This window comes from Roseateles sp. P5_E8 (assembly GCF_054177665.1).
The window spans coordinates 1-45,181 of record NZ_JBGCUM010000046.1; the positions used below are offsets into that span (position 1 = coordinate 1).

The 45,181-nt window shown below is 67.8% G+C and carries 43 protein-coding genes; 15 read left to right on the forward strand and 28 right to left on the reverse strand.

Features of this window, described 5'->3' with window-relative positions:
• Nucleotides 1-415: 415 nt before the first annotated feature.
• The 11 genes from ACXRVZ_RS21220 to ACXRVZ_RS21270 all read right to left on the reverse strand — a co-directional run bounded on the left by ACXRVZ_RS21220 (nt 416) and on the right by ACXRVZ_RS21270 (nt 16,980).
• The gene (locus ACXRVZ_RS21220) at nt 416-1,369 is read right to left on the reverse strand and encodes an ABC transporter substrate-binding protein (RefSeq protein WP_457424831.1); all 954 of its coding nucleotides are present in this window, start codon (nt 1,367-1,369) and stop codon (nt 416-418) included.
• A 33-nt stretch (nt 1,370-1,402) separates the two neighbouring features.
• Complete coding sequence (locus ACXRVZ_RS21225) at nt 1,403-3,760, reverse strand: beta-L-arabinofuranosidase domain-containing protein (protein ID WP_457424747.1); 2,358 nt, start codon at nt 3,758-3,760, stop codon at nt 1,403-1,405.
• 2 nt (nt 3,761-3,762) lie between these two features.
• Complete coding sequence (locus tag ACXRVZ_RS21230) at nt 3,763-5,277, reverse strand: glycoside hydrolase family 43 protein (protein ID WP_457424749.1); 1,515 nt, start codon at nt 5,275-5,277, stop codon at nt 3,763-3,765.
• Nucleotides 5,278-5,481: 204 nt separating this feature from the next.
• A complete protein-coding gene (locus tag ACXRVZ_RS21235) occupies nt 5,482-7,023 on the reverse strand; it encodes an alpha-N-arabinofuranosidase (RefSeq protein WP_457424751.1) in 1,542 nt (513 codons plus the stop codon).
• Between the two features lie 40 nt (nt 7,024-7,063).
• On the reverse strand, nt 7,064-8,650 hold the full coding sequence (locus ACXRVZ_RS21240) for an aldehyde dehydrogenase (NADP(+)) (protein ID WP_457424753.1): 1,587 nt from the start codon (nt 8,648-8,650) through the stop codon (nt 7,064-7,066).
• A 12-nt stretch (nt 8,651-8,662) separates the two neighbouring features.
• Complete coding sequence (locus ACXRVZ_RS21245) at nt 8,663-10,417, reverse strand: IlvD/Edd family dehydratase (protein ID WP_457424755.1); 1,755 nt, start codon at nt 10,415-10,417, stop codon at nt 8,663-8,665.
• 158 nt (nt 10,418-10,575) lie between these two features.
• Nucleotides 10,576-11,529, reverse strand: coding sequence for a glycoside hydrolase family 43 protein (locus ACXRVZ_RS21250; protein WP_457424757.1), 954 nt, complete (start codon nt 11,527-11,529; stop codon nt 10,576-10,578).
• Nucleotides 11,530-11,878: 349 nt separating this feature from the next.
• Entirely contained in the window at nt 11,879-14,749 is a 2,871-nt protein-coding gene (locus ACXRVZ_RS21255; protein ID WP_457424759.1) for a TonB-dependent receptor, read from the reverse strand.
• Nucleotides 14,750-15,083: 334 nt separating this feature from the next.
• On the reverse strand, nt 15,084-16,334 hold the full coding sequence (locus ACXRVZ_RS21260) for an AGE family epimerase/isomerase (RefSeq protein WP_457424761.1): 1,251 nt from the start codon (nt 16,332-16,334) through the stop codon (nt 15,084-15,086).
• The gene (locus tag ACXRVZ_RS21265) at nt 16,324-16,557 is read right to left on the reverse strand and encodes a DUF2805 domain-containing protein (protein WP_457424763.1); all 234 of its coding nucleotides are present in this window, start codon (nt 16,555-16,557) and stop codon (nt 16,324-16,326) included. The genes ACXRVZ_RS21260 and ACXRVZ_RS21265 overlap by 11 nt, the downstream gene beginning before the upstream one ends.
• Before the next feature lie 27 nt (nt 16,558-16,584).
• Nucleotides 16,585-16,980 (reverse strand): DUF2177 family protein, encoded by a 396-nt coding sequence (locus ACXRVZ_RS21270; RefSeq protein ID WP_457424765.1) that lies wholly within the window; start codon nt 16,978-16,980, stop codon nt 16,585-16,587.
• Nucleotides 16,981-17,110: 130 nt separating this feature from the next.
• Here ACXRVZ_RS21270 and ACXRVZ_RS21275 point away from each other — a divergent pair, with 130 nt between their 5' ends.
• On the forward strand, nt 17,111-17,911 hold the full coding sequence (locus ACXRVZ_RS21275) for an esterase/lipase family protein (protein ID WP_457424767.1): 801 nt from the start codon (nt 17,111-17,113) through the stop codon (nt 17,909-17,911).
• A complete protein-coding gene (locus ACXRVZ_RS21280; protein ID WP_457424769.1) occupies nt 17,908-19,689 on the forward strand; it encodes a RecQ family ATP-dependent DNA helicase in 1,782 nt (593 codons plus the stop codon). Before ACXRVZ_RS21275 ends, ACXRVZ_RS21280 begins: the two co-directional genes overlap by 4 nt.
• On the opposite strand, the gene ACXRVZ_RS21285 is transcribed toward ACXRVZ_RS21280, so the two are convergent.
• Nucleotides 19,686-20,948: an acyl-CoA dehydrogenase family protein gene (locus ACXRVZ_RS21285; protein ID WP_457424771.1), complete on the reverse strand. Its 1,263-nt coding sequence runs from the start codon at nt 20,946-20,948 to the stop codon at nt 19,686-19,688. The genes ACXRVZ_RS21280 and ACXRVZ_RS21285 overlap by 4 nt on opposite strands.
• Nucleotides 20,949-21,104: 156 nt before the next feature.
• Between ACXRVZ_RS21285 and ACXRVZ_RS21290 the strand changes: the two genes are divergently transcribed.
• Nucleotides 21,105-22,631 carry a sensor domain-containing diguanylate cyclase gene (locus ACXRVZ_RS21290; RefSeq protein WP_457424773.1) on the forward strand — a complete coding sequence of 509 codons (1,527 nt, stop codon included), beginning with the start codon at nt 21,105-21,107 and terminating at the stop codon, nt 22,629-22,631.
• Here the strand turns inward: ACXRVZ_RS21290 and ACXRVZ_RS21295 are convergent.
• Nucleotides 22,620-24,641: a cation:proton antiporter domain-containing protein gene (locus ACXRVZ_RS21295; protein ID WP_458232801.1), complete on the reverse strand. Its 2,022-nt coding sequence runs from the start codon at nt 24,639-24,641 to the stop codon at nt 22,620-22,622. The genes ACXRVZ_RS21290 and ACXRVZ_RS21295 overlap by 12 nt on opposite strands.
• A gap of 193 nt (nt 24,642-24,834) precedes the next feature.
• Between ACXRVZ_RS21295 and ACXRVZ_RS21300 the strand changes: the two genes are divergently transcribed.
• Together ACXRVZ_RS21300 and ACXRVZ_RS21305 are read left to right on the forward strand one after the other, a co-directional pair.
• The gene (locus tag ACXRVZ_RS21300) at nt 24,835-26,028 is read left to right on the forward strand and encodes a putative Ig domain-containing protein (protein WP_457424777.1); all 1,194 of its coding nucleotides are present in this window, start codon (nt 24,835-24,837) and stop codon (nt 26,026-26,028) included.
• A gap of 119 nt (nt 26,029-26,147) precedes the next feature.
• Complete coding sequence (locus tag ACXRVZ_RS21305; protein ID WP_458232802.1) at nt 26,148-27,419, forward strand: Glu/Leu/Phe/Val family dehydrogenase; 1,272 nt, start codon at nt 26,148-26,150, stop codon at nt 27,417-27,419.
• A 59-nt stretch (nt 27,420-27,478) separates the two neighbouring features.
• Here the strand turns inward: ACXRVZ_RS21305 and ACXRVZ_RS21310 are convergent, their stop codons facing one another.
• Together ACXRVZ_RS21310 and ACXRVZ_RS21315 are read right to left on the reverse strand one after the other, a co-directional pair.
• Entirely contained in the window at nt 27,479-27,607 is a 129-nt protein-coding gene (locus tag ACXRVZ_RS21310) for a hypothetical protein (RefSeq protein ID WP_457424781.1), read from the reverse strand.
• Between the two features lie 45 nt (nt 27,608-27,652).
• Nucleotides 27,653-27,934 carry a hypothetical protein gene (locus ACXRVZ_RS21315; protein ID WP_457424783.1) on the reverse strand — a complete coding sequence of 94 codons (282 nt, stop codon included), beginning with the start codon at nt 27,932-27,934 and terminating at the stop codon, nt 27,653-27,655.
• 160 nt (nt 27,935-28,094) lie between these two features.
• On the opposite strand from ACXRVZ_RS21315, the gene ACXRVZ_RS21320 reads away from it, so the two are divergent.
• Genes ACXRVZ_RS21320 through ACXRVZ_RS21340 form a run of 5 tightly spaced genes read left to right on the forward strand, consistent with a single transcriptional unit; the run spans nt 28,095 to nt 31,683 of the window.
• Nucleotides 28,095-29,129 (forward strand): ABC transporter substrate-binding protein, encoded by a 1,035-nt coding sequence (locus ACXRVZ_RS21320; protein ID WP_457424785.1) that lies wholly within the window; start codon nt 28,095-28,097, stop codon nt 29,127-29,129.
• Entirely contained in the window at nt 29,126-29,698 is a 573-nt protein-coding gene (locus ACXRVZ_RS21325; protein WP_457424787.1) for an SCO family protein, read from the forward strand. The genes ACXRVZ_RS21320 and ACXRVZ_RS21325 overlap by 4 nt, the downstream gene beginning before the upstream one ends.
• Nucleotides 29,695-30,138 (forward strand): hypothetical protein, encoded by a 444-nt coding sequence (locus ACXRVZ_RS21330; RefSeq protein WP_457424789.1) that lies wholly within the window; start codon nt 29,695-29,697, stop codon nt 30,136-30,138. The genes ACXRVZ_RS21325 and ACXRVZ_RS21330 overlap by 4 nt, the downstream gene beginning before the upstream one ends.
• Nucleotides 30,135-30,905: an ABC transporter permease gene (locus ACXRVZ_RS21335; RefSeq protein ID WP_457424791.1), complete on the forward strand. Its 771-nt coding sequence runs from the start codon at nt 30,135-30,137 to the stop codon at nt 30,903-30,905. The genes ACXRVZ_RS21330 and ACXRVZ_RS21335 overlap by 4 nt, the downstream gene beginning before the upstream one ends.
• Before the next feature lie 7 nt (nt 30,906-30,912).
• Nucleotides 30,913-31,683, forward strand: coding sequence for an ABC transporter ATP-binding protein (locus ACXRVZ_RS21340; protein ID WP_457424793.1), 771 nt, complete (start codon nt 30,913-30,915; stop codon nt 31,681-31,683).
• Nucleotides 31,684-31,742: 59 nt separating this feature from the next.
• Here ACXRVZ_RS21340 and ACXRVZ_RS21345 read toward each other — a convergent pair whose 3' ends face one another.
• The 4 genes from ACXRVZ_RS21345 to ACXRVZ_RS21360 form a co-directional block, all read right to left on the reverse strand.
• Nucleotides 31,743-32,678, reverse strand: coding sequence for a hypothetical protein (locus ACXRVZ_RS21345; RefSeq protein ID WP_457424795.1), 936 nt, complete (start codon nt 32,676-32,678; stop codon nt 31,743-31,745).
• A gap of 124 nt (nt 32,679-32,802) precedes the next feature.
• Nucleotides 32,803-33,258: an OsmC family protein gene (locus ACXRVZ_RS21350; RefSeq protein WP_457424797.1), complete on the reverse strand. Its 456-nt coding sequence runs from the start codon at nt 33,256-33,258 to the stop codon at nt 32,803-32,805.
• A gap of 10 nt (nt 33,259-33,268) precedes the next feature.
• Nucleotides 33,269-34,276 carry an RDD family protein gene (locus ACXRVZ_RS21355; RefSeq protein WP_457424799.1) on the reverse strand — a complete coding sequence of 336 codons (1,008 nt, stop codon included), beginning with the start codon at nt 34,274-34,276 and terminating at the stop codon, nt 33,269-33,271.
• Between the two features lie 25 nt (nt 34,277-34,301).
• Entirely contained in the window at nt 34,302-34,961 is a 660-nt protein-coding gene (locus ACXRVZ_RS21360; RefSeq protein WP_457424801.1) for a hypothetical protein, read from the reverse strand.
• A gap of 145 nt (nt 34,962-35,106) precedes the next feature.
• Between ACXRVZ_RS21360 and ACXRVZ_RS21365 the strand changes: the two genes are divergently transcribed.
• Entirely contained in the window at nt 35,107-35,664 is a 558-nt protein-coding gene (locus ACXRVZ_RS21365; protein ID WP_457424803.1) for a DUF2242 domain-containing protein, read from the forward strand.
• Between the two features lie 161 nt (nt 35,665-35,825).
• Nucleotides 35,826-36,155: a hypothetical protein gene (locus ACXRVZ_RS21370; RefSeq protein WP_457424805.1), complete on the forward strand. Its 330-nt coding sequence runs from the start codon at nt 35,826-35,828 to the stop codon at nt 36,153-36,155.
• 1 nt (nt 36,156) lies between these two features.
• Here the strand turns inward: ACXRVZ_RS21370 and ACXRVZ_RS21375 are convergent, their stop codons facing one another.
• Nucleotides 36,157-36,891 carry a tetratricopeptide repeat protein gene (locus ACXRVZ_RS21375; RefSeq protein WP_457424807.1) on the reverse strand — a complete coding sequence of 245 codons (735 nt, stop codon included), beginning with the start codon at nt 36,889-36,891 and terminating at the stop codon, nt 36,157-36,159.
• Nucleotides 36,892-37,005: 114 nt separating this feature from the next.
• Here ACXRVZ_RS21375 and ACXRVZ_RS21380 point away from each other — a divergent pair, with 114 nt between their 5' ends.
• Both ACXRVZ_RS21380 and ACXRVZ_RS21385 read left to right on the forward strand, forming a co-directional pair.
• Nucleotides 37,006-37,665 (forward strand): hypothetical protein, encoded by a 660-nt coding sequence (locus tag ACXRVZ_RS21380; protein WP_457424809.1) that lies wholly within the window; start codon nt 37,006-37,008, stop codon nt 37,663-37,665.
• Between the two features lie 26 nt (nt 37,666-37,691).
• Nucleotides 37,692-38,378, forward strand: coding sequence for a phosphatase PAP2 family protein (locus tag ACXRVZ_RS21385; RefSeq protein WP_457424811.1), 687 nt, complete (start codon nt 37,692-37,694; stop codon nt 38,376-38,378).
• Nucleotides 38,379-38,385: 7 nt separating this feature from the next.
• Here ACXRVZ_RS21385 and ACXRVZ_RS21390 read toward each other — a convergent pair whose 3' ends face one another.
• From ACXRVZ_RS21390 to ACXRVZ_RS21425, 8 genes are all read right to left on the reverse strand, one after another.
• Complete coding sequence (locus tag ACXRVZ_RS21390; RefSeq protein WP_457424813.1) at nt 38,386-39,645, reverse strand: RNA polymerase sigma factor; 1,260 nt, start codon at nt 39,643-39,645, stop codon at nt 38,386-38,388.
• A 4-nt stretch (nt 39,646-39,649) separates the two neighbouring features.
• Entirely contained in the window at nt 39,650-40,141 is a 492-nt protein-coding gene (locus ACXRVZ_RS21395) for a VOC family protein (protein ID WP_457424815.1), read from the reverse strand.
• Nucleotides 40,142-40,154: 13 nt separating this feature from the next.
• Nucleotides 40,155-40,559 carry a VOC family protein gene (locus tag ACXRVZ_RS21400; protein WP_457424817.1) on the reverse strand — a complete coding sequence of 135 codons (405 nt, stop codon included), beginning with the start codon at nt 40,557-40,559 and terminating at the stop codon, nt 40,155-40,157.
• A gap of 7 nt (nt 40,560-40,566) precedes the next feature.
• Nucleotides 40,567-40,956, reverse strand: a complete 390-nt coding sequence (locus ACXRVZ_RS21405; RefSeq protein WP_457424819.1) for a VOC family protein — start codon at nt 40,954-40,956, stop codon at nt 40,567-40,569.
• Nucleotides 40,957-40,967: 11 nt separating this feature from the next.
• Nucleotides 40,968-41,411, reverse strand: a complete 444-nt coding sequence (locus ACXRVZ_RS21410; protein ID WP_457424821.1) for an SRPBCC domain-containing protein — start codon at nt 41,409-41,411, stop codon at nt 40,968-40,970.
• A complete protein-coding gene (locus ACXRVZ_RS21415; RefSeq protein WP_457424823.1) occupies nt 41,408-41,947 on the reverse strand; it encodes an SRPBCC family protein in 540 nt (179 codons plus the stop codon). The genes ACXRVZ_RS21410 and ACXRVZ_RS21415 overlap by 4 nt, the downstream gene beginning before the upstream one ends.
• A 10-nt stretch (nt 41,948-41,957) precedes the next feature.
• Nucleotides 41,958-42,362 carry a YciI family protein gene (locus ACXRVZ_RS21420; protein WP_457424825.1) on the reverse strand — a complete coding sequence of 135 codons (405 nt, stop codon included), beginning with the start codon at nt 42,360-42,362 and terminating at the stop codon, nt 41,958-41,960.
• 255 nt (nt 42,363-42,617) lie between these two features.
• Nucleotides 42,618-42,965 carry a YciI family protein gene (locus tag ACXRVZ_RS21425; protein WP_457424827.1) on the reverse strand — a complete coding sequence of 116 codons (348 nt, stop codon included), beginning with the start codon at nt 42,963-42,965 and terminating at the stop codon, nt 42,618-42,620.
• 150 nt (nt 42,966-43,115) lie between these two features.
• Here ACXRVZ_RS21425 and ACXRVZ_RS21430 point away from each other — a divergent pair, with 150 nt between their 5' ends.
• On the forward strand, nt 43,116-44,834 hold the full coding sequence (locus tag ACXRVZ_RS21430; protein WP_457424829.1) for an ATP-binding protein: 1,719 nt from the start codon (nt 43,116-43,118) through the stop codon (nt 44,832-44,834).
• Nucleotides 44,835-45,181 lie beyond the last annotated feature (347 nt).

Consider the following 45,181-nt stretch of genomic DNA (forward strand, 5'->3'; position numbering starts at 1 on the left):
AGACAACCGTGCGGAGTCAGTTCTTGAAGTGCGCTTCGCGCACGCCCTCAAGCTCTTGCGCTGCTCGGCGGTGCTAAAGGGGGTAAGAGGAATACCTCGTGGCGAACGGCTTCCGGGCTTGGCTGTTGGCTGTTGGGTCCCTGGAGCCTCCCCTTCTAAACCGCCGAGAAGCGCAGAAGCCCGGGGCCCGAGCGAAGCGAGGTTCAAGCTCTGACTTCGCACCCCTTTGTTTGAACGCAGCGTAGCGAAGTGAGTTGGGTGCGGCCCTGGGCTTCGAGCATCGCAGGGCACCCCGACAGGGGCGGTTTTGCAGGGGAGAGCTTTTTGCTTACTTTTTGGCGGCGCAAAAAGTGAGTCGGCCGCCGGGACGAAATCCCGGCTGGGCCTTGGCATAAAGCAACCGCCCCGCATAGCGTCAGTACTTCCGATTCGGCAATTCCTTCGCCGCCACTTCAGCCGGGAACACACCCTCGGTGACCGTGATCCGCTTCTCAACAGGCTTCTTGGCCACGATGTCCTTCGCCAGCTGCATCAACTGCGGCCCCAGCAGCGGGTTGCACTCCACGGTCACGTTCAGCTTGCCGGCCTTCATCGCCTCGAAAGCGCCACGCACGCCGTCGATGGAGATGATGACGATGTCGACGCCCGGCTTCAGGCCGGCCTCTTCGATCGCCTGAATGGCGCCAATCGCCATGTCGTCGTTATGCGCGTACAGCACGTCGATCTTCTTGTCGCGCTGCTTCAGGAAGGACTCCATGACCTCCTTGCCCTTGGCGCGCGTGAACTCACCGGACTGCGAGCGGATGATCTGCAGCTTCGGATTCGTCTTGATGACTTCCTCGAAGCCCTTCTTGCGGTCAATCGCGGGCGCAGAGCCCACGGTGCCTTGCAGCTCGACGATGTTCAGCGCAGCACCAGGCGTCTTCGCCGCCCGCTCCAGCAGCCACTTCGCCGCCTTGCGGCCTTCCTCGACGAAGTCGGAGCCGATGAAGGTGACGTAGAGCGACGGGTCGGCGACCTTGACGGCGCGGTCGGTCAGGATGACGGGGATGCCGGCCGTCTTGGCTTCCTTCAGCACCGTGTCCCAGCCGCTTTCCACCACCGGCGAGAAGGCAATGACGTCGACCTTCTGGGCGATGTAGCTGCGGATGGCCTTGACCTGGTTCTCCTGCTTCTGCTGCGCGTCGGCGAACTTCAGCGTGATGCCGGCTTCCTTGGCCGCAGCCTTGATGGACGCGGAGTTGGCCGTGCGCCATTCGCTCTCGGCACCGACTTGCGAGAAGCCCATGACGAGGGGTGCGGCCAGGGCGCCAAAGGCGGGCAGCGACAGGGCTGCGGCAAGCAGCGTGCGGCGGGCAATGAGCTTCATCATTCGGTTGTCTCCGTGGGTGGGTTGGCTTGTCTAACGCAGTAAACGCAGGCCGTAAAGTCCGCCGGCGATGGAACCTGGCTTGGCGACGAACTTCACGTTGAGCTTTCCACCGGCGGCGCGAACCAGCTCGGCGGGCAGGGGGAACTCGCGCGTGTAGATCTCGTCCGCAGTGTCGGGCTTGCCCAGCTCAACTTCCGCGATGAGCTGGCCGTTGACAAGAAGGTCGAATCGCCGCCCGGCGTCGCCCTTGGCGAAGCTCAGGCGCAGGGCGCGGCCTTCGGCCTTGGGGTCGTTGAGGTCGTAGCTGAACCACTGCCTGGCATGACGCCAGCGGCCGGCCGGCGCGATGCCGTTCTCGGCGCCCTCGCCCTTGAAGCCGTGATCGGATTCGGGCTGCTGCTCGCCGGGCGCCACTTGGTCGATGGTCTGCGCGTCAAGTGCCAGGCGCGCCTCCTCGGCCTTGGCCAGCTCCACGCGCAGCAGACTCTGCTGGGCCGGCGTGGACCGCGCCCAATAGAGCATGTAGCGCGAGTCGTGCAGGCGGAAGAAGGGGATGAGCTGGAGCTTGTCCGCGTCCTTGCGGCCCTGGATGAGACCGGGCGCGGTGAAGGTCAGCGGCTGGCCGGGCACGGGCTTGAAGCGGCGGATGAAGTCAGCCTTGTCGCTCACGAAGACCGGCGCCGAGTCCTGCGGGCAGACGGCGCCCTGGGCAATGTGGCCCATGCGCGAGCCGTCAGCCTTGAAGTTCAGCGATTCGCCCGGCTGCGGCGTCTTGGCGGCCAGGGCGATGGGGCCATGCAGCACGGCCACGTAGTTCTTCAGGCCGGGCATGGGCTCCAGCGTCGTGCGCATGGGCAGCTCGACGTCGACATGGTCGCCCGCCTTCCAGTCGCGGCGCAGTTCGACATGGCCGCCGGGCTTGGCCGTCACCTTGACCGGCTTGCCGTTGAGCTTGAGCTTCAGCGCGCCGGGCGCGACCCAGCCGGGGTAGCGGACCTTCAGCGCGAAGCTGCCTGCGGTCTCCACCGTCAGCCGCGTACGCGACTCGTCGGGGAAGCGGGTGGACTGCGTCAGCTGGATGCCGCGCTCGCGCCAGTCCAGCTTCGACGCGATGAAGAGATTGACGTACAGCGAGTCGGCGTCGTGCGCGTAGATGAACTCGCCGTGGCGCGCATGGCTCTCGATGCCGGAGCCGACGCAGCACCACATGCCCTGGTCCACCTGCGAGTAGACGCGGTAGTGCTGCGGCCGCATCGGCGTGAAGTAGACGAAGCCGCCCTCGCCGGGGTGCTGGGACGCGAGGATGTGGTTGTAGAGGGTGCGCTCGAAGTAGTCCGTGTAGGCGCCCTGCTCCGGCTGGGCCTGCGCCAGCAGCGCGGTCAGCTTCAGCATGTTGTAGCTGTTGCAGGTCTCTGGGCCTTCCACCTCGTTCAACATCGGCCTGAAGTCGGTGTCGGGGTGGAAGTGCTCCTTGACGCTGTTGCCGCCGATGACCACGGTGCGCTTGTCCACCACCGTGCGCCAGAAAAACTCGGCGGCGCGGCGGCCCTCGTCCTCACCGGCGATCTGCGCGATGCGGGCGAAGCCGATGACCTTGGGGATCTGCGTGTTGGCGTGCAGGCCGGTCAGCTTGTCCTGCTCGGCCGCGAGCGGCTGCAGCACGGCCTGGTGCGAGAAGCGGCGCGCCAGCGCCAGGTAACGCAGGTCGCCGGTCATCTCGGCCACATCGGCCAGCACCTCGTTCATGCCGCCGTGCTCGGCACGCAGCATGTCCTGCATCTGCGCGTCCGTCAGCGGCGTCGTCAGGCGCAGCGCCCAGTCGCTCATGCGGATGAGCATGGCCTTGGCGTCGGCATTGCCGGCATGCACCCAGGCGTCGCGCAGGCCGGCAAACATCTTGTGGACGTTGTACCAGGGCACCCAGCGGCCGTTGACGGAGAAGCTGTCGACCTTGAGTTGGCCATTGCCCACTTCAGCCCAGGCCTTGGCGCCGTCGGGGACGCCGCCGATGTAGCCGCTGCCAAGCTTGTCCTGGCAGCGCTTGAGTTCGGCAATGACGTAGTCCAGCCGCTTCTTCGCCTCCGGGTCGCCGGTGGAGGCCACCATCAGCGCCAGCGCCGACACGTAGTGGCCGCCCATGTGGCCGTCCAGCCCGCTGGACTCCCAGTTGCCGTAGCTGGGCGTGGGTACGGGCAGGCCGGCCTCGCGGCGGAAGGGCGCGAGCAGGCGCTCGGCGTCCAGCGCCATCAGGTAGCGCAGGTCGGTGGTCTGCGCTTCCAGGAAAGGGCCGTCCTGAAGACGGACCCGATCCAGCGGAAAGGCCTGCGTCACTGCGAGCGCGCTGTGCGTGCACAGCGCGATGGCTACGGCGGCGAGCAGGCGCTTCATCGTCAGCTGCTCAGACGAATGGCCCACAGCGACACGCCGCCGGACGACAGCGCGCTGAAGCTCACGACGAACGCGCTGGAGTTCGTGTTCCATTGTCGGGACAGTACGCCCTTGTAGGTCACGCCGCCGCTCACCACGGTGACTTTGTTGCTGCCGTTGTGCGTCCAGGTGCCCGTCATGCCACCCGTGCCACCGACGGTGCCGTCGGTGTTCAGCGTCACGACGATGGAGGCCTTGGCCGCCGCCGCGATGTCCTTGGCGTGGTTGACGAGCTTGTAGGTACCGGCCGCCTGGGCCGCGGTGACGTCGGCCGTCTGCGCGGGGCTGGCCAGGCTCAGTGGCGCATAACGCAGCGGTGCGATGACCAGCCAGTTGTCGTCGTTCAGGTGCATCTCATGCACGCGGATCTCATGGGCCTCACCGCTGCCGGGGAAGCGCGTGTGGAAGACGATGAAGTACTTGCCCGTGGCCGCGTCGTAGTAGGCCGAGTTGTGGCCCGGGGACACATAGCCCAGTGCCGTGCCGGTTTCGAAGCTCGCATTGGTGAACTGGTGGCCACCCATCAGCTTCATGCCGTGAAGCGTGATGCTTACGTCGTCGAAGACCGTGCCGGGGGCGCCCTTGACGGTGTCCATGTCCTTGCCTGCGCCGTCCAGGTAGGGACCGTCCGGAGACAGCGAACGCGCCACGCGCACGTTGTAGCCGCCGTCTGATGCCAGCCCGCCGAAGGAGGTGAACAGGTAGTAGTACTTGCTCGTCGGGCTGTAGAGGATGTAGGCGCCTTCGATGCGCGCATGGTTGCCGCCCATCAGGTGCTTGCCGTAGCCCTGGCCGGCGATGGGCAGCCCCGTCGCGGTGTTGAGCTGCATGATGAAGATGCCGCCCGAGTAGGAGCCGTAGACCATCCACAGCTTGCCCGTCGCGTCGAAGAAGACCGAGGGGTCGACGACGTTGGGGTGCTTGGTGGCGTCGTAGTTGCTGCCGTCTTCGGACGTGCCCACCATGCCGGACTTCAGCAGCAGCTGCTTGTTGGCGTAGGGGCCGTCGATCTTGTCGGCCACGGCGATGCCCAGCGCCGACAGTGGCGAGTCGCCCTTGCAGGCGCAGTAGTACATGTAGAACTTGCCGTCGGCCAGCTTGATGACGTCGGGCGCCCAGAGCGTGTCCGTCTTCGCCCAGGTGAGCGCGGCGGACAGGTCGGTCGTGACCTTGGTGAACAGCGGGTTCGCGTCGTTGACCGTGTCGGCGATCTTGGTCCAGTTCATCAGGTCCGTCGTCTTGGCGGCGGCGAGGTGGGAACCGAACACGTAGTAGGTGCTGCCGTCCCTGACGATGGACGGGTCATGGACCGACGCGTTGCCGAAGGTCAGCGCGGTCTGGACGGGGTTGGGGTTGACGGGCGTCGGCTCCACCGGCGTGGGGGTGACCGTGCCCCCGCCACCACCACCACCGCCGCAGGCGGTCAGGGCGAAGGCGGTAGAGCCCGCAAGGAAGCTGCGTCGGTTCTGGAAGGCCATGATGTGTTTGTCTCCGGGTCTGTTGGTTCTGGCCGGCGCAGCCTAGGAGGCTCGGCGGTGGCGCACCAATGACATTGCAGACGCGGTTGATGCTCGTTTTGATATGCCGTGTGCGAGCCACGGAGACAGCGCAAGGCCTGGGCAAGCAGCATGGCGGGCCCAGGGTTGTGATTCAGCGAGAAGGCCTTCGCGGCGCGGGGGCGATCAGCCCTCGACGGCGACGACGATGACGGACTTGGCCGGCAGCTTCAGCGTCAGCTTGCCGTCGGCGGCCTGGGCTTCGAACGCCACGGGCACGACTTGCGCCGGCTTGCCGAGCTCGTTCTGCGAGTCCATCGCACCGGCCGTCAGCAACTTGCCCTTGACGGCCTTGGGTGCTGCCGAGCCCACCTGCAGCGTCAGCTCGGCGGCCTGCGTGGCGTTGGAGTTGACGAGGCCGATGTAGAGCTTGCCGTCCTTGCCGCGTGCGGCGGTGGCGGAGAGCGTCGGCATCGAGAACTTGTCGACCTTGTAGACCGGGTTGTTCTCGATGGTGGCGGGCAGCGAGGTCGCGTCCTGGAAGGGCGTGTACATCGCGAACGCGTGGTAGGTCGGCGTCAGGACGAGCTTGTCCTTGCTGGTCAGGATCATGGCCTGCAGCACGTTGACCATCTGGGCGACGTTGGTCATGTGCACGCGGTCGGCATGGGCGTGGAAGACGTTGAAGTGCAGGGCGGCCAGCAGCGCGTCACGCAGCGTGTTGCGCTGCACGAGGAAGCCGGGGTTGCTGCCGGGATCAGGGTCGTACCAGCTGCCCCACTCGTCGAAGTAGAAACCGATCTTCTTGCTCGGGTCGTTCTTGTCGAGGACAGCCTTGTTCACCTTGATCATGGTCTCGATCTGCTGGACGTTGCCCAGCGTCGAGACCCATTCGCTCTCCGGGAAGCCCACCGCCGCGCCCTTCTTCTCCCAGTTGCTGGTGGGCAGCGTGTAGGCGTGGTGGGAAATGGCATTGACGCTGTGCACGCCCTTGCTCAGGGCTTCCGTCCACTCCGTCTGCATGCCGTTGCCACCGCTGGCGATGAAGATGGGGCGGTTGTTGTCCGGCGTCTTCAGGAAGGTCGCGACCTGGCGATACTGATCAGCGTAGTACTCGGGGCGCATATTGCCGCCGCAGCCCCAGGCCTCGTTGCCGACGGCGAAGTAGTGCACGCGGAAGGGCTTGTCGCGGCCGTTCTTGCGGCGCTGCTCGGCCAGCGTGGACTTGCCGGTGGACGTCATGTACTCCAGCCACTCGGCCATTTCCTGGGCGGTGCCGGTGCCGAGGTTGCCGTTCACGTAGGCCTCGGCGCCGAGCTGTTCGACGAGGTCGAAGAACTCGTGCGTGCCGACGGCGTTGTCCTCGGGCACACCGCCCCAGGTGGTGTTGACCTTGACCGGGCGCTTGTTGCGCGGGCCGATGCCTTCACGCCAGTGGTATTCATCGGCGAAGCAGCCGCCGGGCCAGCGCACCAGCGGCACCTTCAGCTCCTTGAGCGCGCCGACGACGTCCTTGCGCCAGCCGCGCACGTTGGGGATCTTGCTGTCGGGGCCGACCCACATGCCTTCATAGATGCCGGTGCCGAGATGCTCGGCGAACTGGCCATAGATGTTGCGGTGGATGACGGGGCCGGGCTGGTCGGCCTTGACGACCAGCTTGATGTCGGCGGCCAGCGCGCTTGCGCCCACCGCCAGCATGGCCACGAGGGCCAGCAGTTGCTTCTTCATCGGTTTGTCTCCTTCGTTGTTCTGTTAGGCCTGACGCGTCTTAGTTGCGCGTCAATGCGCCGTCGCGGCGGCGCCAGACGCCGCGCTCGTTGGGTTCGCGCAGCACTGCGGGCAGCAGCGCGCGTGGCAGGTTCTGGTAGCAGACAGGGCGCAGGAAGCGCTGGATGGCGGCCGTGCCGACCGAGCTGCTGCGGCCATCCGACGTGGCCGGGAAGGGCCCGCCGTGGACCATGGCCGTCGACACCTCGACGCCGGTGGGGTAGCCGTTGGCCAGGATGCGGCCGACCTTGCGCTCCAGCGCGGGCAGCAGGGTGCGGGCGGCAGCGAGGTCGCTCTCGTCGTCGTCCTGCAATTGCAGCGTGGCGGTCAGCTGGCCTTCCAGGCCCTCGATGACGGCGAGCAGCTCGACGAGGTCGGTGCAGGCGATCAGCAGCGAGGCCGGGCCGAAGATCTCGGACTGCATGGCGTGGTTGGCCAGGAAGGCCGCACCGGTCGTCTTGAACAGGCTGGGCGCGCCTTGGCAGCCGGTGGACTCACCGCGCAGCAGCGTGGCGACTTCGGGCTGGCCGGCGAGCTGGTCTTCACCGCGCTGGTAGGCGCCGGCGATGCCGGGGGTCAGCATGGTGGCGGCCGGCACGGGCTTGAGGGCCTCGGCGGCAGCAGTGGCGAAGCGGTCGAAGTCGGCGCCGGCAATGCCCAGCACCAGGCCGGGGTTGGTGCAGAACTGGCCGACGCCCATCACCAGCGAACCGGCGAAGCCGGTGGCGATCTCAGCGCCACGCTTGGCCAGTGCAGCCGGCAGCAGGACGACGGGGTTGATGCTGCTCATCTCGGCGTACACCGGGATGGGCTGCGGGCGCGCGGCGGCGGCCGCCATCAGCGCGATGCCGCCACTGCGCGAGCCGGTGAAGCCGACGGCCTGGATGGCCGGGTGGCGCACCAGCGTGTCGCCGATGCCATGGCCGCTGCCGGTCAGCAGCGCGAACACGCCGGCCGGCAGGTTTGACAGCTTGACAGCTTCGACGACGGCGCGGCCGACGAGTTCCGACGTGCCGGGGTGGGCCGAGTGCGCCTTGACGACGACGGGGCAGCCGGCGGCCAGCGCCGCGGCGGTGTCGCCACCGGCGACCGAGAAGGCGAGCGGGAAGTTGCTGGCGCCGAACACGGCCACCGGGCCGACGCCGACGAAGCGCAGGCGCAGGTCCGGCCGGGGCGGCGTGCGCGTGGGCAGGGCGGTGTCGATGCGGGCGTCCTGCCAGCTGCCTTCGCGCAGCAGCTCGGCGAACAGCTTGAGCTGGTTCATCGTGCGGCCACGCTCGCCTTCCAGGCGGGCTCGCGGCAGGCCGGTCTCGGCCATGGCGCGGACGATGAGGTCATCGCCCAACGCCAGGATCTGCGCGGCGATCTGCTCCAGGAAGTCGGCACGATCCTGGTCGCTGGTGGCGCGGTAGGCGTCGAAGGCGGCACCGGCGAGGGCGCAGGCTTCGGACACCTGGGCCGCGTCAACGGCGTTGAAGTCGGGGGCCAGGGCTTCGTTCTTGCTCGGGTCGAAAGCCTGGAAGGCCTTGCCGACGCCGCGCACCGGCTGGCCGCCGATCAGGGCCAGGCCTTGGATGGTGTTGCTCATGGGAAGAAATCCTTAATGGGAGTGGCGCGGGACGGCCGAGCCGCGCTTGCCGCGCAGGAAGTCGAAGTCGCAGCCTTCGTCGGCTTGCAGCACGTGCTGCACATAGAGCTGGCGGTAGCCGCTGGCGTCCTGCGGGTCGACGGTCTGGGCGGCGGCCCAGGCGGCCAGGCGCTGTTCCAGCTCGGCGTCGGTGATGTCCAGGTGCAGGCGGCCGGCGGCGCAGTCCAGCTCGATGAAGTCGCCTTCCTGCACGACGGCCAGCGGCCCGCCGGCGCGCGCCTCGGGCGCCACATGCAGCACGACGGTGCCGTAGGCGGTGCCGCTCATGCGGGCGTCGGAGATGCGCACCATGTCCTTCACGCCGGCGGCGAGCAGCTTGGGCGGCAGGCCCATGTTGCCGACCTCGGCCATGCCGGGGTAGCCCTTGGGGCCGCAGTTCTTCATGACCAGGATGGACGTCGCGTCGACGACCAGGTCGGGGTCGACGATGCGGGCCTTGTAGTCCTCGAAATGCTCGAAGACGACGGCGCGACCGCGGTGCTTCATCAGCTCGGGCGTGGCCGCCGAGGGCTTGAGCACGGCGCCGCGCGGCGCCAGGTTGCCGCGCAGGATGCAGATGCCGCCGTCGGCGATCAGCGGGTTGTCCAGCTGGCGGATGACTTCGTCGTCGTAGATGGGTGCGTCGACAACGTTCTCCCACAGCGTCTTGCCATTGACGGTCAGCGCGCCGGGGTTGGGCAGCAGGCCGCCCTCGCCCAGGCGGCGCAGCACGGCGGGCAGGCCACCGGCGTAATAGAACTCTTCCATCAGGAAGCGGCCCGAGGGCAGCAGGTCCACGACGGTGGGCGTGCCGCGGCCGATGCGGGTCCAGTCTTCCAGCTCCAGGTCCACGCCGATGCGGCCGGCGATGGCCTTCAGGTGGATGACGGCGTTGGTCGAGCCGCCGATGGCGGCGTTGACGCGGATGGCGTTCTCGAACGCTTCCTTGGTGAGCACCTTGGACAGCGTCAGCTCTTCCCACACCATCTCGACGATGCGCATGCCGGACAGATGGGCCAGCACATAACGGCGCGCATCAACGGCAGGAATCGCGGCGTTGTGCGGCAGCGAGGTGCCGAGCGCCTCGGCCATGCAGGCCATCGTGGAGGCGGTGCCCATGGTGTTGCAGGTGCCGGCGGAGCGCGAGTGGCCGGCCTCGGCGGCCATGAAGTCGTGCATGCTGAGTTCGCCGGCCTTGACCTGCTCGTGCAGCTGCCACACGGCCGTGCCCGAGCCGATGTTCTTGCCATTGAGCTTGCCGTTCAGCATCGGGCCGCCGGTGACGACGATGGCCGGCACGTCGACGCTGGCCGCGCCCATCAACAAAGCAGGCGTGGTCTTGTCGCAGCCCACCAGCAGCACGACGGCATCCATCGGATTGCCGCGGATGCTTTCCTCGACGTCCATGCTCGCCAGGTTGCGCGTCAGCATGGCCGTGGGGCGCAGGTTGCTCTCGCCGCTGGAGAACACCGGGAACTCGACCGGCCAGCCACCTGCTTCGATGATGCCGCGCTTGACGTGCTCGGCCAGCTTGCGGAAGTGGGCGTTGCAGGGCGTCAGCTCGCTCCAGGTATTGCAGATGCCGATGATGGGCTTGCCGTTGAACTCATGGTCCGGGATGCCCTGGTTCTTCATCCAGGAGCGGTACATGAAACCGTTCTTGTCCTGGGTGCCAAACCATTCGGCCGAGCGCAGCTTGACCTTGCTCTTCTTGTCCTCAGTCGTCATGTCTTTGTCTCTAAGGTGTCGTTCTGGCGGCACGCAGGCTAGCCGTTGGCAGGGCGGATGGCGCGGTTAAGCCGCAACTTGCCCTTTAAAACGATGCTAGGGGCCGGGGGAATTGCAATCCAATCAATTTCCACGGTGTACCGATGTTGTTTTGGATATCAGTCAGCGCGCGAGGGCTTGCCGAAGAGGGGCATGCCGCCCGCACTCCAGCGCAGCGGCTTCACGAACGTGTGGCGGTCGGGGTTCCACAGCGGGTCGCCTTCGATCTCGGTGTAGGTGCGGGCGTGATAGACCAGCAGCACCTCGTCCGGGCTCTCGCCGACGGTGAAGCTGTTGTGCCCCGGGCCGAAGACGCTGTCCTCTGCCGCGCTGCGCATCACCGGCTCGGCCGACTTGTGCCAGCTGGCCGGGTTCAGCAGGTCCGCGCCCTCGTCGGCCCACAGCAGGCCCATGGCGTAGTTCTCGTCCGTCGCGCTGGCCGAGTAGCTGATGAAGACGCGGCCATGGCGTTGCAGCACCGACGGCCCCTCGTTGACGAGAAAGCCGCGGCATTCCCAGTCGAACTCGGGCTTGCTGAGCAGGACCGGCGCGCTGGCCAACTGCCAGGGCGTCTTCATAGTCGCGATGTAGAGGTTGGAGTTGCCGGCAATCGCCGGATCCTTCTGCGCCCACAGGTAGTACAGCTGGCCGCGATGCGTGAAGGTCGTCGCGTCCAGGCAGAAGCTGTCGATGCCGGAATCGACCTGGCCGAGGAATTCCCATTCGCCGCCCAGCGGGTCTTTCGCCTCGTTGCGAATGGCGTACATCCGGTGCTGGAACATGCCTTGATGGTCCAGCGCGCGGGTGTGAGCGGCAGCGAAGTAGACATACCAGGCGCCGTCGTTGAAATGCAGCTCCGGCGCCCAGATCAGTTCGGACCACGGCCCCGTGTCCGGCTTGTGCCAGACGTCGAAGACCGGCGCATTCACCAGGCCTTCGATGGTCAGCGCGCGCCGCACCTCGATGCGGTCGTACTGCGGCACCGAGGCGGTGAAGTAGTAATGGCCGTCGGCATGGCGGCTGATGTGAGGGTCGGCGCGCTGGCGGATCAGCGGCTGGATCAAGTTGGACATGCGTACTGCTTGTTCTTCGATTGGACTGACGCAGAGATCAGCGGGCGAGGGGTTCCGCTCGTGTCCCCCGGTCCGCTGCGCGGCCCTCCTCCTTTACCTCGCTGCACCCCTCACCCACTGCTCTCTGCCGGCCACATCGGGCTTGTTCGACGAGGAGGACCGCGCAGCGGTCCGGGGGACTGAGCCCGGACACAAACAGTCCTGAGGACTGTTTGTGCCTGGCGAAGGATCAGGCCTCTGGCCTGAGCAACGAGCGGAGCAGGGCGCGCAGGCGGCCCGATCAGCGAACAAAGAGGAAAGGGCGCTGCCCAAATCGCGGCAGCGCCCTCATTCAACGCCAGAGGCTGAATTACATCTTCCAGCGGAAACCGACCGAGAACGCACGTCCAATCTGGACCGTACCGAAATTGGTCAACTCGGGGGTGCCCGCGTCGCCGAAGTGGTAGTACTGCTGCTGCATTTCGTTGGTCAGGTTGACGCCGCTGAAATCGAACGCCATGCGGTCGTTGATGTTGTAGGTCAGCTGGAAGTCCACGCTCTTTTCCGGCTGGCGCCAGATGCCGATCGGGTTGGCGAACAGCGCAGCTTCGTTGCCGGCCAGGAAGGCGTTGCGGCGGACGTAGGACAGGCGTGCGCCGATCGGGCCCTTCTCGTACGCCAGGGTGGCGTTCCACGACAGCTTGGACACGCCGAAGAACGGCCCCTCGAGCTGCGACGTGATCTGGCCGGCGTTGTCGGCGATCGGCACGTTCTGCGACGAGGTCAGGCGCGTCACGCTGCCCTGGAAGCCCAGGCCGTCCAGCAAGCTCGGCAGGCCCTTCGGGAAGTAGATCGCGCCAAGTTCCAGGCCGCTGATCTTGCCGTTGGAGGCATTGACCGGCGAGCTGATGACGTAGTCATAGCCGTTGGCGTGGCTGAGGCCCGAGGTGGAGTTGCGGAACGGATCGTTGGCTGCATCCAGGTGGATGCGGCGGCGCAGCGGCACAACCAGGCCCTCGATCTTGCGTTGGAACACGGTGCCGTACAGCGCGCTGTCCTTCTGGAAATACCACTCGCCCGTCAGGTCAAGGTTCTTGGAGCGGGTCGGTTCCAGGCCAGGATTGCCGCCGCTACCGCCGCCATAGCCCACCTTCGAAACGTCGTCGCTGGGCTGAATGATGGGATTCAGATCGCCGAAGTTCGGACGGCGCAGCGTTTCACCGTAGTTGAAGCGCAGCAGGACGTCCTTGGCCGCCTCGTAACGCAGCGTCAAGCTGGGCAGGAACTTCTTGGCCGTCTTCTCGCCGTCCGTCGGCGTCACCACCTTGGTGGTGGCATCGACCTTGTAAGCGGTCATGCTGGTATCGACCTGCACGTAGCGCACGCCGAAATTGGCACGCAGGCGGCTGCCGAACAACGTGTGCTCGGTATCCGCCATCAGGAACAGATTGGTGGTGTCTTCCTTGACCTGGAAGGTCTTTTGCAGACTCAGCTTGTCGGTCGTCAGGAAATTGGCATCGGCCGCCTTGTACGTCGCGCGCCACTGGTCGATGTTGTCCCGGATGTAGTAAGCATTCGGCTCGATCCAGGAGCGCGGAACATCCGAGATGTCCGAGCCGAAATTCGAGTTCACGTGGAAGTAGTTGGCGCCCAGCGTCGCCAGGTTCTTGCCCAGGAAGGCCGATTGCGTCCGGTTGGCTTCCGAGGCCTTGCGGCTGTCGAAGCGCGCGCCGAAATGCAGCGTCTTCAACGGACCCCAATCGGCGTCGTAGGCGCCGTTCAGGCTGGCGGTTGCGGCGCTGCCCTCGTTGCGGTTGGCGTTGTCATAGAACTGCGCCACGTTCCACTTGGTGGGGTCCACCAGGTCGGCGTTGTTGTTGAACTTGAAGGCCATGTTGCCGCCGCCCGAATTGAAGTCGACGTTGATCGACGGTGCAACGCGGTCAATGCGGGTGGCGGTGAACTCCGAGTGGTACTTGCTGGTCTGGTACGACACATCACCGTCCAGCCGCAGCCGGTCGCCGACATTCCATTTGCCGTTCAGTGCATACACAAACGAATCGGTGGCCGAGGTGGTGTAGTCGCCGCTGTTGAAGCCGTAAACATCATTCACGGTCCGCGTCTTGATGACGTTCGTTCCCGGGAATGTGGTGATCGTCCCTGCGGGGTTGCTGCCGAGACTGCCCCACCAGTCCACAAAGCTGAACAGCAGCTTGTTGAAGGTCTTGTCGCGATAGCCGTTGTACATCGCCTCGAACGTGTAGACGGCGTCGTCGTTCGGCTTCCATTGCAGCGCGACGTTGGCGGCCGGGCGCTCGCGCTGGCCTTCGACGTCGCTCTGGAAGACGGCGTCACGCGCCAGGTAGTACGGCTTGGCCGTGCCGCCGAAATTCAGCGTCGAACCCGCCTTCTGCGACAAGCCGGTATAGGTGCCAGGCGCCCAGACGTTGTTGTCGAAGATGCGCTGCAACGGGGTATAGCCTGCCGGAACTTCAGCGGCATTGGGGCTGGTGAACGGCACCATGGCCCCCGGCGTCACGCTTTCGTTGCGGTAGTCCGTCTTGACCATCGACAGATTGACCAGCGCACCGAATTCACCGGCATCGGTTTGCCAGCGGTTGCTGGCCATGCCGCTCAGCTGCGGATTCGCCTTTTTCGCAGGGTCGAGATAGGTTTCGCGCGCCAACAGCGAGAACTTCGAGCCCTTGAAATCGAACGGGCGCAGTGATTTGACGTCGATCTGACCGGCGATGCCGTTTTCCAGCTGGCTGGCGTCGCGCGTCTTGAAGACGTCGATCTGGCGAACCAGGGTCGACGGAATGTCCTGAAGCGCCACCTGCGTGCCGGAGGCGGTAAAGATATTGCGGCCGTTCCAGGTGGTGGCAATGTCGGGCAGACCGCGGATGGAGATGGTGCCAACTTCGCCGCCAGCGCGGTTGGTGACCTGGATACCGGTCACGCGCTGCAGCGCTTCGACGACGTTGTTGTCGGGCAGCTTGCCGATGTCTTCGGCGACGACCGACTCCACGACCTGGTCGTTGGTGCGCTTGTTCGCCAGGCTCTTGGTCAGGGATGCCCTGACGCCGGTGACGACCACCGTTTCCAGCGTCTCACCCTTGGCGGCTTCCTGGGCCAGGGCGCCGGTGGACATCGCGGCCAGTGCAGCGGCGGCGGTCAGGCTGAGGGCAAAGCGGGTGGATTGGGCGCGCGCACGCTGCGCCGCCAGGGCTGGTTTATTCATGTTGTCTCCGGGATCGTTGTATGGGAGCGGCCAACCTCTTCAGCCTTCAGCGCCTCTGTAGCGGGCCTGTATGGCTGGGGTCTAAATTGATGCTATGGGGCCGACCGATTCGCGACTAATCACATTTTTGGATTTCTCGATGTCGCTTTGCGCATCGCAGATCCGGGAAAGCCCGAGAACTTCCCAGGCCGTACCCAGGAAGTAACCGTCACAACTGACGACGCACACGCCCGGCCCATCGCGCCGCTGTAGACGCCAAGCAACAGTCGCCGAGCTGTCTGCGGCACCGACGAGCCCGCGCGGCGCGCGTGGCTGGATCAGCTGATGGCGCCCTTCAGGGAGGTTTTGGACCGGCGCCGCTGAGCTGCAGCGCCGCGCGGTGCAGCGACACCATGTGGTACGGGTCGGGCTGCTCGTCCTTGCAGCCGCCACTCTTGCAGGGCAGCGCGTAGGCGGCGCGCCAGCCGCCCTGCTCGGCGTCGGCGAGCTGGTCGCGCACGAGCGCTTGCGTCTGTTCGTAGCGGCGCCACAAGTCGCTGCGGCCGCTTGCGTTGGCGGTGACGAGCAGCGCGTGCAGGCATTCGGCCTGCTGCCACCAGCCCTTGCTCACGTCGGTCTTGGCGCCGTCCGGGAAGGCGCGCTGGCCGCAGCCGCCATCGTTGTTGTCATAGCCGGCGCTCAGTGCGTAGGCCAGCACGCGCTCGGCCACCTGGGCGTAGACCGGCGAGATGGCCGCGCCCGTCGTCAGCAGATGGCTCCACTCGAACTGATGGCCGAGGTCGATGTAGCCGCCGGCGGCCTTGGTGGCCAGCGGCTGCCAGGCCTCGTCGTACCACTCGGGGATGCGTGCGCCGCCGTCGGCCTGGCCCTGCAGCAGCTGGTAGCAGACGAAGTCGCCCAGCCGCCGCGCACCCGCCTGCACGCCCTTGTCGTCGGTGGCTTCATGCAGGGCGAGCAAAGCCTCGAACATGTGCATGACCGGGTTCTGCGTGCGCCCGCCGGCCATGGGCTTGAAGTCGCGCCCGCACTCGTTGACGAGGCCCCCGCGCGCGTCGAAAAAACCGGCCTGGATGGCGCCCCAGGCCTTGAGCGCCGCGTCGCGGTGGCGCGTGTCCTGGCCGGCGCGGTAGAGCTGGGCCAGCGCCAGCAGCACGAAGGCATGGCCGTAGGCGCGCTTGATGCCGGCGCGCGGGCTGCCGTCGGGTGCCACGGTGTGGAAGAAGCCACCATGCAGCGGGTCGGCAAAGCGCTCCAGCAGGAAGTCGGCGCCGCGCCGGGCGGCGTCGAGGTAGCGGGCGTCCTGCGTGGCTTCAAAGCCGGCCGCGAAGGCGTAGACCAAGCGGGCCTGGCCGGTCAGTTCCAGCTCCGGTTGAGGCTGGGCCTGCCAGGCGCGGTTGAACGCCGTCTGGAAGCCACCTCCCGGCATTGGCGCCTTTGCCAGCCAGCGCTGCAGCAGGCCGTTTAGATCGGCGCGGTGCCAGGCGGCGTCGATGCGGCTGCGGGAGCGCGCGTCGGGGTCGCCGCAGGCCGCCAGCGCCGCCGGCCACGCCAGCACGGCGCGGCGACGCAAGCCGTCAACGCCCATGCGGCCAGGTTGCCTTGGCCACCGGCCCCTTGGCCTGCTTGCCGCGTGCGGACCAGAGCTTGTAGGCAGTGGGCGTCAGCTGGCGCTTGAGCAGGGCCACCAGCTCGCCATGGCCGATGCCGTGCTCGCGCAGCACCTTGCCATAGGGCGGCATGTCGTCCCAGGCGGTGGCGATGACGCGCTTGATGTCTTCGGGGCTGAGTCGGGGTGCTGTCTTGGCCATAGCCCCGATTGTCGATGTTTGTCGTGCTCAGTTGAATCGTTGCGCGACCCAGGCCGCAGCCGCGCCGGCCGCCGTGCTCGCGAACACGCCCCAGGCCGTGTCCGCCAGCACCAGCTTCAGCGGCCATTGGCGCAGCGTGGCCGCGTTGGTGAGGTCGTAGACGCCGTAAGCCACCAACCCCACCAGCGCCGCGCGCGCGACCTGCATGCCGAAGGACTGGCCCGCCGGGAACAGCGCCAGGGCCACCAGCGCGGCCGGGTAGGCCAGGTAGAAGACCAGGGCCGGCGCCCAGCGGATCTGCTCGACCATCTGCGCGCCGATCTGCTGGCGGTAGAAGTCCTTGGCGATCAGGCCCAGCCAGAGCGCGTCCAGTACACCCATGACGATCAGGGCGGCGAGATAGGGCTTGAGGGCGGCGTTCATGGAACCGGAGTGTGCATGGCCTCGCCGCCGTTCGTCCTACAACGGCTGTGGCGCCGCGCTGGCAAGGCGCCCCGGGCGACGGCCCCAGCATCAAGGCACCGAAAACCCACTCGGCTCAGCCGCGATGGCCATGACCTCCTCCGCACTGCCCCTGACTGCCAAGACCGCCGCTTCTGCCCTGTTACCGGGCGCTACTGCTGCGCCGACGCCGCACCGGCGACCGTCGCTGTCGCTGCTGGCCACCGAGCCGGCGCGCGCCACGCTGGAGGCTTGTGCGGCGCTGAACCACTGGCGCAAAGCCCCCGAGGACGTCGGCCAGGGCCACACGGTGATGCTGTTCCCCGGCCTGGGCACCGACGGCCTGACGATGTGGCCGCTGCGCCGCCATCTGGAGCGCGCGGGCTTTCGGGTGCTGGACTGGGGCCAGGGCATGAACACCGGCCCCAAGGGCGACGTCGACACCTGGCTGGACCGCCTGGCCGAGGCCGTGCACGAGCGCATCGCGCCGGCCACCCACGCAAGCTTGGTGGGCTGGAGTCTGGGCGGCTTCTACGCCCGCGAGCTGGCCAAGCGCCTGCCCGAGCGCGTGCCCCATGTCATCACCATCGGCACGCCCTTCAACGGCGGCCCGGACGACACGCATGTGGGGTGGCTGTTCCGCCTGCTGAACGGCCGCCGCGCGCAGGAGCACGACGCACTGCGCGAGCGCCTGGCCGAGCCGCCGCCGGTGCCGACGGTCTCGCTCTACAGCCGCCGCGATGGCGTCGTCGCCTGGGAGGCCTGCGTGCATGCGCGCAGCTGGCCGCTGGCGCGCGACATCGAGGTGCAGGCCAGCCACATGGGCATGGGCTGGGCGCCCGAGGTGCTGACCCGCGTGACCCGCGTGCTGGCCTGCCGCCGCGAAGCCACCGCCACCACCGCCACCGCATGACCACCGCCGTGATGACCTCCCCCGGGCGTGTGGCCTACCAGCGCAGCGGCCCGCGCGAGGACTCGCCGGCGCCCACGCCGCCGCCCGAGAAGCTGCCGCCGCGCGAGCCCGTCGTGCCGGCCAAGCTGCGCAGCACGCTGAAGCGCGTCTTCGGCCTGCGCGCATTGCGGCCGGGACAGGCCGAAGTCATCGCGCGCGTGCTGGCCGGGCAGAACACGCTGGCCGTCATGCCCACCGGCGCCGGCAAGTCGCTGTGCTACCAGCTGCCCGCCGTGCTGAGCGAAGCGATCACGGTTGTCATCTCACCGCTCATCGCGTTGATGAAGGACCAGTGCGACGCCCTCAACGAGCGCGGCGTGGCCGCAGTGCAGCTGCACTCGGGGCTGGATGCCAATCGCCGCCTGGCGGGCGAGGCGCTGCTGACGCGCGGCGCCGTGCGCGTGGTGTTCACCACGCCCGAGCGCCTGGCCGACCCGCGCACTCGCGGCCTGCTGCAGGAGCAGCGCGTGGGCCTGCTGGTGGTGGACGAGGCGCACTGCATCTCGCAATGGGGCCACGATTTCCGCCCCGCCTTCAGCGCGATTCGCGACGCCCGCCGCGCGCTGGGCCGCCCGCCCGTGCTGGCGCTGACGGCGACGGCCTCCGCGCCCGTGCAGCGCGAGATTGCCGCGCTGCTGGACATCCCGCGCGACGGCATCCTCAGCCACGGTGTGTACCGGCCCAACCTGAACCTGGCCGTGGAGCTGCCGCAGACGGAAAAAGAGCGCCGCGAGTTCATCCTGCGGCGCCTGAAGAACCTTGAAGGCAACGCCATCGTCTACTGCGCCACCGTGCGCGAGGCGACGGCCCTGTACCGCCAACTGCGCGAGGCCGAGCTGCCTGCCGGGCTCTATCACGGCAAGCTGCCAGCGAAGGAACGCACGGCCACCCAGGAGGCCTTCATGCGTGACGACACACGCATCATGGTCGCCACCAACGCCTTCGGCATGGGCATAGACAAGCCCGACATCCGCCTCGTGCTGCATGCGCAGATGCCGGCCACCATCGAGGCCTATGTGCAGGAATGTGGCCGCGCCGGCCGCGACGGCGAGCCGGCCGACTGCGTGCTGATGTTCCGCGAGGGCGACCGCGCGCTGCAGCAGTTCTTCGCCGGCGGCCACACGCCCAGCCGCGAGGAGCTGAGCGGCGTCTGGCGCGCCTTGGCCAGCCACACGCCGCAGGGCGGCTGGCTGCCCGCGGCGCTGGCTGAAATGGTCAGGATGCCGCAGCGCCGGCTGGACCAGGTGCTGGCCGCATTGCGCTCCGTGCGGGCCGTACGCGCGGTGGGTGGCAGCGAGGCCGACGGCCTGCGCGCGTCCACGCGGCGCGAAGCGGCCGACGTGATCGACGCCGCACAAGCCGCCGCCGAGCAGCGCCAGCAGAACGACCGCGACGGTCTCTCGGCCATGGTGCTCTATGCCAAGGCCGGCAGCTGCCGCTGGGCCGGCGTGCTGGCGCACTTTGGCGAGTCGCTGGACGACGGCGCCGCGCGCTGCGGGCATTGCGACAGCTGCGCGCGCTTCGAGAAGCTGTTGGCGACCGAGCGGTCAGCACCCGAAGTGGAGGATGCCGCCGCCACGCCAGACGCATCGTTCAAGCCGGGTCAGCGCGTGCGCGTGCGCCGCTTCGGCTGGGGTGAAGTGCAAGCCTGTACCGCCGATGCCGTGCGCATCTCCTTCCCGCGCCACGGCCAGCGCGACATCCACCCGGACTTCGTCTTGGCGACCGCCAGAGGCTAGCCTCCGCGCGTCACCGGCATCTGCACCTCGCCACCTGGCAACTTCATGTGGCTGGCCAGCTCCAGCTTGGCCAGCGAGTTGCGGTGCACCTCGTCCGGGCCGTCGGCCAACCTCAATGTGCGCTGGTGAGCCCACATCATGGCCAGCGGTGTGTCCTGCGACACGCCTGCGCCGCCGAACACCTGGATGGCCCAGTCGATGACCTGCAGCGCCATGTTGGGCGCGACGATCTTGATCATCGCGATCTCGGCCTTGGCGACCTTGTTGCCCACGGTGTCCATCATGTGGGCGGCGCGCAGCGTCAGCAGGCGGGCCTGGTCGATCATGCAGCGCGACTCGGCGATGCGCTCCTGCGTAACGGTCTGCTGGGCAATGGTCTTGCCGAAGGCCGTGCGCGCGATGGCGCGTTCGCACATCAGCTGCAGCGCGCGCTCGGCCGCGCCGATGCTGCGCATGCAGTGGTGAATGCGGCCCGGGCCGAGCCGGCCCTGCGCGATCTCGAAGCCGCGGCCTTCGCCGAGCAGGATGTTGGCCGCCGGCACGCGCACGTTCTTCAGCTCGACTTCCATGTGGCCATGCGGTGCGTCGTCATAGCCGAACACGGACAGCGGGCGCAGCACGGTGATGCCGGGCGTGTCGGCCGGCACAACGATCATGGACTGCTGCTCGTGGCGGCCGGCCTCGGTGTTGGTCTTGCCCATGACGATGTAGACGGCGCAGCGCGGGTCGCCGGCGCCACTGCTCCACCACTTGCGGCCGTTGATGACGTAGTCGTCACCGTCGCGTTCGATGCGGCATTCAATGTTGGTGGCGTCGCTGGACGCCACGGCCGGCTCGGTCATCAGGAAGGCCGAGCGGATCTCGCCGCGCAGCAGCGGCTCCAGCCACTTGTCCTTCAGGCTCTCTGACGCATAGCGCTCCAGCGTCTCCATGTTGCCGGTGTCCGGCGCCGAGCAGTTGAAGACCTCGGGCGCCCAGAACACACGGCCCATGACCTCGCACATGGGGGCGTATTCGAGGTTGGACAGGCCCTCCGGCGCACGGTTGGATTTGGGCAGGAAGAGGTTCCAGAGCCCGGCCGCGCGGGCCTTGGGTTTCAGCTCCTCGATGACCTTCGTCGCCAGCCAGGGGTTGCCGGCGCGGCGGTTGGCTTCGATCTCTTCGAGGTAGCGGCGCTCGTTGGGGTAGATGTGCTCATCGAAGAAGGCGAGCAGGCGCTCGCGCATCTGCGCGACCTTGGGGCTGTAGTCGAAGTTCATGCGCGGCTTTCCAGTGCGGGTGGCGGCAGTTTGGCCCAGCCACGCCGTGGCGCTTGTCACGCAGGCGGCATCGAGTCTCCGGCGAGACCTGCCGCTGGCTACCCGCCGGCCCAGGGCGCTGCTACGCTCCCACGCTGCCCTAACCCCAGATCCGACGTGATAGCTGCCACCCTAGCGCGCGCACTGCTGTTGGCCTTGCCGGCCCTGGCAGTGGCCTGCGCCTGCGTCGTTCTGCAGGCTTCCGCCGCCGCCACGGCGGTGGCCGTCGGCCTGGCGGCGTATCTGCCCGCCGCTGTCGGCTTCCTGCTCGGCCGCCGCCAACGCCACGCCATGGAGCGGCGCGCCAATGACCTGGTCGAGGCCCTCATCGACGCCATCCCTGACCCGATCTACATCAAGCGGCGCGGTGGCCGCTATGTGATGGTCAACGAGGCGTTTGCGCGCTATCACGGCGTCAGCCGTCAGGACGTGCTGAGCGGCCGGCTCGAAGACCGGGCGAGCAACCGCGCCAATCACGAGGTGTCGCTGCGCGAAGACGAGCAGATCCTGGCCGGTGCCGAGTTGACCAAGGAGGAGCACACCATCCGGCGCCACACGGGCGAAGAAGTCTTTCGCATCATCAGCAAGCACCGCAGCGTGGACATGGCCGGCGAGCCCGTCGTCGTGGGCATCGACCACCACATCACCAAATGGCGAGTCGCCGAGCGCGAGCTCACGCAGGCGCTGGAACGCGAGGTCGAGCAGCGCGTGCGGACGGAGCGCTTCGTGCAGGACCTCATCGACCTGCTGCCCGATGCCATCCACATCAAGGATGCCAGCAGCCGCCTGGTGATGGTGAACGCGGCGGCGGCCCGCATCCGCCAGATGACCAAGGAACAACTCGTCGGCCTGAACGGCCGCGACCTGGCGCCGCGCGCCGAGGTGGGTGAACTGTCCATGACCGAGGACGCCCTCGTGCTGGCCGGCGAGGAGATCGTCAAGGAAGAGGCCGGCGTGCTGCCGGTGACCGGCGAGGAGTGCCATCGCATCGTCGTCAAGCGGCGCTGCATCAACGCGGACGGCAACCCGATGGTGGTCTCCATCCAGCACTACGTGACCGAGTGGCGGCTGGCCGAGCGCGAGCTGCGCCGGCTGGCGCAGGAGGACGTGCTGACGGGCATTGCCAACCGCCGCTACTTCAGCACCGAGGCCGAGCGCGCCATGCACGCCATCGAGCGCCACGATCAGCCGCTGTCCCTGCTGCTGCTGGACCTGGATCACTTCAAGGACATCAACGACGAGTACGGCCACAACGTCGGCGACGAGGTGCTGGCCGAATTGGTGAGGCGGCTGCTGGAGGTGCTGCGCAAGTCCGACCTCCCAGGGCGCTGGGGTGGCGAGGAGTTCATCGCGCTGCTGCACAGCGATGCCGAGGCGGCGACGGCCGTGGCCGAGCGCGTGCGCCTGGCGGTGGCCGGCACGCCCTTCGCCACATCGCATGGCCCGGTGGCGGTCACGCTCAGCGGCGGCTGCGCCAGCTACCGGCATGGCGACAGCCTGTCCCGGCTGGTCGGCCGGGCCGACAAGGCCCTCTACGCCGCCAAGCACGGCGGCCGCAACCGCATCATGGATGCATCGGACCAGCCCGACACCATGCCCGCCTCCCTGAGTGGCGAGCTGGATGCCCCAGCCTCAGCCGGCTAGCAGCTTCTCTTCGGCCAGCGCCAGCGCGGCCGGCGTGCCGCTGATGACCAGGGTGTCGCCGCCGCTCAGCGTGGCGCCGTCCACCAGCAGGCCCTTGCCATTGGCCCGCCGCAGCGACACGACGGCCACGCCCACGGCGTGCAGGGCCAGCTCGTCCAGCGGCCGGCCGGCATGCACAGATGCCGTGGGCAGCGTGACCGAGCTCAGCCGCGCCTGATCGACTTCGTCGCCCGTGTCGTCGTCGGCGCCGTGGAAATAGCCGCGCAGCAGGCCGTAGCGCTTATCGCGCGCGTCACGGGTGATGCGGATGACACGGCGCATCGGCACACCCACCAGCGCCAATGCGTGCGAAGCCAGCATGAGACTGCCCTCGATGGCCTCGGGCACGACCTCGGTGGCGCCCGCCGCGCGGAGCTTTTCGAGGTCGGTGTCATCGATGGTGCGCACGACGACGGGCACCTGCGGCGCATGGGTCTGCACGAGGTGGAGGATCTTCAGCGCCGAAGGGGTGTCGTGATAGCTGACGACCACGGCGCTGGCCCGCGCCAGGCCGGCGGCCATCAGGCTCTGCACCTTGGCCGCATCGCCGAAGACGACGCTCTGGCCGGCCGCCGCCGCCTGGCGCACGCGGTCGGGGTCCAGGTCCAGCGCCATATAGGGGATGTGCTCGCCCTCCAGCAGTCGTGCCAGGTTTTGCCCCGAGCGGCCGTAGCCGGCAATGATGACGTGGGCCTCGGCCTTGATGCTTTTCTTGGCAATGCTGGTCAGCTGCACGGACTGCATCAGCCAGTCGCTGCTGGACAGCTTCATGACGATGCGGTTGCTGTACATGATGATGAAGGGCGTCAGCAGCATGGACAGCACCATGCTGGCCAGCACCGGGCTGACCCATTCGGCGGCGACGAGCCTGTGCTGCTCGCCCAGCGTCAGCAGCACAAAGCCGAACTCGCCGGCCTGGGCGAGATACAGGCCCGTGCGCAGCGCCACGCCCGGCGGCGACCTGAACAGCCGCGCCAGCCCGGCGATGAGCGCGAACTTGGTGATGACGGGCAAGGCAGTCAGCAGCAGGACCAGCCACCAGTGGTCCACCAGCGGCCGCCAGTCCAGCTTCATGCCGATGGTGATGAAGAACAGGCCCAGCAGCACGTCATGGAAGGGCCGGATGTCGGTCTCCACCTGGTGCTTGTATTCGGTCTCGGAGATGAGCATTCCGGCCACGAAGGCACCCAGCGCCAGGCTCAGGCCGGCGTGCTCGGTCATCCAGGCCAGGCCCAGCGTGACGAGCAGCAGGTTGAGCATGAAGAGCTCGTCGCTCTTGCGCCGCGCCACCAGCGTCAGCCACCAGCGCATCAGCTTCTGGCCGCCGTAGAACAGCAGGCCCAGCAGCACCGCCGCCTTCAACCCGGCCCAGGCCAGCGCCTCGGCCATCTCGCCACCGCTGCTGTTCAGCGCCGGAATCAGCACCAGCAGCAACACGACGGCCAGGTCCTGGAACAGCAGCACGCCCATGACCAGCTTGCCGTGCGGGCTTTCCAGCTCCAGCCGTTCGGCCATCAGCTTGACGACGATAGCCGTCGAGCTCATCGCCATCGCCGCACCCAGCACCAAGGCACCTTGCCAGCGCAGATCCCAGGCCTGGCTCAGTAACGCCAGGCCAGTCATCAACATCATGTTGCCGACCAGGGCCCCGGCGATGGTCAATCCCACCTGCGCCAGCCCCAGGCCAAATACCGCCGTGCGCATGGTGCGCAGCTTGGGCAGGTTGAACTCCAGCCCGATGGCGAACATCAGGAAGACGACGCCGAACTCCGCCAGGTACTGGATGCTGGCCGAGTCATGCGCGAAGGCCAGCGCGTTCGGCCCGATGAGCACGCCGACGGCCAGGTAGCCCAGCATGGGCGGCAGCTTCAGGAAGCGGCAGACGACAACGCCGAACACGGCGGCGACGAGGTAGAGGAGGGCGAGGTCCAGAGAGGTCACGGGCGACGATGGTAGGGCCGCGCCGTTCATTCGCAGGCGTTGTCCAGATCCGGCAGGACGATGTGGCGAGAATGCCGGCCACAAATCAACAACGGGCGGGGAGATCGCAGTGAGGAATCTGGGTGCTTGGGGACAGGTAATGGCTTGCGTGGCAGCGTGCGTTCTTGCGGGCTGCGGCGGTGGCGGGGGAAGTGGCGGCGGTTCGAGCAGCCCACCTCCCACGTTGGGAACCCTTTCGGGCAGCTATGACGTCAACGTGTCGGCCGAACTGCTTGTGCCGACGACCGTCACCGCGGTTACGCCGTCGTTGCCCGCAGGCCTGCGCTGCAACCGTGCCAGCGGCACGCTTCCTCCAGGCATGACGCTGAGCGCGGATTGCGCCCTGTCGGGAACTGCCAGCGAGTCGGGTCGCTTCGTCTCTCAGCTGACAGTGACGGCGCCTGGATACTCAGGTTCCGCTAGCGTGGCGTTCTCTGTTCAGGTCGAAGGCCCCTACCTGTCGCTCGTCGAGCCGGACAACCCGCGCATGCTGTCGGCCATCGATGGCAACGGCAACGCGACCCTGCGGAACCAGGGTCTGTTCACGGTCCGTCCGGGCGACAAGACGGTGTATAGCGTCACGGCGGGACGGCTTCCCAGCGGCGTGACGCTCGATCCCGCCACCGGCAATTTCACCGGCATCCCTTTCGAGATGGGCAAGTTCAACGTCACCGTTGGTGCGACCTTCGAGCGCAACGGCGGCCGCGCCACGCTCACCGTCGTCTCGCGTGACTTCTATGTGCTGGAACCTTCCATCAATTTCAGCTATTACCAAAGCTTCATCAACCCAATCGACCTGGGACCTATCCAGCCTGCCGTTCCTCAACTTCTGGGCAGCTTGGGCCCGCTACGGGCGGCCAGGTTCGAATTCATCGGCTCGCCGCCGACCGGCTTCACCATCGACAGCACCACAGGCGTGATTTCCGGGTCGGCCGAGGCCCCTGGCACAGGCGCGCTGGCCGTCAGGGTGTTCCTAGCAGACGGCAACGGTGCCCAGTATCCGGTCGACACGCGCCCCATCGACATCTCCGTTCGGGGCGTGCTTCCGACGTACCACCCCCTGGACTGCATACCAACGTGTTTCGCTCCCTACAGGTCGGAAAACATCTACAGCACGATTGCTACCATCACGCTCGCACCTCTTTCGATGTATCAAGGCCGCGTCGGTGACGTCTATACCTACGAGATCCTGCCGCCGACCGATGGCCGCAAGCTGCCTTCCTGGGTTTCCGTGGCTGCGAACACCGGTGTCGTCACGATCAAGCCAACCACCTCTGGCGATTACGGTCCCTACGGCATGATCCTGAAGGTCACCACCTTGCGAAACGGCAAGAGCATGTCTTCCCTCCAGCGGTGGGATTTCTCCGTCAATTTCTAGTGTTCAGAGGTGGGTATGCAGTGCGCGCATGGCTGCATACCCACTTGGCTAGACAAGTTGTGGCGGTAAAACCAGGCTTCGCGCTACCGTTCGCCCCACTCAAAGTTACGGAGCGTTTCATGCCCAACCTGTCCTTCGTCTCGCCCACGCGCAACAGCCCGTGGGGGACGTATCTGTCCCAGATCGACGCGGTGGAGCCCTATCTGGGCCACCTGGCCCGCTGGGTCGAGACGCTGCGCCGGCCCAAGCGCGCGCTGATCGTGGACGTTCCCATCGAGATGGACAACGGCAGCATCGCCCACTTCGAGGGCTATCGCGTGCAGCACAGCCTGACGCGCGGCCCCGGCAAGGGCGGCGTGCGCTACCACCCGGACGTGACGCTGGAAGAAGTGATGGCCTTGTCGGCCTGGATGACGATCAAGAACGCGGCGATGAACCTGCCCTACGGCGGCGCCAAGGGCGGCATCCGCGTCGACCCCAAGCTGCTCAGCCTCAAGGAGCTGGAAAAGATGACGCGCCGCTACACCAGCGAGATCGGCATCATCATCGGCCCGCAGCAGGACATCCCGGCGCCGGACGTGAACACCAACGGCCAGATCATGGCCTGGATGATGGACACCTACTCGATGAACACCGGCGCCACGGCGACAGGCGTCGTCACCGGCAAGCCGATCGAGCTGGGCGGCTCGCTGGGCCGCGTGGCCGCCACCGGTCGCGGTGTGTTCGTCGTCGGCCGTGAAGCGATGCGCCGCCTGGGCCMGCCGCTCGAAGGCGCGCGCATCGCCGTGCAGGGCTTCGGCAACGTCGGTTCCATCGCCGCCAAGCTGTTTGCCGCCAATGGCGCCAAGGTGGTCTGCGTGCAGGACCACACCGGCACCATCCTGAACGAGAACGGCTTCGACATGGCCAGCCTGCTGGAGCATGTGGCCGCCTACAAGGGCGTGGCGGGCTTCACCGGCGCCGACAAGATCGACGACGAGAACTTCTGGGACGTGGCAAGCGACGTGCTCATTCCGGCCGCGCTGGAAGGCCAGATCACCGCCGAGCGCGCCCAGCGCATCCGCACCCGCCTCGTGCTGGAAGGCGCCAATGGCCCGACCACGCCCGACGGCGAGGCCGTGCTGGCCGACCGTGGCATCGTTGTCGTGCCCGACGTCATCGCCAACGCCGGCGGCGTGACGGTGAGCTACTTCGAATGGGTGCAGGACTTTTCGTCCTTCTTCTGGACCGAGGACGAGATCAACGTCCGCCTGGACAAGATCATCATTGGCGCCTTCAAGCACATCTGGGAAACCAGCGAGCTGCACAAGATCACCCTGCGCACGGCGGCCTTCACGGTGGCGTGCACGCGGGTGCTGCAGGCGCGTGAGGAACGGGGTCTTTACCCCTGAGCCACGGCGGAAATGAAAAGGGCCGGCAGGGCCGGCCCCGGTCTCAGTTCAGTGAGACCTTACAGGCAGCAAAGCAGCTGCTGAAGGCAGCAGGCGATGTCGCCACAGCAGGCCTGAGCCGCGAAGGCAGCGGCGGAGCCGCCGAGCAGCACGGCGGCAGCAGCGGCCTTGATGAGCTTGGATTTCATGGGTTTCCTTTCGATGGTTGATGAATGCGCGTAAGCAGTCATCAGCTAATCGGGAGGAGTCCAGGGCTCATGCGAAGGCCCGGCGTGGAGTGATGCCTGTGGCACGGTTGCGTGCCTTGCATCCAGGGGAGCCACAGCGGGCTGGTCCGGCAACGGCGCCGGCTGAGGCGTGGCACAGGCTTGGCAACTGGCATTCGCGCACTGCGCCATGCCCTTGCAGCCGTGAAGGCAGCAATCGCTGTAGCCGGCCGACACGCTCGCGACCGCCTGACCAACGAAGGTCAGACATCCGAACAGCACCAGAACCATGGCGAGCAGCTTGCGCATGTCGCGATGGTATGCGCGGCCGTCGCCTCCAGGCCCGCTGAAGGACAATCGGAGGGCGCGCCCTTGGTACGAATATGTAGGTACGTCGTATCAAATTCGTTCGCACCTATGGACATCCCTCGCCGCGCGGACAAAGCTCCCGCGCTCTCTAGCGCCACCCATGAATCCTGATTCGTTCGCATTTCCTCCCGCTGGCCTCGGCCGCCGCCAGCTGCTGCAAGGCCTGGCGGCGTCGGCCGTATTGCCGGCCGGGCTGGCGTCGGCGGCGGACCCTCTCATCGTCGGCGGCCTGCCGGTCACCTGCAATCTGACGCTGCCCATCGCCTGCTCGGCGCGCATGGCCACGAACAAGGCATCGGGCAGCAAGGCCTTCGAGTTCGAGTACAGCAAGTACAACGGCTGGCCCGAGATCAAGGAATCGCTGATGACGGGCCGCATCCAGGCGGCCTACATGCTGGCGCCGCTGGTCATGGACCTGGCGGACAAGAAGATCCCCGTCAAGATCGTCTCGCTGGGCCACCGCTCGGGTGCCGTCATCATGGTGCGCACCGATTCGACCTACAAGAAGTTCAAGGACCTCACCGGCAAGCGCATCGCCATCCCCAGCCGCTTCGCGGTGGACTTTCTGTTCCTGCGCAAGATGCTGGCCCAGGAGGGCATGGCGCCGAAGGACATCCAGATCGTCGAAATGCCACCGCCCGACATGCCGGCCGCGCTGTTCGCCAAGGCGGTGGACGGCTATTGCACCGGCGAGCCCTTCGGCGCCGCCGCCCAGCGCGCCGGCTATGCCAGGCCGCTGCGCATGACGCGCGACGAATGGCGCAACTACATCTGCTGCGTGCTGACGGTGCGCGAGGAACTCATCAAGGAGAACCGGCCGCTGGTGCAAAACCTGGTGGACCATGTGCAGGGCGCCGGCAACTGGCTGGACCAGCAGGCCGCCAACCGCGAGAAGGCCATCCAGATCGCTGCCGGCCGCAAGTTCTTCAACCAGGACCCCAACATCCTGCGCTTCGTGATGGAGAACCCGACCGACCGCGTGACCTACGGCGACCTGCGCATGATCCGCAGCGAGTTCGACGAGTTGATGCAGCTGTCCATCGAGGCAGGCACGCTGAAGCAGCCGGTGGCCTACGAGAAGTACGTGGACGACAGCTTCGTCAAGGCGGCCAAGGCCGCGCCCATCGCCATATGAAACGCCGCGCGCTGTTGCTGGCCACGCTGCCGTTGACGGCGCAGGCCGCGCCGACGCTGAAGGCCGGCGTCTTCGAGCCCGCCCAGGCCGCGCCCGAGTTCTCCCTCAACGGCAGCGACGGCGCCGAGCTGAAGCTTGCGCGCTTCAAGGGCAGGCTGGTGCTGCTGGTGTTCGGCTTCACGAACTGTCCCGAGGTCTGCCCGACGACGCTGGCGACGCTGGCCCAGGCGCGCAAGGCATTGGGCGCCGACGCGGCCGATGTGCAGGTCGTCTATGTGACGGTGGACCCGGCTCGCGACGACGTGCCGCGCATCCGCCAATACCTGGCCGCCTTCGACCCGACCTTCATCGGCGGCACCGAAGCGCCCGACAAGCTGGCCGCGATGCGCAAGCGCTATGGCGTCGTCGCCGAAAAGATCGCCTCCACGCAGCCCAATGCCTATGGCATGAATCACTCCACCTCGGTCTGGCTGATCGACCGCGCCGGCAAGCTGCGGGCCATGATGCCCTACGGCCACGACGCCAAGGACTTCGTGCACGACCTCAAGCTGCTGCTGGCCGCCAAGTGAAACGCTGGCTCAGGCTTCTGCCCCTGGCGGTGGTGGCGCCGCTGGCCTGGATGGCCTGGGCCGCGTTCGCGCCGCTGCAACTGGCCTCGCGCGACGAGCCGTTCGAAATCCCACCTGGTACCTACGCCCGCCGCATGGCCGGCGACAAGGTCGAGATCCTGCCGGACACCATCCACCTGACGCTGGGCCTGAACGACCAGCTGCTGCTGCGCAACCGCGACGAGGTGCCGCAGCAGTTCGGGCCCGTGCTCATCATGCCGGGGCAGAGTTTTCGCCTGCCCTTCGAGGTCGCCTCGACCTACAGCTTCGCGTGCAGCGCGCACGCCAGCGGGCAGATGGCCGTGGTCGTCGCGCCCACGCCAGAACCCGGCTGGCAGCGCCTGCAATGGCGCTGGCAGCACAGAAACAGAGCCCCCATGACCCCGGAGACCGCTTCTTGAACTTGCCGACATCGAGACTCGCCCGCGTGCTGCCGCCGCTGGGCGTCATCGCCCTGCTGATTGCCCTCTGGTGGTGGGTCGTTGCCCGCAGCGAGAGCGCCATCTTCCCCACGCCCTGGGCCGTCGTCACCGGCACGCTGGAGCTGGCCGAGGACGGCACGCTGTGGGAGCACATCGGCTCGTCGCTGTTCCGCGTCGGCGTGGGCTTTGGCCTGGCCATGCTGGTGGGCATCCCGCTGGGCCTGTGGATGGGCTGGGTGGCCGGCGCCTACCGCACCTTCAACCCGATCTTCCAGATGCTGCGGCCGATCTCGCCCATCGCCTGGATCCCGCTGGCCATCCTGTGGTTCGGCGTCGGCGACATCTCGCCCATCTTCCTGATCTTCATCTCGTCGGTGTTCCCGCTCATCGTGCAGACGACCTCGGGCGTGCACACCATCGACCGGCGCTACCTGCGCGCGGCCACCAACTTCGGCGTGTCGCGCGGCGTCATGCTCCGCCGCGTCGTCATCCCGGCCGTGCTGCCGGAAATCATCATCGGCATGCGCATCGGCATCGGCGTGGCCTGGCTGGTGGTCGTGGCCGCCGAGATGATCGCGCTGCGCTCGGGCCTGGGCTATCTCATCATGGACTCACGCAACGCCGGCAACCGCTACGACCTCGTCATCGCCAGCATGATCCTCATCGGCGTCATCGGCCTGCTGCTGGATGGCGCGACGCGCCTGCTCGAAAAACTCAAGACCGTGCGGTGGCGCTATGTCCGCTGACCCATCCGTGAACAAACAACCCAAGATCGCCGTCAGCGGCCTGACTAAGAGCTTCAAGGCCGCCAAGGGCGGCCAGCTGCCCGTCATCGAAGGCGTGGACTTCGACGTCGCCGAAGGCGAGTTCGTCGCTATCGTCGGCCCCTCCGGCTGCGGCAAGTCGACGCTGATGAACATCCTGGCCGGCTTCGAGAAGCCCGACGGCGGCAGCCTGTTCATCGATGGCCAGCCCCACCCCGGCCCCAGCCCGCAGGGCATCGTCATCTCGCAATACGGCTCGGTCTTCCCCTGGCTCACCGTTCAGCAGAACCTGATGTTCGGCCTGACCGGCCAGGAGCACGGCGTCGATGCCGAACGCGTCAAGCTGGCCGACCACTACGCCGCCATGGTGGGGTTGAAGGGCTTCGAGGGCGCCTACCCGCACGAGCTGTCGGGCGGCATGCTCAAGCGCGTGGAGCTGGCACGGGCCTTCATCGTCAAGCCCGAGATCCTCTACCTCGACGAGCCCTTCTCGGCGCTGGACGCGCTGATGAACCTGCGCATGCGCAATGAGCTGCTGCGCATCCTGGCGGAGGAGAAGCACACCGTGCTGCTTATCACCCACGACGTCGACGAGGCCCTCTACATGGCCGACCGCATCCTCGTGCTGTCCCCACGGCCGACGCGCATCCAGGCCCGCTTCGAGCTGGACATGCCACATCCACGCCGGCTCATCAGCCCCGAGATGGATGCACTGCGCGAGGCCATCCTGAAGGAGCTGGGGCTGGAGATGCCCGTCTGAATGGAAAAAGCCGCTGAGGGCGTCGCCCCAGCGGCTTGTCGACGGCGTCGGGCGCCGGCTTACAGGGCTTGATCGCCCCGGGTGCGACGGCGGCCCGCCGCGCCCATCGCCAACAAGGCGACGGTCAACAGCGCCAGCGCGCCGGGCTCCGGCAAGGCGCCGGGCGCCGTGCTGGCAATGCCGCTGATGTCGAACACCTTCAGACTGCTGCCACTGCCGCTGCGCCAGTCGTAATAGAAGAGCTGGCCATTGCCATAGGTCAGGCCGGCGTCCAGGCCTTCCAGGCCCAGGCCGAAGGTCTCCAGCAGCGAGCCGGTGTCCAGGTCGAAGCGGCGGATCGACGCCGAGGCGAGGTAGTCCAGCACCCAGATGGAGTTGTGGCTCGTGTCGACCGCGAAATCGGCAATGCCGGCGCCAGCCAGGGTCAGCGTCTTGGTGATGGTGTCCGGCGTCGCGGTGGACGACACGCGGATGTTGTGCAGGGTGTTGTTGGTGTAACCCGTCGTCGCCTCGGTGCGGTAGAGCTGGCCGGCACGCACGTCGATGGGGTAGCCCCCGTAGGCCGCCGTCTCGTTGCCGACGGCGGTCGCAGCGCCCGTGGTCTTGCCCAGCTTGTAGAGATCGCGGCCGCCGCTGTTGGACGTGTAGTCGCTGAAGTAGTAGTTGCCGGCATCGGCCGCAACGGACACCACATGGTTCGCGGTGCCGGCCGTGTTGCTCGCGGTGAAGGGAATCGCGCCGATGGTGCGCGTGCCCAGCACGGTGCCGGTCAGGTTGGTGCGCACTATGCTGTTGCCGCTTTGCTGGGCAAAGATCAACTCGTTGGCGGCTTCGTCAAAGCCCATGCCCTGGGGGTGGAAGTTGGACGAGCTGGCCGACAGCGCAGCACCCAGCGCGTAGGTGTTGCTCAGCGTCAGCGCACCGGCGCCGGCAGCCTGAGGCAGGACAGCCAGCATCGCCAGCGCGCCCATCGATCCGAACCATCTCTTCAACATGCCATCCCCCTAGAACCAAACTTGAAAGTGGGCGCAGTCTATGGTTGGCAGAGCATCTGCCAAGCCGCCGACACCGGGGGGTGGGGGTCGTGGTTGGTGATGGATGTCTCGAAATACCCTGGGGTCAGGTGGTGCCACCTGCGGTCATCACGGCGCCCGTGCTGTCGAGCACGCGCAGCGTGACGGGAATGGCCGCTGCCACGCTCTGCGTGACGGTGCAATAGTCCTCGAAGGTGTCCAGCACACGCTGGATGTGAGCCAGCTCGGCGGCCGGTTTGCCCAGGTGCAGGTCCACCGCCAGGCCTTGCACGCGGTTGCGGCCGCGCTCGTTCTTGCCCACCGTGGCCTTGACCTCCGTGCGCAGCGGCGCCGGGTCGTCCTTGTACTTCTGGCACGCGAACCACAGCGAGGCGCTCAGGCAGTTGCCGACCGCTGATGCGAGCAGCTCGACGGGATCAGGCCCCAGGCCAGTCCCGAAGGGCACTGGTTCGTCGGACAGCAGCACCGGAATTTCCGGCGCGTAGTGATGTTCGAACTGGTAGCCCTGACGCTGGATCAGGGTGACGCTGGGCTTGTCCATGGGGGCCTCCTCAGATGGGCTGAGATTGTCGTTGCAGCCGCTCGCGCCATTGCGCAGGGGTCAGGGCAACCCGCCGCGACTGCCAGCCCGACGCGATGCCGATGTCATAGCCGTAGGTCACGACCACCACGAGCTGGTCCACCTGCTCCAGCTCCGCAGCGTGCCGCGCCAGCAGCGCGCGGGCGATGCGATCGCACAGGGCATCGTCCTTCAGATGTTCCGCGTCGCTCAGCGCCTGCACCGTGAGATAGGTCGACGAACTCGACCCCTGCGTGCTGCGCACGGCCGTCCAGCCCTTGCTGACGCCCGCCTGGCGCACGCCGGGCAGCTGCACGACGGTGGCGCGCGTGGCGATCATCACCGCGACATCGCCTTCGCCCATCTTGCCCTGCATCCACACCGGCAAGGCCAGCGACAGCAGCGCCAGCACGCCGATCACGACCAGATGGCCGCGCCAGACAGGCCCGCCCGGCACCGCGCCCAGCGGCAGCGGCTCGCGCACAACGACCGAGCCCGCCGCCCAGTCGTGCAGGGACCGCCGGCTGGGCCGGTTGAACACCAGCAGGTAGAGCAGGCCCAGCCCCAGCCCAAAAACGATCAGGCACAGCGCCATGACCAGCGGCAGCATCAGCAGCAGGTCGGGGTCGGCCACCGCGTTGTTCAGGAACCAGGGCACGGCCACCACCGCGCCGCGCAACAGGCCGCGTGCCGGCGACAGCAGTGCGCCGTCCAGGCCCACCGTGCGCAGGCCCAGCAGGCGTTTGCCGATGGTCTGGCCGCCGGCGAGGCGGCTGTTCATCAACCCCAGATAGGGCCAGGCCAGCGCGAAGCCGACGAGCCGGCCCCAGCCGCCCAGCGCGGCGAGCGCATCGAAGGCCAGCCAGCCCAGCAGCATGCCGGCGGCGCCCAGCAGCAGGGTATCGACGACGAAGGCCGCCACGCGGCGCCAGAAGCCCGCGAAGGGCGAGGCGGGCGGTGTTGGGCTCAAGCCGGCGCTGCCGGCGTCTGTCGTTGTCATGGGGCCTCCCTGGAGGCGGCCATTCTCAGCGCAGGTCGTCGGTCTCGAAGTAGATGCCGGTCAGGCCCTTGGCCTTGAAAGCGCGCTGGACGGCGGCGTCAGGCTTTGCCAGGCCCTGCAATGGGACATCGATCTCGCCACGCAGCGCGGGTGCGTCCAGGCGCACGATGTGGTCGAAGTCCGGCCGGCGGTCAATGGTCTTGAACGCGAACCACTCGCTGCCCTGGCCGATGAGCCGGTAGCGCCCCGTCGCGGCTTGTCGCTGCGCGGGCTTCAGGCGCCGGAACAGCAGCACCTCGTCGATGACGACGCGCTGCTCGCCGGCCTGCGGCTTGCCGCCACGCTCGAAGTGGCCCTCGAAAAAGCGCGCCTTGAACTCGCGCAGTGGCTGGGCGTGGCCGGGCGACAGGCGCAGCAGGTCGAAGGTTTCGGGGTCGAAGGTCCACAGCTTCGGTTCACGGGCCAGCGTCTCGCGCAGCAGCTTGTCCGCCGCCGCGTCGGCCAGATGGAAGCGCAGCAGGATCTGGCTGTCATGCGGCGTGTGGAACATCGGCAGGTGCGAGGCATACAAGCCCTCGCGGCCACCAAAGACCGCCATGCCGTGGCCGCCGATGGCGGTCTCGGCATGCGTCACGGCCGGAAGGCCAGTGGCCAATGCAAGAAGGACGTGGCGGCGGGAATTCATGCCGCCATTCTGGAACGCCGATTGCTCCGACGCTTCACCGGGGTTGCCCCTGTCATCGGCCGCCGCGCCCAGCGCGTTGGCGGCTGCCACTCGTCCCCAAGGGGCACGAACCGCCCGGCACCACCGACGACGGAATAATCCCCCCATGCCACGTTCTCGTTTTGTCCTGATCCTGCCGATGCTGCTCGGCGCGCTGCTGGCCGGCTGCGGCGGCGTGCCCACCTCCGAAAAGGGGAGCAAGGTCTACCAGCGCGAAAGCTTTGCCGCCGAGGAGACCTTCTCGCGCCTGTTCGACGCCAATGTCGATGCCACCTGCGAGGCCGCCCGCCGCGCGCTGCTCAGCCAGGGCTATGTCATCAGCAAGGCCGAGGCCGGCGTGGTGCGCGGCGCCAAGCATTTCCAGCCCGGCGGCGAGATGCATGTGGAGATCGCCTTCAACGTCGTCTGCGTCGGCGACGGCCCCAAGCAACAGGTTGCCACCGCCTATGTCAGCGCCCAGCAGGACCGCTACGCGCTGAAGAAGAGCAACCAGGCCGCCAGCCTGGGTGTCAGCGCCCTGGGCTCGATCTCGGTGCCGATGACGTCGAGCGACGATTCCCTCGTCAAGGTCGCCTCCGAGACGATTCCGGCCGGCGAGTTCTACGACCGCTTCTTCACGCTGATGCAACGCATGCTGCGCGAGAACACTTCAACTGAGCGCTGAAAGGTGAAGCCCCTCGTCCGGTCTCGCACCGCTGCACGCGGGCGAGCCCAGCCGGTCCCCCGTGGGGACGGCGATGCATGCGGCGTTGAGCCGCATGCACATCGCCAGACGGGCCGGCTTGGGAGCGGCCCGGCGCTCGTCCCGCGCAATGCACGACGGACATGAAGCGCCGGGCGGCACACCACCACGTCTACGTCGTGCTGCTGGCGGAGCAGGTGTGGAACGAGCCTGCCTTCCGCCAGGCCAACCCGCAGCACGACATCGTCAAGCCCTGCCTCTACGTGGGCATGACGGGGCTGGACCCCGACCTGCGCTTCGACCGCCACATGGCCGGCGTGCAGGCCAATCGCTTCGTGCTGAAGTACGGCGTGCGGCTGATGCCCGAGCTGTATGAGTTCTACAACCCCATGCCCTACGACGCGGCACGCGACATGGAGGTGGAGCTGGCCATCGCGCTGCGCGAGCAGGGCTACGGCGTGTGGCAGGCCTAGCCTACTTCTCCAGCGACGCCAGCAGCTCGGACAGCTGCGTCCCGCTATTGCGCGCCTGCCGGGTCAGCGGCGTGGGCTCGTTGCCCCAGGTCGACTTGATGCTTGCGGCGGCGGCGCGCTGCTCGGGTGTCAGCTCCGCTTCCACGGCCTGGATGCGTTCCTCCAGCTCCGGGCTGGGCTTGGGCGCGCGCTCCTTGAGCAGTTGCATCAGGGCCAGGCCCTTGACCTTGTCGGGCGACGCGTCGGCGGCGAAGTGCCGGGCGAGCAGGGCGGTTGACGACAAGTCGCCCTGCCGGGACGCGCGATCAAACCAGACCAGCGCCTGGGCGAGGTCGCCGCCCCTGCCGTAGTGCGCGCCGACACCCTGCTGCGCAAGGTCGTAGCCCGCCTCGGCGGCGCGCAGCTTGTACTTCAGGGCCAGACCCGGGTCGACCGGCACCACACCGCTGAATTGACCCGCGTAGTAGCAGCCTACCTTGAAGGCCGCCAGCTCGTTGCCGGCCTCGGCGGCTTGCAGGAAGTACTTGAACGCGGCCTTGTTGTCCTTGGCCGTGCCGACGCCGTTGTTCAGGAACATGCCCAGGTGGTAGGCCACCTCGGCGTTGCCGGCCGGTGCGAGCACGGTCAGGCGTTTGAACAGGCCCTGCTGCGATCCATCCGCCGCCTGCGCCAGGGCGCCGCCGAGGCAGAGAGCTGCTGCAAGAACAAGGTTTCGCGTGAAGTACCGAGAAGCCATGGGCTGTCCGGAAGTTGAGGAAGCACCAGCATAACCACCCATCTGCACCCACCTGCATCCACCGATCCCGCCGTGATGGACCCGCCAGCCGCGACGTGTGGCAGGCTTGAGGCCATGAACCGCCTACAAGCTGAGCTGCACCGCCTGTACCACCCGTCCGCGCCCGGCGACGTGCGCGCGCTGCTGCTGGAGCTGGCCCGCCCGGCCGACTGGGAAGCGCTGGGCCCGGTCTGGCGCGGTGTGCAGGCCGACCTGCAGCTGCCCGCGCCCGGCATCGCCGTGTCGGGCACGGATGGCCTGCAGCTGTGGTTCTCGCTGCAGCAGCCCGTCAGCGCGGCCCGGGCGGCGGACTTCCTGGCGCGGCTGCAGGCGCGCTACCTGCCCGGCATCGCGCCGGCGCGGCTGCGCCTGCTGCCCTTGCCCCAGGCGCCACAGGTGCCCGAACAGGACGCCGCGACGGGCAACTGGTCCGCCTTCGTCGCGCCCGACCTCGCGCCGGTGTTTGCCGACACGCCCTGGCTGGACATCCCGCCCGGCGTGGAAGGCCAGGCAGACCTGCTTTCAAAGCTCAAGAGCATCAAGCCCGGCGCTCTGGACGAGGCGATGCAGCGCCTGCAGCCCGCGCCCGAGGCCCCGTCATCGAGCGCACACACCGGCACTCATCCCAACGACGGGCCAGACATCGACCCGAGGCGCTTTCTTCAGCAGGTGCTGAACGACGAGACGGTCGCGCTGGCGCTGCGCATCGAGGCGGCCAAGGCGCTGTTGCGCTGAACGGGCGGTGCACCCAGGAGACGCCGTTGCTGCATGCCCTGAACCTTCAATCCCGCGCCGGCCGCCGCTGGCTGACCTTTGCCTTTGCCCTGCTCGCGCTGAGCGGCTTCGTGGCTTTGGCCAGCGAGATGCGCGAGTCGGAAACGGTCCATTGGGACACCGCTGCGCTGCACCTGGCGCAGCAGTGGCGCGCCACGCACCCGCTGGTAGAGGCCGTCATGCGCGAGCTGAGCAGCCTGGGCAGCACGCCGGTGATGACGTTGTTCACGCTGCTCGCCGCCGGCTACCTGTGCATGGCGGGCCGGCCGGCGCGGGCGGTGGCGGTGAGCCTGGCCATGATCTCCGCCGCGTTGGCCGTCACGGCGCTGAAGATGGGCTTCGGCCGCGTGCGGCCAGACCCGGCCTTCGCCGCCCTGGTGCAGGCAGGCCTGAGCTTCCCGAGCGGCCACGCCAGCATGTCCGCCGTGTTCTACCTGACCGTGGGCGTGCTGCTGGCGCAGCGGCAGGAGGGGCTGCGGGTGCGCGCCTTCCTGATCGGCGTGGCGGCCTTCATGACCGTGCTGATCGGCGTGACGCGCGTGATGCTGGGCGTGCACTGGGCCAGCGACGTGCTCGCCGGCTGGGCCTTCGGCGCCGGCTGGGCGGCGCTGTGGTTCTGGGTCGCATCGCACCTGCGGGACGCGCGGGCGGCCGGATCGGGCCTGAAGCGCTGACGCCCAGTCAGCTGGCCAACCGCTTGGCCCGCTCCAGCAACAAGGCCCGCTGCACCTCGTTGTCCGTCAAGTCCGCCGCGCGCAGATAGGCGTCGCGCGCCTCGCCGACGCGGCCCAGGCGCTCCAGCACATCGGCCTGCGCGCCAGCCAGCCAGGGGTAGCGCTTGAGCTGCGGCTCGGCGGCCAGCGCATCCAGCAGCGGCAGCGCGGCCGCCGGGCCCTGGGCGAAGCTGACGGCCACTGCGCGGTTCAACGCGATGACGGGCGAGAGGTTCAGCGCCAGCAGGCGGTCGTAGCCGGCCACGATGGCGCCCCAGTCGGTGTCCTCGGCGCGCGCAGCCCGGGCGTGGCAGGCGGCGATGGCTGCCTGCAGCGTGTAGGGCCCTGGATCACCGAACGACAGCGCGCGCTCCAGCGCCACCAGGCCGCGGCGGATCAGCAGCGTGTCCCAGCGGCGGCGGTCCTGGTCGGGCAGCAGCACGGGGCGGCCCTGGGCGTCCAGGCGGGCAGGCAGCCGCGAGGCCTGGATTTCAAGCAGGGCGGCGAGGCCGTGCACTTCCGAATCGGCCGGCAGCAGATGCTGGAGCTGGCGCACCAGCCGCAACGCTTCGTCGCACAGGGCCGGGCGCAGCAAGCTAGCGCCGCTGCCGGCGCTGTGGCCCTCGTTGAAGATCAGGTAGACGACGGCCAGCACGGCGCCCAGGCGCTGCTCGCGCTCCGCCGGCCCGGGCAGCTCGTAGGCCTGGCCGTTGAGGGCCTTCTTGGCGCGCACGATGCGCTGGGCAATGGTGGCCTCGGGCTGCAAAAAGGCGCGGGCGATCTCGGCCGTCTCCAGGCCGCCCAGCAACCGCAGCGTCAGCGCCACCTGGGCCTCGCGCGGCAGCACCGGGTGGCAGGCGATGAAGATCAGGCGCAGCAGTTCGTCGCCGATCTCGGCCTGGTCGCGGGCGGCGTCGAGGTGGTCGGTGAAGTCGGGCACGACGTGGCTGCCTGCGGCTTCGTCGTCGGCGGCCAGGTGCTCGTGCTCGCGCTCCAGCATGGCGCGGCGGCGCAGGCGGTCCAGGGCCTTGTTGCGGGTGGCGGTCATCAGCCAGGCGGCGGGGTTGGTGGGCTGGCCGTCGCGCGGCCAGTGCTCGATGGCGGCGATGAGGGCGTCCTGGGCGCAGTCCTCGGCTTCGTCCAGGTCGCGCAGCAGCTTGGCCGCCGCGCCCACGAGGCGGCTGCGCTCGATGCGCCAGACGCCGGCAGCGATGTCGGCATGGCTCACGGCGTCAGCGACCTTCGTAGGCCTTCTGAAGCGCGGCGAGGTCGATCTTTTCCATTTGCCAGATGGCCTGGAACACCCGCTGCACGCGCGCGCCATCGGGGTCGCGGATCATGTCGAACCAGGCCGCGGGAATGATCTGCCAGGACAGGCCCCAGGCGTCTTCCACCCAGCCGCAGGCCTTGGGCTTGCCGCCGCCCGCCTGCAGTTGCTCCCAGAGGTGGTCGATCTCGGTCTGGTCCTCGCAGGCGACCATCAGCGAGAAGGCCTCGGTGAGCTTGAAGTGCGACCCGCCGTTGAAGGCCGTCATCTGCTGGCCGAGCAGTTCGAACTGCACCACCATGACCGTGCCGGCCGCACCGGGCGAGTTCTCGCCCCAGCGCTGGGTGTGGATGACGCGGCCCTTGTCGGCGCCGAACACCTTCAGGTAGTGCGCCACCGCGTCTTCGGCACCGCTCTGGTACCAGACGAAGGGCGTGAGTTTTTGCTGGATGTGCATGACGTTGTCCTGTTCAGGTTTGCGGGGGCGTGCCGGTCATGTAGACCAGCTCCCAGATATGGCCGTCGAGGTCCTCGAAGCCATGGCCGTACATGAAGCCATGGTCCTGCGGCTCGCGCGGCACGGTGCCGCCGGCGGCGCGGGCCTTGGCGACGAGCTGGTCGACCTCTTCGCGGCTCTCGCAGCTGAGGCACACCAGCACCTCGGTCGCGGCCTTGGCGTCCACCAGCGGCTTGGCGGTGAAGCCCTTGGCGAACTCTTCGGTCAGCAGCATCGCGTAGAGGTTGTCGCCCAGCACGAGGCTGGCGCCCATCTCGTTGGTGAACTGCGGGTTGAAGCTGTAGCCCAGTGCCTCGAAGAAGGCCTTGCTGGCAGGCAGGTTCTTGCAGGGCAGATTGACGAAGATCTGTTTGTGCATGGTGATCTCACAGCGGTTGGATAAGGTGAATCAGGTTGCCGCAGCCGTCCTCGAACATGACGGCCTTGATCGGGCCCATGTTCACGGCCTCGCCGCGCACGACGACGCCGCGGTCGCGCAACTTCTGAGCCTCGGCGTCGACGTCGGTCGTGATGAAGGCATTGATAGGCATGCCGGCGTCGTACAAGGCCTTCTGGTAGACCTTGGACGCCTCCATGTTCATCGGGTCCAGCGACAGCTCGACGCCGTCAATGCCTTCAGGCGACACGACCGTCAGCCAACGGTAGGTGGGGCCCATCTGGATGTCGGCCATCTTGGTGAAGCCGAGCTTGGTCGTGTAGAAGGCCAGCGCCTTCTCCTGGTCGTCGACCATGACGCTGGTGACCTTGATCTGCATGATGTGTCCTTTCAGTGGATGGATTCGGACAGGCTCTTCAGGCGCGCCAGCGCCTTGGGCCAGGTGTCGTTGAGGAAATCCGTGAAGCCGTCGTTCCAGCTTTGCAGGTGGACGACGAGGTGGGTGCCGCCGTCGGGTGCGGCGCTGAAGACGTAGCGCTCGCTGGCGGGTGTCTCGTGCAGCGGGCTGCCCGCGACGGGCCGGCCGTCCTTGATCTCGCCCACCAGGCGCAGCGACAGCTCCTCGTGCCGGCGATGCTCGTCGACGACGGCCTCCATGCCGAAGCCGCGCGGGTCGAGAAAACGCAGGCGGCGGCCGGCCTGCCAACTGCCTTCGAAGTAGGAGCCCTCGCAGAAGGCGCGGGTCCAGTCGCGGTAGGCGGTGGGGTCGAACATGCAGTCCCAGACCCGGGCGACGGGCGCCGCAATGTCGGCGCTGAACTGCAAGTCCTTCATGGCTTGGCCTCCGCCAGCTGGCGCAGGTTCTGCAGGCCGTCCTCGAAGTCACTCCCAACCATCTTGTCCATGTCGATGAACACGCCCATCAGCTTGCTCATGAAGTTGGCGGGCCCGGCCATGCTCCAGCGCACCTCGGTCGCACCATCGGCCGTGGGCTGCAGCGCGAACTCGGCCTGGTTGTGCGCCTCGAACGGCTTCACGAAGTCCAGATTCATGCGCACCGTGCGGCCGGGCTGCTGGCTGGTGATCTCCATGCTGCCGGTGCCGACCTTGTCGCTCTCCCAGGCGTAGCGCGAGCCAATGCCGCTGGGCGCGCCGTCGTAACGGGTCTTGATCAGCGGGTCCTTGCGCTCGTAAGGGTTCCAGCGGTTGAAGCTGCGCAGCTCGCTGACGAGGGGCCAGACCTTGTCGGCCGGTGCGGCGATGCGCAGGCGGCGCTCGACGCGGAACTCGTCGGGCCGCGTGGACGCGTAGACCAGCAAGGCGACAAGGGCGACACCCAAGCAGATCAGGATGATGGACAGGTTGTTCATGTCGCTCTCCTCACTCGCTGCGGATGGCCATGTCGCCCCCGGGGGCGAAATCGGCGTCCTCGTACAGGCGCCGCACTTCGATCTCGCAGCTCATGCCGACGAAGGGCATGGGAAAGCGGCTGGCCCAGGCGCGTGCCTCCGCCTCGGAGCGCACCTGGATCAGCGTGTAGCCGGCGATCAGCTCCTTGGCCTCGGCAAAGGGGCCGTCGATGACCTCGCGGCGACCGGCGGCGTCATAGCGCTGGCGCCAGCCGTCGCGGCTGGGGCGCAGGCCGGCCCCGTCCAGCAGCACGCCGGCCGCGGCCATCTCCTGGTGGAAGCTGCCCATCTCCTCGAACAGCTTGAAGTATTCGGGGCCGGGCGGCTCGCCGCGCTCGCTGACGGCGGTGGCGCGGACTTGGATCATGAATCGCATGAGGGCTCTCCTGGGTTGGGCGGCGGCTCGTTTTCGCTGCCTTCATTCCCACGACGATCCATTCAAGCCGGTTTCGACACACCCCGGGTAACTACCAGATTTAGAAACGTGGGGTTTTCGGGCCGAGCGCCGGGCCGCTCCCAAGCCGGCCCGCGATGGCGATGTGCGCGCGGCTCAATGCCGCAAGCATCGCCGTCCCCCCGGGGGACCGGCTGGGCACGCCAGCGTCCAGCAGGGCGGGACCGGACGAGGGGCTCACATGTAGCAGGGGCCGACGCCACGGATCTCGACCGTCGCCCACTCGGCCGCCGGGCAGCGCTCGGCCCAGGCCAGCGCAACGGCTTCGTCCTCGGTGTCGAGCAGGAAGTAGCCGCCCAGCATCTCCTTGGCCTCGGCGAAGGGGCCGTCCCAGACCTGGGCGCCGCCGTCGCGCTTGGCCAGGCGCTTGGCCGCCGTGCCGAGTGAATTGACGCCCAGCAGCAGGCCCTCGGCCTGCAGTTCGGCGGCGAAGTCCAGCATGCGCTGGTAGACGGCCTCGCCCGCAGGGCGGCCGCGTTCGGCGCGCTGGCCTAGGGGTTCGACGATGAGCAGCATCTGGGGCATGACGTGTCCGCAGTGGTTGTGGGCAATGCCTGCGATTCTGGCCTCGCCGCTGTCCCGGATATGACAGTTGCCTCATGGCCCCGATACGGCGCACAGTTGGGGCCTTAGCGATCGGCGCAAGCCTAAGGTCGCAACTCAGCGGAGGCCGAGATGGACGACATCACCCATGTCGCGATACTGCTCGTGAAGGCAAGCCCCGGTCTGCCCATCATCGGCACGGCTGCGGGCCGGGCCAAGGTGCTGGGCTACGACCCGCAGGCCTTGAACGGCATGCCACTGTCGCTGCTGTGCCCGCTGCGCCAGCCCGATGGCCGGCCCTCGGCCGAGACGCTGGACGGCGTGCTGGCCCAGGTGCAGCTGGCCGGCGCGCTGAGCCTGCCCTGGACTTTCCAGACCCGCCACGGCGAGACCCGGCCCCACGAGCTGCACCTGACGCTGACCGAGCGCGACGGCGAGTCGCAGATCGCCGTATGCATGGTGGATGTGAGCCGCATGCAGTTCGCCGAGCTGCTCAACCAGGCCAAGAACGAGCTGCTGGAGATGGTGGCCACCGGTCAGGCGCTGACACCCGTGCTGAGCCGGCTGACGGCCCTGATCGAATCGCAATTCGACGGCCTGTACTGCACCGTGCTGCTGCTGGACCTGGACGGCCGCCATGTGCGCGTGGGCGCCGGGCCGCGCATGCCGGCGGAGTACATGCAGGCGCTGGAGGGCGCGCCCATCGGCCCGACCGCCGGCTCCTGCGGCACGGCCATGTTCGACGACCGCCTCGTCGTCGTCGACAACATCGCCACCCACCCGCTGTGGGCGCAGTACCGCGACCTGGCCCTGCCCTATGGGTTCAAGGCCTGCTGGTCGGCGCCCATCCATGGGCCTGGGCAAAACGTCATCGGCAGCTTTGCCATGTACTACCGCGAGGTGCGCCGGCCCACGCCCGACGAACTCAGCGCGCTGAACACCGCCAGCCACCTCGCCGGCATCGCCATCGACCAGGACCGCCGCGCCAAGGAGCGCCGTCGCGCCGCGCAATGGCTGGAGGAGCAGATCCAGGCCCGCACGCGGGAGCTGCTGGCGGCGCAGGACGAGCTCGTCAACAGCCGCAAGCTTGCGGCGTTAGGGCAGCTGCTGGCCGGCATCGCCCACGAGATGAACACGCCGCTGGGCACCGCGCTGCTCAGCGCCACGGCGCTGCACGCCGGCAGCGAGACCTTTGCCGAGCGCATGGCCGGCGGCCCACCGCTCAAGCGTCAGGAGCTGGTGGACTGGATCGCGCAGATGCGCACGGGCACCGAACTCGTCGAGCAGAACGTGACCCGCGCGCTGCGCCTGGTCAGCCGCTTCAGGCAGCTCACCGAAGGCAGCGGCCGCGCGGTGCGTTCGCGCTTCGACCTGCGCGAGGCGGTGCTGCAGGCCTGGGCGCGCGTGCAGACCCACCGCGAAGTCGACCATGTGCACCTGGCCTGCGAGCTGCCCGACGGCTTCATGCTCGACGGCTACCCCGAGGTGCTGCAGCAGGTGCTGGAGCAGTTGCTGGAGAACGCCTGCGTGCACGCCTTCCGCGATGGCCGCGAGGGCGTGATCCGCATCGGCGCGCGCCGCAGCGCCGGCACGGATGCCGGGCGGCTGACGCTGGAGGTGCGCGACGACGGCGTGGGCATGCCCGCAGCCGACGTGGCCCGCGCCTTCGAGCCCTTCTTTACGACCACCTTCGGCCAGGGCGGCAGCGGCCTGGGCCTGTTCGTGGCGCACAGCCTGGTCAACGGCATGCTGGGCGGCAGCCTGCAGCTGGACAGCCAGCCGGGCGAGGGCACGGTGGCGCGGCTGGAGCTGCCGCTGCAGGGTGCCACTGCCCTCGCCCTGGCAGCATGAAACTTTCGGGCCGAGCGCCGGGCCGCTCCCAAGCCGGCCCGTCATGGCGATGTGCTTGCCGGTCAATCCGGCAAACATCGCCGTCCCCTTGTATCTTTCCAATCAAGCATTTRGCGGCACGCGCTGAATGCCTTCCGTGTCGCGGTAGCTGCGCCAAACCTGTTGTCCCCCGGAGCTTGAAGTTCGTCCCCGAGCCTATGGTCAACGCAGCCACCCGTCTTGTCCAACCGTGTAGCCCGAACAGTTGCCAATCATGAGCATGCATCCGCAAGGTGGGGTAGCGAACCCGGTTCGTCGCATCAACGTCGGCATCGACGTGGCCAAGCAGCATCTGGATGTCTGCCTGG

Excerpts from the sequence above, each read along its gene's own strand:
- ACXRVZ_RS21360 (WP_457424801.1), bottom strand. The coding sequence starts at position 34,961 with ATGAATTCCCGCCGCCACGTCCTTCTTGCATTGGCCACTGGCCTTCCG.
- ACXRVZ_RS21310 (WP_457424781.1), bottom strand. The coding sequence starts at position 27,607 with ATGAAATCCAAGCTCATCAAGGCCGCTGCTGCCGCCGTGCTGCTCGGC.
- ACXRVZ_RS21380 (WP_457424809.1), top strand. The coding sequence starts at position 37,006 with ATGAACCGCCTACAAGCTGAGCTGCACCGCCTGTACCACCCGTCCGCG.
- ACXRVZ_RS21280 (WP_457424769.1), top strand. The coding sequence starts at position 17,908 with ATGACCACCGCCGTGATGACCTCCCCCGGGCGTGTGGCCTACCAGCGC.
- ACXRVZ_RS21410 (WP_457424821.1), bottom strand. The coding sequence starts at position 41,411 with ATGAAGGACTTGCAGTTCAGCGCCGACATTGCGGCGCCCGTCGCCCGG.
- ACXRVZ_RS21265 (WP_457424763.1), bottom strand. The coding sequence starts at position 16,557 with ATGGCCAAGACAGCACCCCGACTCAGCCCCGAAGACATCAAGCGCGTC.
- ACXRVZ_RS21225 (WP_457424747.1), bottom strand. The coding sequence starts at position 3,760 with ATGAAGCGCCTGCTCGCCGCCGTAGCCATCGCGCTGTGCACGCACAGC.
- ACXRVZ_RS21350 (WP_457424797.1), bottom strand. The coding sequence starts at position 33,258 with ATGGACAAGCCCAGCGTCACCCTGATCCAGCGTCAGGGCTACCAGTTC.
- ACXRVZ_RS21395 (WP_457424815.1), bottom strand. The coding sequence starts at position 40,141 with ATGCACATCCAGCAAAAACTCACGCCCTTCGTCTGGTACCAGAGCGGT.
- ACXRVZ_RS21295 (WP_458232801.1), bottom strand. The coding sequence starts at position 24,641 with ATGAACGGCGCGGCCCTACCATCGTCGCCCGTGACCTCTCTGGACCTC.
- ACXRVZ_RS21320 (WP_457424785.1), top strand. The coding sequence starts at position 28,095 with ATGAATCCTGATTCGTTCGCATTTCCTCCCGCTGGCCTCGGCCGCCGC.
- ACXRVZ_RS21425 (WP_457424827.1), bottom strand. The coding sequence starts at position 42,965 with ATGCCCCAGATGCTGCTCATCGTCGAACCCCTAGGCCAGCGCGCCGAA.
- ACXRVZ_RS21240 (WP_457424753.1), bottom strand. The coding sequence starts at position 8,650 with ATGAGCAACACCATCCAAGGCCTGGCCCTGATCGGCGGCCAGCCGGTG.
- ACXRVZ_RS21270 (WP_457424765.1), bottom strand. The coding sequence starts at position 16,980 with ATGAACGCCGCCCTCAAGCCCTATCTCGCCGCCCTGATCGTCATGGGT.
- ACXRVZ_RS21430 (WP_457424829.1), top strand. The coding sequence starts at position 43,116 with ATGGACGACATCACCCATGTCGCGATACTGCTCGTGAAGGCAAGCCCC.
- ACXRVZ_RS21255 (WP_457424759.1), bottom strand. The coding sequence starts at position 14,749 with ATGAATAAACCAGCCCTGGCGGCGCAGCGTGCGCGCGCCCAATCCACC.
- ACXRVZ_RS21325 (WP_457424787.1), top strand. The coding sequence starts at position 29,126 with ATGAAACGCCGCGCGCTGTTGCTGGCCACGCTGCCGTTGACGGCGCAG.
- ACXRVZ_RS21370 (WP_457424805.1), top strand. The coding sequence starts at position 35,826 with ATGAAGCGCCGGGCGGCACACCACCACGTCTACGTCGTGCTGCTGGCG.
- ACXRVZ_RS21260 (WP_457424761.1), bottom strand. The coding sequence starts at position 16,334 with ATGGGCGTTGACGGCTTGCGTCGCCGCGCCGTGCTGGCGTGGCCGGCG.
- ACXRVZ_RS21275 (WP_457424767.1), top strand. The coding sequence starts at position 17,111 with ATGACCTCCTCCGCACTGCCCCTGACTGCCAAGACCGCCGCTTCTGCC.
- ACXRVZ_RS21235 (WP_457424751.1), bottom strand. The coding sequence starts at position 7,023 with ATGAAGAAGCAACTGCTGGCCCTCGTGGCCATGCTGGCGGTGGGCGCA.
- ACXRVZ_RS21375 (WP_457424807.1), bottom strand. The coding sequence starts at position 36,891 with ATGGCTTCTCGGTACTTCACGCGAAACCTTGTTCTTGCAGCAGCTCTC.
- ACXRVZ_RS21230 (WP_457424749.1), bottom strand. The coding sequence starts at position 5,277 with ATGGCCTTCCAGAACCGACGCAGCTTCCTTGCGGGCTCTACCGCCTTC.
- ACXRVZ_RS21285 (WP_457424771.1), bottom strand. The coding sequence starts at position 20,948 with ATGAACTTCGACTACAGCCCCAAGGTCGCGCAGATGCGCGAGCGCCTG.
- ACXRVZ_RS21220 (WP_457424831.1), bottom strand. The coding sequence starts at position 1,369 with ATGAAGCTCATTGCCCGCCGCACGCTGCTTGCCGCAGCCCTGTCGCTG.
- ACXRVZ_RS21315 (WP_457424783.1), bottom strand. The coding sequence starts at position 27,934 with ATGCGCAAGCTGCTCGCCATGGTTCTGGTGCTGTTCGGATGTCTGACC.
- ACXRVZ_RS21345 (WP_457424795.1), bottom strand. The coding sequence starts at position 32,678 with ATGTTGAAGAGATGGTTCGGATCGATGGGCGCGCTGGCGATGCTGGCT.
- ACXRVZ_RS21245 (WP_457424755.1), bottom strand. The coding sequence starts at position 10,417 with ATGACGACTGAGGACAAGAAGAGCAAGGTCAAGCTGCGCTCGGCCGAA.
- ACXRVZ_RS21250 (WP_457424757.1), bottom strand. The coding sequence starts at position 11,529 with ATGTCCAACTTGATCCAGCCGCTGATCCGCCAGCGCGCCGACCCTCAC.
- ACXRVZ_RS21365 (WP_457424803.1), top strand. The coding sequence starts at position 35,107 with ATGCCACGTTCTCGTTTTGTCCTGATCCTGCCGATGCTGCTCGGCGCG.
- ACXRVZ_RS21415 (WP_457424823.1), bottom strand. The coding sequence starts at position 41,947 with ATGAACAACCTGTCCATCATCCTGATCTGCTTGGGTGTCGCCCTTGTC.
- ACXRVZ_RS21420 (WP_457424825.1), bottom strand. The coding sequence starts at position 42,362 with ATGCGATTCATGATCCAAGTCCGCGCCACCGCCGTCAGCGAGCGCGGC.
- ACXRVZ_RS21405 (WP_457424819.1), bottom strand. The coding sequence starts at position 40,956 with ATGCAGATCAAGGTCACCAGCGTCATGGTCGACGACCAGGAGAAGGCG.
- ACXRVZ_RS21400 (WP_457424817.1), bottom strand. The coding sequence starts at position 40,559 with ATGCACAAACAGATCTTCGTCAATCTGCCCTGCAAGAACCTGCCTGCC.
- ACXRVZ_RS21355 (WP_457424799.1), bottom strand. The coding sequence starts at position 34,276 with ATGACAACGACAGACGCCGGCAGCGCCGGCTTGAGCCCAACACCGCCC.